Genomic DNA, 57,327 nt, shown 5'->3' with positions numbered 1-57,327 from the left:
CGGCCAGGCCGGGGCCGCTGATGCTGACGGCGGAACGCACCGCAGCGATCCTGCTGTTCGCCTCGACCAGATGGTCCCGGCCGACCAGTGCCGGGATGTAGCTCGTGTAACCGACCTCGAAGAGCACGGTCAGCAGTCCGTGGCCGAGGGCGATCGCGTACAGCAGCCAGATCGTCAGCACGTCGGCCCACCAGGCCAGCGGTACCGTCATCAGCAGCGCCGCCCGCAGCAGATCGGTGTTGACCAGCACCGGGCGTTTGCGCCACCGGTCGACCCACGCACCCGCCGGCAGCCCGATCAGCAGCGACCCGGCCGTGGTCATCGCGGTCAGCACGCCGACCGCAAACTCGTCCGCGTCCAGCCAGAGGATCGCCACCAGCGGCAGCGCGAGGTAGACGAACCGGTCGGCGAGCTGACCGGCGACGGTCGCGCCGAAGAACCGCCGGAAATCTGGCTCGTGAAGGAGACCAAGTCGGACCATCATCGAATCCGCTCCTCGCTGCGCACGAGGACCGAGGATACGGAGGAGGCATCCGAGCATGGTGACGCGGCCGTCGTATGTGGTCACTGGAGGTGCGCGGGGCATCGGTCGCGCGATCGCCGAACGCCTGGCCCGCGAGGGGCAGGTTGTCGTCGTGGACGTCACCGGTCAACTCGGCTGGCAGCACGAACGGGTCATGCTGATCAGCGGCGACGCCCGTGACGCCGAGACAGGGCGACGAGCGGCGGCCGCCGCCGAGTCCGCCGGTCCACTGCTCGGCTGGGTCAACAACGCCGCGGTCTTCGGTGACGCGGGTATGGGTGACGTGTCTGCGGCTCAGATCCTGGACCTGATCTCCACCAACCTGGCTTTGGCGGTCACCGGCTGCCATGCGGCGGTCAACCACTTCCTGGCACACCGGCGCGGCGGGGTCATCGTCAACGTCTCGTCCCACCAGGCGCAGCGCCCGGTCCGTGGAGCGCTGCCCTATGCGACCGCGAAGGCTGCTGTCGAGGGTCTGACCCGGGCAATGGCGGTAGATCACGGACCGGCCGGCATCCGTACCAATGCTGTCGCGCTCGGCTCCATCGCCACCGGCCGGTTCGAGCGGTACCGTGCCCGGCACCCCGAGGTGGACGCCGAGATGGCCGCGCTACATCCGCTCGGTCGGGTCGGCACCGCAGACGAGGTGGCCGACGCTGTCGCCTTCCTGTTGTCTCCCGCCGCCGGATTCGTCAACGGCGTCGTCCTCGCCGTCGACGGCGGACGGGCAGTCAACGGGCCCGACCCCGAAGCCACCCGACTCGAGCCCTGATCATTCCGACGGCGACGGCGACGGCGCTGCAGCTGCGGCAGCGGCGAAGGCCGGTCGCAGCGGCGTCAACGCGGCCCGGACCAGGTCCGGCAGCGACCCGGACGGCACCACGAATCCGGGCGTCGACGGCGGCACCGTGCTGGACTGCAGCCACTGCTGAACCGCGACCTTGGCTGCTGCGCTGGCGCTTGCGGCCAGTACCTGGCCGGTCAGACCGTCGACGTCCGGGCACCGGCTGGTGATGGCCTGGGCGAGCGGGCCTTCGATCGCGGTGACGGCGTCGATGTAGCAGGCGCGTAGCGCGGCGCTGCTCGTGATCATCAGCAGGGTGCCCTGGGCGTGGTCGTCGGGGTCGGCGTACTGCCCGACGACAGCGTCGGTGACAGCGTCGGCCACTCCGCCGGGGTCGACAGCACATTCGTACACCTCTTCGCGCTCGACAACCTGCCGCACCGCCCCGACGGTGACCCCCGCGACGACCTCGATCTCGCCAGCCTCGGGATCGTCAAGGTCATCGACGGCCGTAGCGGCGGTGCCCACGCCGGCCTTCCGTGGGAGCCCAAAGCGGCTTTCGCGGCGGTCGCCGACCGTTACCGCGTCGGCGCGGTCACGGAGCCCAGGCGGGGCTGAGCTCCCAGGTCGCGTCGGCCGCCCAGCTGGTCGGTGAGTTCCAGCTGGGGCCGCCGGCACCGTCGCTGAGCCAGATCTCGGCCGCGTAGTGGCGCAGGAACGAGCCCGGATAGTTGAACGACTCCAGCGAGACATCAGATCCGGCCAGTCCGCGCCGGGCGCACCAGGTGGCGTCGGCACGCAGCAGCGCGGTGCCGTCGTCGGGCGAGTTGCGGACCCGGGAGTTGGCGTGCCGCAGGTACTGGCCGGGGAAGTTCACCGACTCGAAGGAGTAGCAGTCCGGGTCGGCCAGACCGGGCCGTACCACGTACGTCGCGTCGTCCTTGAGCAGTTGCGGGCTGTCGGCGGTGACCACGTCGGTGTAGGCCAGGCTGTCGCGGTGCCGCAGGTAGCGGTCGGTGAAGCCGGCTGTGGTGACCCGCAGCGACCGGCGGGTGTCCAACGGCAGGGCGACCGGTGTACGCGACGGAAGCGCCCGGGAGGTGGCGATCAGCGCCAGATTGGCCGCCCGTACCCGGGCCTCGTCCATCTTGACCACCTGCCGGTCGTACGTGAGGAAGCCGTTCAGCTCGCCTTCGACGTCGGTGATCTCGGTGTAGACGGCGGCGCTGAGCCCTCGGCCGATCATCAGGTTGGTGGTGCCCTGGATCAGGCCCACGTAGCGGTCGGTCAACGCGGTCGGGGTTGGCTGCCACTCGTACGCCTGGAAGTTGCCGTTGGGGCTGTATTCGTGGCCCGGCACCCGCAGTCCGGGGCCGCCGAACTCGCCGAGCACGGAGATCCGCCCACCGGTCGGCGCCGGCGCGCCGGGTCCGACGTAGACGTGCCAGTCGTCCATGTCGCCGTTGCCGGGGTTGCCCAGCGACTGGCAGCAGTTGTAGCCGCTGTGGGTGTTGACCAGCCGGGTCGGGTCGAGGTCCTTGACGGCCTGACCGACCCGGATCGTGTCGGCCAGGGCCCGCTCGCCCCAGCCTTCGTTGTAGACGACGTAGCCGACCACCGACGGTGAATTGCGGTGCTCGGCGACGATCTGGCGCGCCTCGGCCTCGAACTGGGCCTGCTGCGCGTCGTTCGGGTCGACGTTCTGGGCGGTCATCGACGGGATGTCCTGCCACACCAGCAGGCCGAGCCGGTCGGCGTGGTAGAACCAGCGCTGCGGTTCGACCTTGATGTGCTTGCGCACCATGTTGAACCCGAGGTCCTTGTGTTTGCGCAGGTCGAAGGCGAGCGCCTCGTCGGTCGGCGCGGTGTAGCCGCCGTCGGGCCAGTAGCCCTGGTCGAGGGTGCCGAGCTGGAAGACGAACTCACCGTTGAGGGTCGGTCGCGGCACGCCGTCGATGGTCCGTACGCCGATCTCCCGCATGCCGAAGTAGTGGGTGGTCCGGTCGACGACCCGGCCGTGCCGGTCACGCAGGGTGACCCGCAGGTCGTAGAGGTACGGGTCGTCCGGGGACCAGCGGCGAGCGTCCGGCACCGGTACGGCGAACTCGGTGAAGCCGCCGGTGGCGGTGCCGACGACGGTGCCGCCGGCGAGGGCTTCGGCGCGGACGGTGTGGCTGGTGGTGTCGCCTCGGGTGGCCACCCGGATCCGGATGGTGTCGCTGGCCAGGTCGGGGCGCAGGTCGACGCCGCTGATCGAGGTGGCCGGGGTGGGTTCCAGCCATACGGTCTGCCAGATGCCCGACGCCGGGGTGTAGAAGATGCCACCGGGGGTGCGGGTCTGTTTGCCGATCGGGGGCAGGCTGCCGTGCTGGCGGCTGTCGGTCGGATCCCAGACCTTGACGATCAGCTCGTTCGGGCCGCCGCGCAGCGCACGAGTGATGTCGAAGCTGAAGGCGTCGTAGCCGCCGGTGTGCCCGCCGACCCGCCTGCCGTTGACCCAGACAGTGGACTGCCAGTCGACGGCTCCGAAGTGCAGCTGCACCCGCCGGCCGGTCCAGTGTGCCGGGACGGTGAAGGTGCGCCGGTAGGTCAGGTAGTGCCGGTCGTCGTCGGCGGCCCGGCCGATGCCGGACAGCGCCGACTCGACCGGGAACGGCACGTTGACCCGTTCGGGCAGGTCGACGCCGAACTGTGGAGGGTCGTCGGTGGTGGACTGCCGCAGTTGCCATTCGCCGTTGAGGTTGCGCCAGTCGGGGCGGGTCATCTGCGGTCTGGGGTATTCGGGCAGCGGGGTGCCGACCAGTGCCTGGGCGGTCCACGGGGTGGTCAGTGGCGCGGGGCGGGCGGGCACCGCGACGGCGGCCGGGGGTGCGACGAGCAGGCCGGCGGCCGCGGTCACGGTCGCTGCCGCAACAGCGGTCCAACGGGTATGGGGCGATCTCATGTCGTCTCCATCGGTGGACGGGCCGGGGACGGGATCGGATCAGAAAATGCATCGAGGTGCGTCGAGGTTATCTATAACGTTATAGACCCCTGGTCGACCGTCGTCAATCTCCAACTGTCGATGTATGCCAGGATCGACGGATGGGTGTCAGTCTGCGGAGCATCGCCGAGCGTGCGGGCGTCTCGCTGGCCACGGTCTCCAACGTGGTCAACGGCTACCGGCCGGTCGCCGAACCCACCCGACGCCGGGTGCAGCAGGCCATCGACGAACTCGGCTACACCCCGAACCTCAGCGCCCGGCACCTGCGGCGCGGCCGGACCGGGCTGATCGCGCTGGCCATCCCCGAGCTGACCAACCCGTACTTCGCCGAGCTGGCCGAGACGGCGATCCGGGAGGCCGCGGCCCTCGGCTACACCCTGGTGATGGAGAGCACCGACGCCGACCCCGACACGGAGCTGGCGCTGCTCGGCGGCTCCCGCCGGCACGTGGTCGACGGACTGATCCTCAGCCCGGTGCGGATCGGCCGCGCCGAGGTGCTCGCCCGCCGCGACGCGCTACCGCTGGTCCTCATCGGCGAGGGCGTCTCCGACGTGCCGCATGACCACATCGCCATCGACAACGTCGCGGCCAGCCACGCGGCGGTCGCGCACCTGGTCGCGCTCGGCCGCCGCCGGATCGCCTTCATCGGGTCCCGGGGCCACGACGACCGACAGTCGGCGCAGCTGCGGCTGCGCGGTTTCCGGGCCGGCCTCGCCGCCGCCGGGCTGCCCGACCGACCGGAACTGACCGTGGTCACCGACCGGTTCGGCCGGGCCGACGGCTCGGCCGCGATGCGACGGCTGCTCACCCTCACCGAGCCACCGGACGCGGTCTTCGCCTACAACGACCTGATCGCGCTCGGCGCGATGCGCGCCGCCGCCGACGCCGGCCGGCGGATCCCGCAGGACGTCGCGGTCGTCGGGATCGACGACATCGAGGAGGGACGGTACGCCAACCCGAGCCTGACCAGCATCTCCCCGGACAAGGCGGCGATCGCCCGGCTGGCGGTGCGACGGCTGGTCGACCGGATCGAAGGACGCCCGCCCCGGCCGCCGTACGACGTGCAGACCCCGTTCACCATGGCGGTCCGGCAGAGCACCGTCGGCGCGCGGTCCGGCTTTCGTGGTCCGACGCAGGTCGAGCACCTAGGCTGAATGGTCATGGGACAGACGCCGGAGAACAGCTTCCGCCCGGGTGCCACCGCCCGGGTCGAGCTGACCGTGACCGATTCCGACACCGCCCAGGCGGTCGGCTCGGGCGACGTACCGGTCCTCGGTACCCCGCGGCTGCTCGCGCTGGCCGAGGCGGCGACGGTCGCCGCCACCGCCACCGGGCTACCGCCCGGCATGACCACCGTCGGCACCCGGGTCGAGCTGGACCACCGGGCGGCGACCCCGGTCGGCCGCACGGTGGCCGCGATGGCCCGGCTGAGCGAGGTCGACGGGCGGCGGTTGGTCTTCGAGGTGGTGGTGTTCGAGGCGGGCACGACCATCGCGCAGGGCCGTATCGAGCGGGCCCTGGTCGACCGGCACCGGTTCGTCGAGCGGGCCTTCGACCGCACGCCGGCGCCGCGAGCCGGCGACGATCCCACCGGTGAGCGGGCAGTCTCCGGATGAGCGCCCGGTTCGTCGAGGTCGGCGACCGGGTGTACGTGCTGCGCCGGCCCCGGCTCGACGTCAACTCGACGCTGGTCGTCGGCGGGGCCGCCGCCGTGCTCGTCGACACCGGCGCTACGCCGGCCGAGGCCGCCGAGCTGGTCGAGGCAGCCCGGCGGATCACCCACCTGCCATGGTCGGTGGTCAACACCCATCACCACTTCGACCACTGCTTCGGCAACCAGGTGGCCGCCGGGGACCCGCCCGCGCCGGTGTGGGCCCACCAGGAGGCGGCCCGGCTGCTGGCCCGCCCGGTCGAGGTGGTCCGCGACGAGGCGTACCGCGAGATGATCGGCCACGACCCGCAGCTGGCCGAGCAGCTCAGCCACGCGGTGGTCCACCCGCCGGACCGTACGGTGACCCGCGCCGCGACGCTCGACCTGGGCGGCCGGGCGGTCGAGCTGTGGCATCCCGGGCGTGGGCACACCATCGGCGACCTGGTGGTGCACGTTCCGGACGCGGACCTGCTGGTCGCCGGTGACCTGGTCGAGCAGGGCGCCCCACCGTCGTTCGACGACGCCTACCCGTTGGAGTGGCCGGACACCCTCGCGGCGGTGCTGCGGCGGCTCGGGCCGGCCAGTGTCGTGGTGCCCGGCCACGGCGCCTGCGTCGGTGTCGACTTCGTCCGGGCCCAGCACGCCGACCTGGTGGCGTTGGAGTGGCTGATCCGTGACGGGCACGCCGACGGCGCGCCGCCGGAACGGGTGGCCGCACGGGCGCCGTTCGGGCCGCAGGCGGCGGGCACCGCGATTGTCCGCGGCTACGCGGAACTGTCGAATCGGGCCTGACTGACCTCGGCGCGCCTGTCGAGGGCCGGCGACGGTTCTCCAGGGTCGATGGTGAGCAGTGCGGGCAGCGGACCGGTGTCGGCGTCGACGAGGTCACCGAGGCGGACCTCGTCGAGCGCGGCGAGGAAGGCCGCCCGGGCCCGGCGCAGCTCGACTCGCAGCCGGCAGCCGGCGCGCAGCGGGCAGGCCGGCTGTTCGCAGGAGACCACCTCACCGTCGCCTTCGAAGGCCCGTACCACCTGGGCCACGGTCAGCTCGGCGGCGTCCGGGGCGAACGCGGTACCGCCTGCCCGACCCCGGACCGTGACCAGGACGCCGAGCCGCTGCAACCGTTGCACGACCTTGGCGACGTGGCTGCGCGGCAGGGCGAGCCGGTCGGCCAGGTCGTCCACCGTGGTACGGGTGCGAGACGCGGCGGTGAGCATGGCGATCCGTAACGCCATGTCCGTCGACCGGTTGAGCTTCACGTCCCGACCTTAGTCAGCCACGGCAGGCCGGCACCGGCTCGTCACGGCCCGACGCGAGCGGGCTCGGGACCAATGGCCCTAAAAGAGGAGTCACAGATTCCTGTTTAGTGGCGTCGTACCGTCCCGATCCCCAAAGGAGTGACCGTGCTCTCGAAGTCCTCAGCGGCGGTGGTGACCGCGACCCTGCCCGCCGTACAGGCACACGGCGAGGCCATCACCAGCCGGTTCTACCAGCGGATGTTCGCCGCCCATCCGGAGCTGCTGGACCTGTTCAACCGGGGCAACCAGGCGACCGGCCGCCAGCAGGCGGCGCTGGCCGCCGCGGTGGTCGCCTACGCCGAGCACCTGACCGGGCGCAGCACGCTGCCCTGGGCGCCGATCCTGGACCGGATCGCGCACAAGCACGCCTCGCTCGGCATCACCGCCACCCAGTATCCGATCGTCAAACGGCATTTGCTCGCCGCCGTCGGTGAGGTGCTCGGCGACGCCGTGACGTCCGAGGTGGCGGCGGCGTGGGACGAGGTCTACTGGCTGCTGGCCTGCGAGTTGATCGCCCGGGAGGCCCGGCTGTACACCGTCGCCGGACTCCCCCTGCAGGCCGACGCCGGCTGGCGGCCCTGGCGGGTCGTCGAGAAGATCCCGGAGACCGCCGACGTCGTGTCGCTGATCCTGGCCCCGGCCGACGGCGACCCGGCACCCTCCTTCACCCCCGGCCAGTACGTCTCGGTCGCCGTCGATCTGGCCGGCGGCCAGGGCCGGCAGCTCCGCCAGTACAGTCTGTCCGGTCGGCCCGGTGCCGCCACCTGGCGGATCACCGTCAAACGGCTCCGGGGCGGACCCGGCTTGGCGGGCGGGTCAGTCGCTGGCCCGGCGGCTGAGTCGCCGGTGCCGGACGGGGCGGTCTCCGGCCAACTGCACGACCGGACCGCCGTCAACGACGTCCTGCGCCTGAGCCCGGCGTTCGGCGAGGTCAGCTCGGTCGGCGACACCGGTGGGGCCGGCTCCACCGGCGTGCCGCTGCTGCTGGTCAGTGCCGGGATCGGCGTCACCCCGGCGATGGCCGCCCTCGCCCAGCTGGCCATGGTCGCGCCGGCCCGCGAGGTGGTGCTGGTGCACGCCGACCGGTCCGCGGCCGCGCACCCGTTGCGCCACGAGTTGCCGGACCTCCAACAGCGGCTGCCCAACCTGTCGGTGCACCTGTGGTACGAGGACGCCACCGACGGCGAGAGCGCCGGGTTGAAGGCGACGATCCACTCCGGGCGGGTGGATCCGGCGCTGATCCCGCTCAAGCCGGGAACCTGGGCGCACCTGTGCGGGCCGGTGCCGTTCATGGCGCAGGTCCGCAGCGGGCTGCGCCACCGGGGCCTGCCGGTGGACCGGATCGCGTACGAGGTGTTCGGTCCGGGCATGCTCAGCGGCTGATCGGCTGAGCACCGGCGGTTCGGGCCATGACACCGGTGGTCGGGCCGTGACGCCGGCGATCAGCCGAAGCGTTCGGCGACGGCTGACCGGGTCGGCATCGACACCGCGCCGCCCGGTGACTCGCACACCAACCCCGCCACCTGCAGGGCGAACCCGACCCGGGCCGCCCAGCCGGCCGCGTCGGCCGGCAACCCGGTGTCGAGCAGTTCGGCGATCAGGGCGGCCATCACCGAGTCACCGGCGCCGGTGGCGTCCACCGCAGCCACCGTCGGGGCGGCCACGGTCAGCACCTCGCGGCCGGCGCTGACCAGGGCGCCGTCCGCACCCCGGGTGACCACCACCGCACCGGCGCCGAGATCGTGCAGCAGTGCGGCGGCGGTCACCGGGTCGGCGCCGTCGTAGAGCGCCTCGGCGTCGGCGGCGCTGAGCTTGACCAGGTCGGCGGTTGCCGCGAAGCCGGCGACGACCTGCCGGTACGCGGCCAGCGACGCGGCGTCGGGCAGCAGCCGGGGCCGGACGTTGGGGTCGAAGACCCGCAGCCCGCCGGTGCCCGCCCAGGCCTGCCGGGCGGCTGCCAGGGTCGGCTCGCACAGCAGCGCGATGGAGCCGCAGTAGAGCACGGCGGCGTCGCCGACCAGTTTCCCGTCGAGGCTGGCCGGTTCGAGCAGCCCGTACGAGGGCGGGTCGCCGTAGAAGCGGAAGTCCGGCTCGGCGCCGGTGAAGGTGGCCACCGCCAGGGTGGTGGGCGCGGGAACCGTGACCAGGGCCCGGTCGCCGACCCCGGCGGTACGCAGGAAGTCGCGGATCCGTTCGGCGAGCGGATCGTCGCCGAGGGTCCCGGCGAACTCGACCGCGCCGCCGAGCCGGGCGACGCCGACCGCGACGTTCAGCGGTGCCCCGCCGATCACCTGTCGGTAGACCGGTTGGCCGGCGCATTCGCCGTCGAGCAGGTCGATCAGTGCCTCGCCGAGCACCACCGCGTACCGCATGGATCTCCTCCCACCTGCAGTTTTGCCGCTCCGAAGTCTGCCAGGTCGGCGGCTCGGCACGGGTCGGCACCCCGTACCTCGCACCGCCCATCGAGCAGCGACTATTGCACTTCTGATCGATGTATGGTGGGATATCGATTACCTGGACAGCGTGGGGGCAACTCGCTGTCTTTCGGACTCGCCGGGAGCTGCGCGAGCGCGCTAGACGTCCATCGGACGGCACGTCGGTCAACCGCGTCTGCGGCACGGCCGGCCAGTCGCCGTTCCTCCTCATGTTTCCTGACGTTCCGCCATGTCGGAACCCATCGCCCTGTCCGCCGGCCCGGGTCTGTCCCGCGCCGTGGACCGGTTCACGAAGGAGTCTCGGTGAAAGCTCTACGCAGAGTGGCGGTAGTCGCCGCCGCTTCCGCGCTCACCGCCGGCCTGCTCACGGTGGTGACCCCCAACGCGGCTTCCGCGCACGGTGCCGCCATGATGCCGGGCAGCCGCACCTACCTCTGCTGGGTCGACGGTCTGACGCAGACCGGCCAGATCATCCCGCAGAACCCGGCCTGCTCGGCCGCCGTCGCCCAGAGCGGGGCCAACTCGCTGTACAACTGGTTCAGCGTGCTGCGCTCCGACGCGGGCGGCCGTACCACCGGCTTCATCCCCGACGGACAGCTGTGCAGCGGTGGCAACTCCGGCTTCTCCGGCTACAACCTGGCCCGCAACGACTGGCCGCTGACCCACCTGACCGCCGGTGCCCGGATGGAGTTCAAGTACAGCAACTGGGCCCACCACCCTGGCACGTTCTACTTCTACGTGACCAAGGACAGCTGGAGCCCGAACCGCGCGCTGGCCTGGAGCGATCTGGAGGCGACGCCGTTCCTGACGGTGACCAACCCGCCGCAGCGCGGCGCGGTCGGCACCAACGACGGCCACTACTACTTCAGCGGCAACCTGCCCAGCAACAAGAGCGGGCGGCACATCATCTACTCGCGCTGGGTGCGCTCGGACAGCCAGGAGAACTTCTTCGGCTGCTCGGACGTGACGTTCGACGGTGGCAACGGTGAGGTCACCGGGATCGGCGGAGACAACCCGCCCCCGCCGCCCACCACCGCTCCGCCGCCGCCCACCACTGCTCCCCCGCCCACCACGGCCCCGCCGACCACCGCGCCGCCGACCAGCAACCCGCCGACCGGCGGCTGCTCGGCCACCTACCGGACCACCAGCTCCTGGTCCGGTGGATTCCAGGGTGAGGTGACGGTCACCAACAACAGTTCCGCGAGCATCGGCGGATGGACCACGACTCTGAACTTCGGCAGCGGGGTCACCATCAACAGCCTGTGGAGCGGCACCCACACGGTGAGCGGATCGAGCGTCACCGTCCGCAACGCGGCCTGGAACGGGTCGCTGTCGCCGAGCGGATCGACCACGTTCGGCTTCGTCGCCAACGGCAGCCCCGGCACACCGTCGACGGCCTGCTCGGCGAGCTGATCCACCGCCACACACGGCAAATTCCCACCTGACCGGGCCCGGCAGCGCGAAACGCTGCCGGGCCCGTTCGGTGCGTGGCTCGGTAGTCCCGGCGACGCGTGACCGCGGTCGGTCAGGCGACCATCGACCCGACCACCGGCTTGGTGATCAGCGCCGACTGGTTGCGCCGGATGCCGGGGTCGAGCGAGCGCTCCACGAAGATCGCGTGCCAGATGCAGAACACCAGCACCGTCCACACCTTGCGGGAGTGGTCGGCCTCCTCGCGCTTGTGCTCGTCCAGCAGCCGCATCGCGTACGACAGGTCGAGCAGGTCACCGGCGCCCGAGGTGGCGAAGATGTGCCGGGCCCACTCGTACATCTCGCCGCGCAGCCACACCCGGGTCGGGGTCGGGAAGCCGAGTTTGCGGCGGTTCACGATGGCCGGCGGCACCACGGTCTGCAGGGCCTGGCGCATCGCGTACTTGGTGGCGTCGGAGCGGGGCGGCAGCCGCAGCTCCACCGGGATCTTCGCGGCGACGTCGAAGACCTCCTTGTCGAGGAACGGCACCCGTACCTCCAGCGAATGCGCCATCGAGATCCGGTCCGCCTTGACCAGGATGTCGCCGCGCAGCCAGGTGTACAGGTCGACGTACTGCATCTTGGTGACGTCGTCGCAGTCGGCGCACTCGGCGTAGATCGGCGCGGTCACGTCGGTGTAGCGCACCGACGGGTCGTAGCGGCGCAGCAGGTGCCGCTTCTCCTCCTCGGTGAACATCCGCGCGTTGCCGTAGTAGCGCTCCTCGATCGGGGTGGTGCCCCGCTCCAGGAAGCTTTTGCCCTTCACCCCCTGCGGGATCACCTTGGAGACGGCGCGCAACCCTTTCTGCATCGGGTCCGGCAGTCCGTGCACCGCGCCCAGCGACAACGGCTCGCGGTAGATGGTGTAGCCGCCGAAGAACTCGTCCGCGCCTTCGCCGGAGAGCACCACCGTCACGTGTTCGGCGGCCTTCTGCGCCACGAAGTACAGCGGCACCAGCGCCGGGTCGGCCACCGGGTCGTCCAGGTGCCAGACGATGCGCGGCAGCGCCTCCATCATGTCCTGCGGCCCGATCTTCGTCGGGATGGTGGTCACGTTCAGGTGCCGGGCCGAGTCCTGGGCGACCTCGATCTCCGAGTAGCCCGACACGTCGTACCCGACGGTGAAGGTCAGGATGTTCGGGTTGAACTCGCGGGCCAGCGCCACCACCGCGGTCGAGTCGATGCCGCTGGACAGGAACGCTCCGACCGGCACGTCGGCCCGCATGTGCATGCGTACGCTCTCCCGCAGCGTCTCGCGGATCTCGTCGTACAGCCGCTGCGGGTCGGGCGTCGGTGTCGGCCGGAAGATCGGCTGGTACCAGCGGCGGACCTGCACCCCGCCGGCCGGATCCGGCGCCGGCCCACCGGTCGTCGGGTCCAGCGCCGGCGGCGACCAGGTCAGGCACTCCCCGGAGCCGATCCGGCTGATCCCGGAGTGCAGGGTGCGCGGCTCCGGCACGTACTGCAGGGTCAGGTAGTGCGACAGGTTCGCGGTGTCCACCCCGGCGTCGCCGGCACCCGCGGCGGCGGAGAACGGCAGCAGCGCCTTCTTCTCCGAGGCCAGGTAGATGCCGTCCGGGGTCTGCAGGTAGTGCAGCGGCTTGATGCCGAAGTAGTCCCGGGCGCCGAACGCGCGACGCCGCTGCCGGTCCCAGATCACGAAGGCGAACATGCCGCGCAGCTTGTGCAGCACCTTCTCGCCCCAGTAGTGGTACCCGGCGACGATCACCTCACCGTCACCGGCGGTGGCGAACTGCGCGCCGAACTCCCGGACCAGCTGGTCCCGCAGCTCGATGTAGTTGTAGATCTCGCCGTTGAAGGTGAGCAGGTAGCGGCCGTCGGCGTAGGCGAGCGGCTCCTGGCTGGACGCCACGTCGATGATGGCCAGCCGCTTGTGCGCGAACACCGCGTCAGCCCACCGGCCGGTCGGGTCGCCGATCACCTCCACGCCGGTCTCGTCCGGGCCACGGTGGTGCAGGCATTCCAACGCGTGGGCGATCGCGTCGCGGTGTGCGCCGGCGTCGCCGCGGGCGCTGAAAAAGGCCAGGAGTCCGCACATGGCAGACATCTTTTCACGTGCCGGTCACGCGGTACCGTCGAGTACGCCCAACCGTGGGGAGGACGCAAATGACACACGATCAGACCGAGGGCACGGCTCCGGACCGGTCCGGAGCCACCGGCACCGGGATGACCGCCGAGGGCACCGAGACGACCGCCGAGGTCGTCGCCGAGCAGCCGCGCACCGAGTCGCACGACCCGGACTTCCCGGAGAAGCTCCTGGAGTTCATGCGCACCGGCTGGCGCGACGACACGCTGCCGCTCGCCCCGCGTACCGAGGCGCCGAACCACGCCCGCCGCCGCGCCGCCCTCGCCGACGCCTTCCCCGGCGAGACCCTGGTGGTGCCCACCGGCACCGAGAAGACCCGGGCCAACGACACCGACTACCCGTTCCGGCCGGGCAGCGACTTCGTCTACCTGACCGGGGACCATGATCCGGACGGCGTGCTGGTGCTGCACCCGACCGGGGACGGACACGACGCGGTGCTCTACACCCGGCAGCGGTCGTCGCGGGACAACGACGAGTTCTTCCGCAGCCGCGACGGTGAGCTGTGGGTGGGCCGACGGCGCACCCTGGCGGAGAAGTCCGCCGAGCTGGGGCTGCGCACGGCGCCGCTGAGTGAGCTGCCGCAGGCGTTGGCCGGGTGCGCGCCGGCCCGGACCCGGGTGCTGCGCGGCTTCGACCCGCGGGTGGACGCGGCGGTGCTGCCGTACGACAGCGGCGACGACGCCGGGGCCCGCGACCGTGAGCTGGCCACGGCGATCGCCGAGGCGAAGCTGGTCAAGGACGAATGGGAGGTCGCCCAACTCCAGGCGGCGATCGACGCGACGGTCCGCGGCTTCGAGGACGTGGCCCGGGTGCTGCCGGCCGACCGACCGGTCGCCGAACGGCTGCTGGAGGGGATCTTCGCGCTGCGGGCCCGACACGACGGCAACGACGTCGGTTACGGTTCGATCGTCGGTGCGGGCGCGCACGCGACGATCCTGCACTGGGTACGCAACGACGGCGTCACCCGTCCGGGTGAACTGCTGCTGATGGACATGGGTGTGGAGGGGCACCACCTCTACACCGCCGACGTGACCCGGACCCTGCCGGTGTCCGGCCGGTTCACCGCCCTGCAGCGGCAGGTCTACGACATCGTGTACGCCGCGCAGCAGGCCGGCATGGACTACATCAAGCCGGGGGTGAAGTTCAGCGACGTGCACCAGACCTGCATGCGGGTACTCGCCGAAGGCCTGGCCGAGCTGGGGGTGCTGCCGGTCAGCGTGGACGAGGCGATGGAATCCGAGTCGACCGTCTACCGCCGGTGGACGCTGCACGGCTTCGGCCACATGCTCGGCATCGACGTGCACGACTGCTCGTACGCCCGCAAGGAACGCTACCGCGACGGCGAGCTCGGCGAGGGGTACGTGCTGACCGTCGAGCCCGGCCTGTACTTCCAGCCGGAGGACGAGCTGGTGCCCGAGGAGCTGCGCGGCGTCGGCATCCGGATCGAGGACGACGTGCTGGTCACCGCCGCCGGCGCGGTGAACCTGTCGGCCGGGCTGCCCCGGCAGGCCGACGAGGTCGAGGCCTGGCTGGCGGCGCAGCGCGAGGCCGGCCCCCGGCTGCCCTGACCCCGACGGCCCGACGCTGGTTCACCTGACCCGGTGCCGATCCGGTGGGCCGTCAGGTCGGCTGGACGAAGACCGCCACGGTACGCGGCGGCACGGTGAACGTGCCGGTGGCGGTGTCGAAGCTGGCCTGCCGGCTCACCGGGTCGGCCGAGTCGCGCAGCACCGGGTGCAGCTCGACGGTGGCCCGGCGTAGCTCGGGCAGCCGCTGCCGGGCGGTCCGCGGAGTCGCGTTGAAGATCACCGTCACCGACCGCCACCGCCGGTCGAGGCCGGCGGAGCGCAGCCGCATGGTGATCACGCCGGGGGTCTCGGCCGGCCCGGCCAGCGGGAAGCTGACCCGCTGCTGCACCTCGCGCGCGGTGGACAGGGCGAACACCGGTGACGAGGCACGGATCCGCAGCAGTTCGGCGTACCGGGCGGCGGTCGCCTCGATCGTGGCGCAGTCCGGGACCAGCGCCGGATCGGCGAGCAGTGGGCCGGCGTACGGCCATTTGTCGGCGTTGTCGGCGGCCGGCGGCAACCCGGCGCCGAAGCCGTTGCCGGCGGTGCAGTCCCAGCGGATCTGGTTGAACCAGTCCCCCGAGTTGTACGAGTTGCGGTCCAACGACTTGGACCGCAGCCGTTCACTGCCGGCGGTGACGAACCCGGTGCCCTGAGCGAAGATCACCGTCGACAGAGCGAGCACCTGCGCCCGCGACCGGTCGGCGGTCGACGTACCGGCCGGCAGCTTGTACGCCAGCGCGTCGTAGAGAATCTCGTTGTCGTGCGCGTCGACGTAGGTCACCGCCTCCCCCGGTGCCGCCGTGTAGCCGGCCGGTGAGCCGTTGTAGTCGATGTCGGCGCCGGTCACCCGGTCCCCGCTGGCGGCGGTGAACGAGTATCCGGCAAGGTTCCCGGCCAGTCCGACCTTGATCAGGTCCTGCTGGTGGCGCAGCCGGGCCTGCTGCTCGGCGGGGCTGCCGTTGACCGGGTCACCGTTGGGGTCGGTGAACAGGCCGGTGGCGAAGCCCTGCACCCGGGGGTTGGCGTCGAACGGGCCACCGCCGCGCACCGCGTCGCGCAGTCGGTCGGTGAAGGTGCCGACCCCGGTGCCGGCCATGTTGGCCTGGGTGGCCTGGACGAACCGGGCGTCGCCGGCGACCTCGCCGAAGTCCCAGCCCTCGCCGTAGAGCAGGATCGACCGGCCGTCCACCCCGTCCCGGGCCACGGTCAGCCGGTCCAGTGCCTGGCGTACCGCCAGGATGTTGGCCTTCGGGTGGTGGCCCATCAGGTCGAACCGGAAACCATCCACCTTGTACGCCCTGGCCCAGGTGACCACCGAGTCGACGACCAGCCGGCCCATCATGGCGTGTTCCGGTGCGGTGTTGGCGCAGCAGGTGGAGGTGGCGACGGTGCCGTCGTCGAGCAGCCGGTGGTAGTACCCGGGCACGATCTGGTCGAGCACCGAGTGCCGGTCCACGCCAGCCGCTGACGTGTGGTTGTAGACCACGTCGAGCACCACCCGCAGCCCGGCGGCGTTGAGCCCGGCGACCATCTCGCGGAACTCGCCGGTGCGGACGGCACCGTCCGGGTCGGTGGCGTAGCCGCCTTCCGGGACCGTGTAGTGCAGCGGGTCGTAGCCCCAGTTGTAGCCGTCGCGGTCGGCCACGGCGGCGACGCACTCCTGCTGACGGGGTGAGTCGGGCGGCAGCGCGGCCAGGTCACAGTCCGGCTCGGCCTGCGCGACCCGACGCTCGGGAATGGTGGCGAAGTCGAAGGTCGGCAACAGGTGCAGGTGGGTGACGCCGGCGTCGGCCAGCGACCGCAGGTGCCGCATCCCGGTCGTTTCCGGGTCGGTGAACGCCAGGTAGGTGCCGCGCCGGTCGGCGGGAACACTGTCGTCGGCGATGGAGAAGTCGCGGACCGACACCTCCTGGATCTGGGTCCGGCCGGCCGGCACCGCCGCCGGTTTGCGCAGCCGCGTCCAGCCATCCGGTGCGAGGGCCGGGCCGTCGAGGTCGACGATCTGGCTGTGCGTGGAGTCGGCGGCCAGGGCCACCGCGTACGGGTCGGTGACCGAGGCGGTCACCATCCGCCCGGCGGCCGGCTGCCAGGCGTCGACCCGGAAGCGGTAGTAGCGGCCGGTCCAGGACGGTTCACCGCGTGCCGACCAGACGCCGGTGCGGTCGTCGCGGCGCATCGCCACGGTCTGCGGCTCGGCGGTCGGCGTGTCGAACAACTCCAGTGCGACGGTACGGGCGGTCGGTGCCCAGACCGACAGGGTCGGTCGCCGGCCGGCGAAGGTGACCCCGAGCGGAGCTTTCGTCGCGGCGGCGTACAGGTCGTCGAGCACGCCGGGCGACTGCACGCCGGTGACCGCCAGCAGGTTGCCCTCGTGGTCGCGTTCGGTGACCGCGAGCTGGCCGCGCAGCGCGGCGGTGAGCGTCGCCCAGTCCCGGGCGTCGACGGTGAAGGCGTGGTGCGCCCACAGGTGCGGCATCGCCGCCCGCTGGGCTTCGGTGAGCCCGTTGCGCCGCGCGGTCAACGGGATCGACCGGTAGTCGCCGACGAGATCGTCGCCGTCGACCCGCAGCCCGCCCTCGGGTGCCCAGACCAGTTCGTAGCGCCTGCCGTCGGTCGGGCCGGTGACCCAGGCCACAGTGGACCGGTCGATCCAGTGAGCCCGCTGTGCGGTCAGGTCGAGGTCGCGGCGGGCGCCGCCGGGCGCCGCCGGCAGCAGCCGCTGCGGATCACCGGCGAGCAGCCACACCTCGCGGCCGGCGGTGGCGAAGTCGAGCCGCTGGTCGGTCGGCAGGTCCTTGTCGTCGCCTCGGTGGACGATGTAGCTCAGCCCGGTCGCGCCGTCGGCCAGCGGCACCCGGAAGGTGACGCCGTAGTCGTCCCGGTCTGCCGGCGGCAGCGGGTCGGCCCAGTCGGTGGGGGCGGCGGCGCCGTCCCAGACGTGCAGCCCCCAGCCGGTGTAGTCGCCGTCGGCGCGGCGGTAGTGCAGCACCGCCACGCCGTCGTCGACCGGTGGATCGTCCTCGCCGGTGGCGTCGCGGCGGGTCGGGTAGAGCGCCGGGTCGCCCTGCTTGACCCACACCTCGCCGGTGGCGCTCACGTCCACGGTCCGGTCGACGTCGACGTCCTTTGTGCCGTCGGCGTCGACGACGAGGAAGCCGACCGATTTCGCACCGGGGGCGAGTCTCACCCAGGCGAACCGGCCGTAGCTGTCCTCACCGGCGAACGGCTGGCCGGTCGGCCAGGTGGTCTGCCAGTCGGGGTCGATGTCGCCCCAGGTGTACAGGCCCCAGTCGGCGTAGTCGCCGTCGGGTCGCTGGTAGTGCACGACCAGCCAGTCGCGGTCGTCACCGGACGGCGGGGTGCCGACCACGGAGGCGGTCCTCGCGGTGGCGGTCCGGTGTCTGCTGTCGCGCACCACCGCCTTGTACTCGATCCGGGTGCCGGCGGCCAACCCGGTGAGGTCGTGGTGCACCTGGTACGGGGCGTGCCGGGCCCGGCCGAGCACGGTCCACTTGCCGCCGGCGACCCGGGCTGCGACGGTGACCTCGGCCAGCGGGTCTCCGGTCACCTCGGCGGTGACGGCGGCCCGGGTGGCGACGGCGGCACCGTCGGCCGGGCCGGTGATCGAGATCGACGGGCCGCCGGCCGGCGTCGAGACCGGGGTGCCGGCCCGGTGCACCAGCGAGGACAGTGCCGGCACGGTGACTGTGATCCGCCCGGCGGCGTCGGCCTGGACCGGCCGGTGCCCGCCGTGCACGCCGGTGAAGGTGGCACCGGGTGACCAGGTGTCGACGGTGACCTGCTGGGCGGTGGTGGCGTTGTTGACGGCGACGACGTACTCCACGCGCTCGGCCGGGTCGACGCGGGAGAAGGCGAACACGCCGGGGCCGTCGGCAGCGTACCGGGTGACCTGGATGCCGTCGCGCAACGCCGGGTGGGCGGCGCGCAGTGCGCCGAGCGCGGCGATGCCCCGGTAGAGCGGGTGGTCGCGGTCGAACTGGTCGTCGGCGTGGGTGCGGTCGGTGCCGAGCAGGTCGTCGTCGAGGTAGTCGGCGACCCGGGAGCCGAACATCGTCTGCCGGGCGTCGGAGTCTCCGCCGGCACCGGTGAAGCCCTGCTCGTCGCCGGAGTAGATCACCGGCTGGCCCCGGGTGAGGAACAACAGTTCGTGGGCGAGCAGGTCGCGGCGCAGGTGGCTGGCCGGGTCGGTGCCGCCGTCGACGACGAACGTGCCGATCCGGCCCATGTCGTGGTTGCCGAGGAAGGTCGGCAGCCGGCCGGCGTCGGTGTCCCGGGCGGTGTACAGCGGATCGGCGGCGTACAGCTCGGCCAGTGCGGTCGCCGAGCCGCCGCCGGCGACGTACGACCGGGCGGCCTCCTGAAAGCCGAAGTCCAGGGTGGCCGGTAGCCCGCCCCGGCGGACATAGGTCGAGGTGACCTCGGGGTCGGCGGAGTAGACCTCGCCGAACATGAAGAAGTCGGGGCGCCCGGCGCGCCGGGCCGCGTCGTCGATGCCCCGGCTGAACTGCGGCCAGAAGTCGAGGTTGACGTGTTTGACGGTGTCCAGCCGGTAGCCGTCCACCCCGGTGTCACGGATCCAGTCGGCGAAGATCCTCGTCATGCCGCGGACCACCTCCGGCCGTTCGGTCCACAGGTCGTCGAGGCCGAAGAAGTCACCGTACTCGCTGTTCTCGCCGACGAAGGTGCTGTCGCCCCGGTTGTGGTACATGGTCGGGTTCAGCCAGGCCGGGACCTTGACTCGCGCGTCGGCGGGGTCGACGACCGGTGTGTACGGGAACGCGTCGGTGTCGACGTCCGGAAAGGCGCGGCTGCCGTCGGCGTGGTTGCGGTCGTCGAACGGGCGGCCGGCGACGTCGCGGTACGGGGCCGTGGCCTTGTCGACGTAGGTGTAGCTGTCCTCGGCGTAGGAGATGACGTCGGCGGTGTGGTTGACGATGACGTCGAGGTAGATCTTGATGCCGCGCCGGTGGGCGAGCTCGACGAGCCGTTTCAGGTCGGCCTTGCTGCCGAAGTGCGGATCGACCTGGGTGAAGTCGGTGATCCAGTACCCGTGGTAGCCGGCCGAGACGTCGTCGCCGCTGCCCTGCACCGGCCGGTTGACGAAGACCGGGGCAAGCCAGATGGCGGTGGTGCCCAGGCCCTGGATGTAGTCCAGGTTGTCGATCACACCCTGCAGGTCGCCGCCCTGGTAGAAGCCCTTGTCGGTGGGGTCGTGACCGGTGGTCAGCCGGTCACCGGTCAGCCCGCCCCGGTCGTTGCCCGGGTCGCCGTTGGCGAACCGGTCCGGCAACAGGAAGTAGAACTGTTCAGCGCGGCTGGCGGTCCCGGCGGGTGCGGTGCCGGTGGGTGCGGTGCCGGCCGCCGGTGCCGGGACGCCGGCCAGGGTGGCGACGAGGACAGCAGCGAGAGCGTACGGCGCCAGGCGGGACGTACGGGTGCGGACGGGTGCGGACGGGTGCGGCTTCCATCGACAGCCTTCTGTTGACGATGAGCGCACGCTAACCTTTGCTGCAAGATTCTGCAATATCTTGCAGACGTGGTCAGTCCAGGTCGCAGGGCGCGCCGTTGGCCAGGCACCGCTGCGGGGTGGCACCGCGACCGTGGCGTTCGAAGTGGAACCGCAACGGCACGGACGAACGGGCCCCGACCGGCACCGAACCAGTGAAGACGTACTCGCGGCCGGACCGACGCATGGTCGCCTGCGGCGCGCCTTCGACCCAGGCCGCGTACAGCCGACCGACGTTGTCCGGGAACCGGACGGTGACGGTCCAGTCACGATCGCGCCGCGAAGTGTTCACCACCAGCACCTCGGCGATGAACCCGTCGCCGAACTGCTGGAGCACGCGGTAGCGGCCGACCACGTCGGGGTCGGCCGGCGGCGCCGGGGTGCGAGGCGGGGCGGGTGTCGTGGCGCGCGGCGACTCGACCGGCTCGTGGGCCGGGCCGGACGGCGACGGCGGCATGGCGGCCGGAGTGGACGGTGCCGCCGAGGACGGCGCGGGCCGCAGGACCGCCTCGCCAGACGGCGGCGGGGCGGCGGCGACCAGCTGGCCGCCGGTGTTCACCGCTGGCGGGGTCGCGGCGACCCGTGGCTCGGGCTCGGGGACGACGGTCGGCGGCGGCTCACCGATCGCCCGGGTCTGCACGGGCACGCAGCCGGCGGCCACCAGAAAGATGACCACCATGACGGCGACTCCACTCAGGACGACCACCCAGGGTGCCAGGGCAATCACGGTGGAAGGGGTCCAAGCGGTGCGCGCGGCGTGTCTGCCGTCCACGTTGGCCCCCTTTTCGCACCGGCGTCCCGCGGAAGAGTAGCGATTCCGACCCGCAGTGCAAAAGGCCCAGTTACTGACTAGTTAGTCGAGTGGGGTAACAGTACAGATACGCACCGCGTCGCGACCGAGCCGCAGCAGATAGTGGAACCGTTGACCGGGCACCGACCGCCCGTACGCGTCGAGGTACTCCCACTCCACCTCGACCGCCACCAACGCCGCGCTCACCTGCTGGACCTGGTGGAAGCGGGCGTGCGACGCGACGATCCGCCGCTGGGCGTAGTCCGGTGCGGCACCGACGAAGGACAGCGCCACCGCCGCTGGCGTGGAGAACGCGAAGCTGTAAGCATCGGCGACGCGAAGCAGTCCGCGATGCCGGGCACATCGCCGGCGGTGATCGCCGCGCCGTACCGGTCGAAGAAGCCGGCGAGCGTGTCGAGGTCGGTCGAGGTGTCCACGCCGATCGCAGTCCCCGGTGGGACCGGTCGGCAAACCCGTCCCGGGAGCCGGTACCCGGGTTGCGACAATAGCAAGACGGACGTACGGTTTTGTTGCGAGCCGCGCTCCGGGTAAGTGTTACCTCACCCCGACGCCGCGGTAATCCGTACGAAAGACTGCCAGGACGACCAGGGACACAGCGGTAAGGAGTCCGACGTGGCGAGCCTCGACACCTTCGGTGCGAAGAGCCAGCTGCGCGTCGCCGACGCGAGCTACGAGATTTTCAAGATCAACACAGTGGCGGGTCACGAACACCTGCCGTACAGCCTGAAGATCCTGCTGGAGAACCTGCTCCGCACCGAGGACGGGGCCAACGTCACCGCCGAGCAGATCCGGGCGCTCGGTTCCTGGGACCCGACCGCCGAGCCGAGCGTCGAGATCCAGTTCACCCCGGCCCGGGTCCTCATGCAGGACTTCACCGGCGTACCGTGCGTGGTCGACCTGGCCACCATGCGGGAGGCCGTCCGGGAGCTCGGTGGCGACCCCACCAAGGTCAACCCGCTCGCGCCGGCCGAACTGGTCATCGACCACTCGGTCATCGCCGACCTGTTCGGCCGCGAGGACGCGTTCGCCCGCAACGTCGAGCTGGAGTACGGCCGCAACAAGGAGCGCTACCAGTTCCTGCGCTGGGGCCAGACCGCGTTCAACGAGTTCAAGGTCGTCCCGCCCGGCACCGGCATCGTCCACCAGGTCAACATCGAGTACCTGGCCCGGACGATCATGGAGCGCAACGGGCAGGCCTACCCGGACACCGTCGTCGGCACCGACTCGCACACCACGATGGTCAACGGGCTGGGCGTCGTGGGCTGGGGCGTCGGCGGCATCGAGGCGGAGGCCGCCATGCTCGGCCAGCCGGTCAGCATGCTGATCCCCCGGGTCGTCGGGTTCAAGCTGTCCGGCGAGGCGCCCGCCGGCACCACCGCCACCGACCTGGTGCTCACCATCACCGAGATGCTGCGCCAGCACGGCGTGGTCGGCAAGTTCGTCGAGTTCTACGGACCCGGCGTCAGCGCCGTGCCGCTGGCCAACCGGGCCACCATCGGCAACATGTCGCCCGAGTACGGCTCCACCGTCGCGATCTTCCCGATCGACGCCGAGACCATCAACTACCTGCGACTCACCGGCCGCGACGACGCCCAGGTCGCGCTGGTCGAGGCGTACGCCAAGGAACAGGGTCTGTGGCACGACCCGGCCGCCGAACCGCACTACTCGGAGCGGCTCGAACTCGACCTGTCGACCATCGAGCCGTCGCTGGCCGGACCGAAGCGCCCGCAGGACCGGGTGCCGCTGGGCAGCGCCAAGACCATGTTCCGCTCCGCGTTGACCGACTACGTCGCCGACGACCACACCCCGTCCGTGGCCGGCCCGGCCGACGAGGCCAGCGTCGAGTCCTTCCCGGCCAGCGACCCGCCGGCCGCCGACGGCGCCGACGACCCGGCCGACAAGCCGCACGAGCTGATCAGCGCCTCGGTCGGCGCCGGTGGGCGGGCCAGCAAGCCGGTGCAGGTGACCGGCGCCGACGGCGCCCGGTTCGAGCTGGACCACGGGGCCGTGGTGATCGCGGCGATCACCTCCTGCACCAACACCTCCAACCCGCAGGTGATGCTCGGTGCCGCGCTGCTGGCCCGCAACGCGGTCGACCGGGGGCTGACCCGCAAGCCGTGGGTGAAGACCACCCTGGCACCGGGTTCCAAGGTCGTCATGGACTACTACGAGCGGGCCGGCCTCACCCCGTACCTGGAGAAGCTCGGCTTCCACCTGGTCGGCTACGGCTGCACCACCTGCATCGGCAACTCCGGACCGCTGCCCGAGGAGATCAGCGCCGCGGTCAACGAACACGACCTGACCGTGGTGTCGGTGCTGTCCGGCAACCGCAACTTCGAGGGCCGGATCAACCCGGACGTCAAAATGAACTACCTGGCCTCGCCGCCGCTGGTGGTCGCGTACGCCCTCGCCGGCACGATGGACATCGACCTGGCCAACGAGCCGCTGGGCACCGGATCCGACGGTCAGCCGGTGTTCCTGCGCGACATCTGGCCCAGCAACGCCGAGATCGAACAGGTGCGGGCCAGTGCCATCGGTGCCGCCGGGTTCGGCGCCGCGTACGCCGACGTGTTCGCCGGCGACGAGCGGTGGCAGTCGCTGCCCACCCCGACCGGCGACACCTTCACCTGGGCCGACGAGTCGACCTACGTGCGTAGGCCCCCGTACTTCGAGGGCATGGCGCCGACGCCGCAGCCGGTGACCGACATCGCCGGTGCCCGGGTACTGGCCAAGCTCGGCGACTCGGTGACCACCGACCACATCTCGCCGGCCGGTGCGATCAAGCCCGACTCCCCCGCCGGACGCTACCTCAGCGAACACGGCGTCCCCCGGCACGAGTTCAACTCGTACGGATCCCGGCGCGGTAACCACGAGGTGATGATCCGTGGCACCTTCGCCAACATCCGGCTGCGCAACCAGCTGGTGCCGGGCGTCGAAGGCGGCTTCACGGTCAACCACCTGACCGGGGAGCAGACCAGCATCTACGACGCGTCGGTGGGGTACGCGCAGGCCGGCGTGCCGCTGGTGGTGCTGGCCGGCAAGGAGTACGGCTCCGGTTCGTCGCGGGACTGGGCGGCCAAGGGCACCATGCTGCTCGGCGTACGGGCGGTCATCGCCGAGTCCTACGAGCGGATCCACCGCTCCAACCTGATCGGCATGGGGGTGCTGCCGCTGCAGTACCCGGCCGGGCAGGACGCCGCCTCCCTCGGGCTCACCGGCACCGAGACGATCGACATCGCCGGGGTGACCGCGCTCAACGACGGCACCACGCCGCGTACGGTGACCGTGCGCACCGACACCGGTGTCGAGTTCGAGGCCGTGGTCCGGATCGACACCCCGGGCGAGGCCGACTACTACCGGCACGGCGGCATCCTGCAGTTCGTGCTGCGCAAGATGCTGGCCAGCTGACCCAGGTCCGGATGAACGGCGGCGGTGGATGGTGGCCGGACCGGTCACCACCCACCGCCGTGTTGTGCCAAGCTCGGGCTATGGACGACAGGACCCTGCTGGCCCGGATCCAGGAACTGGTCGACGAGGAGCACGAGCTGCGTGGCAGGTTCGCCGCCGGGCAGCTCTCCGCCGACGAGGAGCACGCCCGGCTGGGCGCGCTGGAAGAAGCGCTCGACCAGTGCTGGGACCTGCTGCGTCGCCGCCGGGCCGCCCGGGACGTCGGCGACGACCCGGACGCCGTCCAGCCACGGCCCACCGGCGAGGTGGAGGGTTACTTGCAGTAGTACCGGTGGCGCAGGTCAGCCGGCGAGCACCGCGGCCACGGCCGGGATCACGCCGGAGGCTTCCCGGGTCGGCGCGTACCGCTCGTCCAGCCAGTTGCGGCCCCGGTGCAGCCAGACGCTGGGCAGCCCGGTCGCGGCGGCCCCGCCGATGTCGGCCTCCGGGCTGTCACCCACCATCCAGGCACCGCGGAGCCGCATCCGGACGCTCTGCGCGGCCAGTGCGAAGATCCTCGGGTTGGGTTTGCTGACCCCGGCGGCTTCCGAGATCACCCAGTCGGCCACGTACCGGTCCAGGCCGGTCCGGCGGATCTTTGCCTCCTGCTGGCGGGCGGTCCCGTTGGTGACTATCACCGGCACCCAGCCGGCGTCCCGGGCGATCGCCAACGAACAGGCGACCAGTGGGTCCAGTCGGGTGTGCCGCACGACGCCGTCGTGCAGCTCCTCGACCAGGTCGACCGACGAAGTCCGGAGCCGGTACCGTTCCCGGAGCGCGTCGGCCAGATCCCACCGGTCGGTCAGCCCGTCGGCGTCGACGGAGACCAGCCAGTCGATGTCGTCTCGGGGGGCACCGACCGAGTCGAGGAATTCCTGACCCCACACACGGAACGCCCCCGCCCGGTCGAGCAGGGTGTTGTCCAGATCCAGGAGCAGGAGTGGCACGGGCGCACCTTACGCGACACCGTATGGCGGGGAACAGTCCCAGAATGTAAACGAGTGCCGGTAGCAAGCCGTACGTACGGCTTGCTACCGGTCTGCCCACCTGACACGATCACATCATGCCCCGGGTGAGCCAGATCCAGCTCGACGCACGCCGCCAGGAGATCCTCGCCGCCGCCCGGGTCTGCTTCGCCCGGCACGGGTACGAAGGGGCCACCGTCCGCCGGCTGGAGGAGGCCACCGGGCTGTCCCGGGGGGCGATCTTCCACCACTTCCGGGACAAGGACTCACTGTTCCTGGCGGTCGCCGAGGACGACGCGGCCGCGATGGTCGAGACGGTGGCCCGCAACGGACTGGTCCAGGTGATGCGCGACCTGCTCACCCGGGCCGATTCCCCGGACACCGCCGGCTGGCTGGGCAGCCAGCTCGAAGTGTCCCGACGGCTGCGTACCGACCCGGACTTCGCCCGGCGCTGGGCCGCCCGGTCCGCGGCGATCGCCGAGGCGACCCGGGATCGGCTCGGCCGCCAACGCGATGCCGGCGTGCTGCGCGACGACGTACCGATCGACGTCCTGGCGCGGTTCCTGGAGCTGGCCTACGACGGGCTGGTGCTGCAGCTGGCGATGGGGCGGCCGGGCAGCGACCTCGGTGCCGTCCTCGACATCGTCGAGGAGGCGGTACGCCGTCCCCCGCCGCGCTGACCGGTGGCACGGCCGTCCCACAATAGGGACCACCGTCAGCGCGGGAGCGTCGGCGACCCGACGCCCGACCAACCAGGAGACCCCCATGACGCCCGGTGAAACCTGGGGCATCCCCGGCCCCACCTTCCTCGTCGTCTTCGGACTGACCGCACTGGTGCTCCTCGTCGCCAACCTCGGCTACCGGCGGATCGCGCTCGCCGGGCACGACGGCCGCACCGGATCGCTGGGCGGCGTCGAGGTCGCGTACCTCAACGGCGGGGGCCGGTTGGCTGTGTACGCCAGCCTGGCGGCGTTGCGCTCGGCGGGCAGCGTCGACGTCGGCACCCGCGGCACGTTGCGGGCCACCGGTCCGCTGCCGACCGGGGCCGGGCAACTCGACCAGGCGGTGCACCACTCCGCGCAGCGCCAGGTACGCGTCCGCGACCTGCAGACCGACCAGTGGGTCGGCGACGCGCTGCACCGGATGCGCGACGGGCTGGTCTCCGCCGGCCTGGCCATCGGTGACGGCCAACGCCGTACCGCCCGGCTGCTCGCCGGCACGGTCGGGATCCTCGCCGCCGTCGGTGTGCTGCGAGTGTTCGCCGGCGCCGCGAACAACCGGCCGGTCGGCTACCTGGTGCTGATGCTCGCGGTCACCGTACCGGTGGCACTGGTGCTGTTCTTCTCGGTGCCGCGCCGCACCCGGGCCGCGAAACGCCTCCTCACCAAACTGCGCGGCCAGTACCGTCACCTCTCGCCGACCCTGCGGCCGGCCCCCGCGACATACGGTGTCGCCGGCGCAGCGATGGGGGTCGGCGTTTTCGGGGCTGCGTCGTTGTGGGCCATGGATCCGGCGTTCGCGGGGACCGCGGAGATCCAGCGGGTGAGCGCCGGCACCGGGTCCTCCAGCTGGGGCGGTGACAGCGGCGGTGACGGCGGGGGTGGCGGCTGCGGTGGTGGCGGCTGCGGCGGATGAGGCCGATGTCCGCCAGAGCCTGGCCGCCCAACCCGGACACCGGGCTCGGGGTCGGCCTCGGCTGGCGCCCGGAGATCTCCGGCTTCGTCGCTGAATTGCCCGGATTGCGCTTCTGCGAGGTGATCGCCGAGTCGGTCGACCCCGGCCGGCCACTGGACGACGGGCTGCACCGGCTCCGTGAGCGGGGGGTGACCGTCGTGCCGCACGGCGTACGGCTGTCCCTCGGCAGCGCCGAGCCGGTCGGGCAGGACCGGGTCGACCGGCTCGCGGGCGTCGCCGAGCTGCTCGGCGCGCCCCTGGTCAGCGAACACATCGCCTTCGTCCGGGCCGGCGGGGTCGAGGCCGGGCATCTGCTGCCGCTGCCCCGCACCTGGGCGGCGGTCGACACGGTCGTCGACAACGTCCGGCGGGTGGCCGCCGAGCTGCCGGTGCCGGTCGCGCTCGAACCGATCGCCGCGGTGTTCGACTGGCCCGACGACGAGCTCGACGAGGCCGATTTCATCGGCGAGATCGTCGAGCGCTCCGGTGCGCTGCTGCTGTTGGACGTCGCGAACGTCTACGCCAACGCCCGCAACCGGGGCGACGACCCGGTCGCCCTGCTCGACCGGCTGCCGCTGGAACGCATCGCGTACGTGCACGTCGCCGGCGGTGCCGCCGACCGGGACGGGATCTACCACGATACGCACACCGACCCGGTCCCGGCCGAGGTGCTGCAGCTGCTCGCCGCGTTGTGCGCCCGGCAGCGGCCACCAGCGGTGCTGCTGGAGCGGGACGGGTACTATCCGCCGGGCGAGGTGCTGCGCGCCGAGCTGGACGTGATCGCGGCGACCGCCGGGCTGGGCCGGATCACGTGACCGACCAGGTGTCGCCCGGCGACCGTTCCGACCCCCGTGCCGGACTCGCCGCCGCCCAGCGGGCAGAGCTCGCCGCCGCCCAGCGGGCAGAGCTCGCCGCCGCCCAGCGGGCGCTGATCACGGCCCTCGTCGACGGCACCCATTCACCGCCCGGCTTCGACCCGCACCGGCTGTCGGTCGCCCGTACCGCGTTGGCCCGCAAGCGCGCGGGTGAGGTGGCCCGGCACTGGCCGGTACTGGCCGCCTCGCTCGGTGCTGCCTGGCCGGCCGCGTTCGTCCGCTGGGCCACGGGCCGGCGGCCGGCAGGCGGGCTGCGCGAGGGCTGGGACTTCGCCCGGACGCTGGCCGCCGATGACCGTCTGCCGGATCTGGCCGTGACGGAGCTGGCCGGCCGGGAGGTCGGCTGGCGCTACGACGGGTCGTCGGTTCCCCGCCGACGCCGTTTCCCGGCGGTACGACGGCTGCCCGGTGGGTGGACGGTCCAGGTCGCCGGTCAGGTATGGACGTACGGCGGCCGCCGCCGGTAGCCGCCCCGGAGCATCCGCCGGGCCGTCGGCCGGCGGGGTCACAGCCAGCGGGGTCACAGCATGCGGCAGGATCGGGCCATGGATCTAGGCCTCGAAAACCGGGTGTACGTGCTCACCGGCGCGTCCCGTGGACTCGGCTACGCCACCGCCGCCTGTCTGGTCGCCGACGGGGCGCGGGTGGTGCTCGCCGCCCGGGACACCGCCGGTCTGAACGCGGCGGCGCAACGCCTCGGCGGTCCGCAGCACGCGATCGCGGTCAGCGCCGACCTGAGCGAGCCGGACTGCCCGGCCCGCCTGGTCGCGACGGCCCAGGAGCACTACGGCCGGCTCGACGGGGCGTTGATTTCGGTCGGCGGGCCGAAACCCGGCCCCAGCCACGCGGTCAGTGACGAACAGTGGCGGTCGGCGTTCGACACGGTCTTCGTCGGCACGGTACGGGCGGTGCGAACCGTCGCCGACGCGCTACCCGCCGGCGGGGCGGTCGCCGTGGTGCTGTCGACGTCGGCCCGGATGCCACTGCCCGGGCTGGGCATCTCGAACGGCCTGCGGCCCGGGCTCGCTGCGGTCGCCAAGGAGCTCGCCGACGGCTACGCCGGCCGAGGCGTCCGAGTGGTCAGTCTGCTGCCCGGCCGGATCATGACCGACCGCAACGTGGAACTCTTCGCCGCGACCGATGATCCGCAGCAGGCCCGGGCCGAGGCCGAGGCGGACATCCCGCTCGGCCGGCTGGGCGAGCCGGCGGAGTTCGGCCGAGTGGCGGCGTTCGTCCTGTCCCCGGCGGCGAGCTATCTGACCGGCATCACGCTGCCCGTCGACGGCGGCGCGCTGCCCTGCCCCTGAACGGCTTTTCGGCGTGTCCACCGACCGGGCCACGATGGCGCAGCTGCTGGCCGACGCTGTCGGCCGTACCCTGCCCGACGTCGTCGGACCCGATCTCGACGTGCTGTTCTGCGGGATCAATCCGAGCCTGTACTCCGCTGCCGTCGGCCACCACTTCGCCCGCCCGGGCAACCGGTTCTGGCCGACGCTGCACCGGTCCGGTTTCACGCCCCGGCGGCTCGACCCCAGCGAAGATCATCTGCTGCCCGGGTTCGGGCTGGGCGTGACGAACCTGGTCGCCAGGGCGACGGCGCGGGCCGACGAACTCACGCCGCCGGAGCTGGTCGCCGGAGGCGCGCGGCTCGTCCGGCTGGCCGCCGCGTGCCGACCCCGGTGGATCGCCGTGGTCGGGGTGACCGCCTACCGGCTGGCGTTCGACCAGCCACGGGCGGTCGTCGGACCCCGGCCCGAGGACCTCGGCGGCGCGAGGCTCTGGGTGCTGCCCAACCCGAGCGGGCTCAATGCCCACTACCAGCTCGACCGGCTCGTCGCCGAGTTCGACCGGCTACGGCAGGCGGTGACGGCCGGACCGCCGCAATAGGCGGTTACTGGTGGCGGGCCAACCGCTCGCGGATCAGCTGACCGAACAGGCCGGCAGGTTGTCCGCAGTCGAGGCACTGAAGACCTTCGTCGAGACGTGGCCCCCCGCACTGGGCGCACCGGCCCCGGTCGCGCGGATCGTGGTACGACCGCAGGGCGGCGCAGAGCGCCGCAGCCACCGAGTCGGTCAGTACGACAGGGTCGGCGTCGCCGACGCGAACCGCCACGCCAGCCGACCGGGCCGGTGCCAGATCGAGCGCGGCCAGCCGCGCAGCGAACTCGCGCAGTGCCGCCGCGACCGCAGCCTCCGGTTCCATCGGCCCAGCGTAGTCGACGGCGGACCGCTATCCGGCGGCGGTGCCCGACGGCGGATGCAGGTCCTGGTCGGTCGGGAAGGCGCGACCGGACCCGGCCGTCACTGGGTCCAGCCCGGTGTCGTCGAGGTACGGGGTCGGCGAGTCGGCCACCGCGAACTGGGTGCGGTACAGCTCGGCGTACAGCCCGCCGGCGGCGATCAGCTCGGCGTGCCGGCCGCGCTCGACGATCCGGCCCTCGTCGAGGACGAGGATCTGGTCCGCGTCGCGCACCGTCGACAGCCGATGCGCGATGACCAGTGCGGTACGGCCGCTCAGCGCGACAGACAGAGCGCGCTGCACCGCCGCCTCGGACTCGGAGTCGAGGTGGGCGGTGGCCTCGTCGAGGATGACGATCGACGGCGCCTTGAGCAGCAGCCGGGCGATGGCGATCCGCTGTTTCTCGCCGCCGGAGAAGCGGTAACCGCGCTCCCCGACCACCGTGTCCAGCCCGTCCGGCAGGGCCCGGACCAGCTCCTCGACCTGTGCGCCGCGCAGCGCCGCCCACAGCTCGTCGTCGGTGGCGTCCGGCCGGGCGTACCGCAGGTTCTCCGCGATCGTCTCGTGGAACAGATGGGAATCCTGGGTGACCACCCCGATGGTGTCGCGCAGCGAGTCGAGTGTCGCGTCGCGCACGTCCACCCCGCCCACCCGGATCTCGCCGTCGGTCACGTCGTACACCCGGGAGACCAGCATCGCGGTGGTGCTCTTGCCGGCGCCGGACGGGCCGACCAGGGCGACCAGCTGCCCTGGCTCGACGGTGAACGACACCCCGCGCAGCACCGGCTCGGAGACGGTCCGGTCGAGCGTCGCGACGTCCTCCAGCGAGGCCAGCGAGATCTCGGCGGCGCTGGGGTACCGGAACCGGACGTCGCGGAACTCCAGCCGGCTGGAGCCGGGCGGCACGACGACGGCGTCCGGGCGCTCGGCGATCGACGGGGCGAGGTCGAGCACCTCGAACACCCGGTCGAAGGAGACCAACGCGCTCATCACGTCGACCCGCACGTTGCTCAACGCGGTCAGCGGGCCGTAGAGGCGGGTCAGCAGCAGGGCCAGGGTCACCACGGTGCCGGCGCTGACCGCACCGGTGACCGCCAGCCAGCCGCCGAGTCCGTAGGTGAGCGCCTGGGCGAGCGAGGCGACCAGCAGCATCGCCACGAAGAAGGTACGCGAGTACATCGCCGACTGGATGCCGATCTCCCGGACCCGGTCGGCCCGCTCGGCGAACCGGCGTGCCTCGACCTCGGGCTGGCCGAAGAGCTTGACCAGCAGCGCGCCGGCGACCCCGAACCGCTCGGTCATCGTGGCGTTCATCTTGGCGTCGAGGTCGTACGACTCCCGGGTGATCTCCGCGAGCCGCTTGCCGACCCGGCGGGCCGGCACGATGAAGATCGGCAGCAGCACCAGGGACAGCGCGGTGATCTGCCAGGACAAGGTGAACATCACCGCGGCGGTGAGCACCAGTTGGATGACGTTGCTGACCACACCGGACAGCGTCGAGGTGAAGGCACGCTGGGCACCGATCACGTCGTTGTTGAGCCGGCTGACCAGCGCGCCGGTCTGGGTCCGGGTGAAGAACTGCAACGGCATCCGCTGCACGTGGTCGTAGACCCGGGTCCGCAGGTCCAGGATGATGCCCTCACCGATCCGGGCGGCGTACCAGCGTTGGGCCAGGGAGAGCAGCGCGTCCACCACGGCGAGCCCGGCGATCAGCAGAGCCAGCCGGACCACGGTGGCGCCGGCGTCGGCGCGACCGGCGGTGATCGTGTTCACCACGTCGCCGGCGAGGACCGGGGTGGCGACACCGATGCCGGCCGCCAGCACGACGGTGATCAGGAAGACGCTGATGTCCCGCCGGTACGGGCGGGCGAAGGCGACGATCCGCCGGGTGGTTCCCCGGCTGACCCGGTGGGAACGCAACTGGTCGCCGTCGCGCATCGAACGCAGCATGCCCCAGCCGGCCCCCATGCCACCCATCCCACCGGATCCAGCCATCGGCACCCGCCACCTTCGTCTCGCCACACCGTCGCGGGCACCAGTGTCCCGGACACCTACGACAACCGTTCAGGTAACTGGCGTCTTCCCGTTGGGGCCTTACCGCCCGACCTGGCGGCTACTCCCCGGCTCCGGTCAGATCCCGGATCCGTCGGGTCTGTGCCTCCCGCTCGGCGCGTAGCTGGGCGGCGGGGGTACGGTCGGTGGCGCCGGTGAGCAGGGCCTTGATCTCGACGACCGCGTCGCGGGGCCCGGCCAGCACGGCCGCGACCAGGTCGGCGACGGCCGGGGCCAGCTCCGTCGCGGGCACCACCAGGTTGGCCAGCCCGAGCCGATCGGCCTCGGCCGCGTCGAGCCAGCGACCAGTGACACAGATTTCCAGGGCCCGGGCGTAGCCGACCAGGTCGACGAGTCGCCGGGTGCCGCCGAGGTCCGGCACCAGGCCGAGGGTCACCTCGGCCATCCGCAGCCGGGCGTCGTCGGCCAGGACGCGCAAGTCGCAGCCGAGGGCCAGCTGGAATCCGGCACCGACGGCCGGCCCGTGCACGGCGGCGATGCTGATCACGTCGGGGCGTGCCAGCCAGGTGAAGGCCTCCTGGTACTCGGCGATCCGGGCAGCGCACTCGTCCGGCGGCAGGGCGGCCAACGGCGGCGCGGCCTTGGCATCCGCCGCGCTGGGATCGAGCAGTGCCTGGATCGCGCCCCGGTCGAGGCCGGCGGAGAAGGCCCGACCGGCGCCGCGGACCACCACGACGCGAACGTCGCCGCGCAGCTCCCGGCCGATGCCGCGCAGCGCCCGCCACATCTGCGGGGTTTGAGCGTTGAGCACGTCGGGCCGGTCCAACGTCACCGTCGCGACCGGCCCGTCGTAGTCGAGTCGTACGCCACCGGACACGGTCAACGAGGGCCCTGACCGTGGCAGCGGGGTACGGGACGCGACCGGATGGTCATCCCTTCTTGCGACGCCGAGCGCCGCCACGCTGGCGCAGTTGCACGCCGGACTCGGTGAGCACCCGGTGGACGAACCCGTACGAGCGGCCAGTGGAGGCCGCAAGGGCGCGGATGCTCTCGCCGGATGTGTACCGCTTGACCAGGTCCTTGGCCAGGGTCTGACGCTCGGCTCCGACGATCCGGCGACCCTTCTCGGTGGTGGCGGCTGTGCCGGTGGCTGCCATGTTGATTCCTCACGTCCCAGACTGTGCGGTTCGATGCGGTCCCACCTATTAGACCGCCTCCAACGATCATGCGCCAGATATCAACTGTTCGCCAACCGACACGCACAGCCCTGTCAGTTACCCGATACGGTGCCGCCGAGGAATCCCAGCGGCATGCCGGCAGCCCTTCGTCACCCCTCACCGGTACGCCTTGTTCATACAATTCACGCTATCCGATAATGACGTTCACCGATACGGCATCGCTCCGGCCCGGGGTGTGGAGCGGACCGCCTCCTCATGCAAGTTCCACGAGTTCGAGCAGGTCGTCGCTCCACGCATCCTCGTCTCCGTCGGGCAGGAGAATCGCCCGGTCCGGTTTGAGAGCCAGCACCGCACCCGGATCGTGGGTCACCAGGACGATGGCTCCGGGATACCGGGCGATGGCATCGAGAACCTGTTCACGGCTGACCGGATCCAGGTTGTTGGTCGGCTCGTCGAGCAGCAATACGTTTGCCCCCGAACAGACCAGCGTGGCCAACGCGAGCCGGGTCTTCTCCCCGCCCGAGAGCACCCCGGCCGGCTTGTTCACGTCCTCACCGCTGAACAGGAACGCACCGAGAATCTTTCGCAGGTCGGTGTCCGCCTGGTCGATCGCCGCACTGCGCATGTGGTCGAGCACCGAACGCTCCACGTCCAAGGTCTCGTGCTCCTGCGCGTAGTAGCCGATCCGCAGCCCGTGCCCGGGCCGCACCGCCCCGGAATCCGGCTCGACCAAGCCACCGAGAATCCGCAGCAACGTCGTCTTGCCGGCACCGTTCAGCCCGAGGATCGCCACCCGGGAGCCACGATCGACCGCCACGTCGACCCCGGAGAAGATCTCCAACGATCCGTACGACTTCGACAGCCCTGCCGCGGTCAACGGCGTCTTGCCGCACGGCGCCGGGCTGGGGAACCGGACCTTGGCCACCTTGTCGGCGACCCGCTCGTCCTCCAGACCGGCGAGCAGCTTCTCCGCCCGCCGGGCCATGTTCTGCGCGGCCACCGTCTTGGTGGCCTTGGCCCGCATCTTGTCGGCCTGGGCGAGCAGCGCCCCGGCCTTCTTCTCCGCGTTCGCCCGTTCCCGGCGGCGGCGCCGCTCGTCGGTCTCCCGCTGCTGCTGGTACGCCGCCCAGCCGACGTTGTAGACGTCCACCACCGAGCGGGTGGCGTCGAGGAACCAGACCTTGTTGACCACCGCGTCCAGCAGGTCCACGTCGTGGCTGATCACCACCAGCCCGCCCTTGTGCCCGGCGAGGAAGCCACGCAGCCAGGTGATCGAGTCGGCGTCCAGGTGGTTGGTCGGTTCGTCGAGCAGCAGGATGCCACCGCCGTTCTCGGCCGCGTCGCGGAACAGGATGCGGGCCAGCTCGATGCGGCGGCGCTGACCGCCGGAGAGTGTCCCGATCGGCTGGCTCAACACCCGGTCCGGCAGACCCAGGTTGGCGCAGATCCGGGCCGCCTCGGCCTCGGCGGCATACCCGCCGAGGGAGGCGAACTGGTCCTCCAGCGTGCCGTAGCGGCGGACCAGGCGCTCGTCGGTGCCGCCCTGCGCCAACTGCTGCTCGAGTTCGTTCATCTGGGACATCAGCCGGTCCAGGCCGCGGGCCGACAGCACCCGGTCGCGGGCGGTCACGGTCAGATCGCCGGTACGCGGATCCTGCGGGAGATAACCGACCGCGCTGCGCCGGTCGATCTGTCCGGCGTACGGCAGGCCCTCGCCGGCCAGCACCTTCAGGGTGGTGGTCTTGCCGGCACCATTGCGCCCGACCAGGCCGATCCGGTCGCCGGGCTGCACCCGCAGGGTGGTTTCGGACAGCAGGATCCGCGAGCCCGCACGCAGTTCCAGGCCGGTAGCGGTGATCATTGGTAGCTCACTCCTGAGATCGGAAGCTGACTCGCGGACACGACAAAACGCCGACCGGACGTCCTGTCCGTCGGCGTGGGGCGGTTCAGCCTTCGCAGAGCAGCACGGCACCATACTACCGGCGGTCGGCACTGGCACCCAGCCGGTTACCGGGCCAAGATCATCGACGGTCACGCGTGAACCGGCTGCGGTTGGCGTTCCATCCCCGACGGTGTCACGGGACGCCGGCTGACCGAGCGGTACGCGGTGCGCCGCCCGCCTGGTGTACCAGCCTGGCCGAACCGGGGAACTTGTCCACCAACGGGTTGATGCACCGCGCCGACCAGGGATGTTAGGCACATCAGGCGCGCGTAACGATCATTTGACTCCCTGGAGACGACACTCATGCTGCCCGGTGGGATGATGCCCATAACCCAGCTGATCGCGATGGTCCGCAGCACTCCGCCGCGACAGGCTGTCGGGCTGCTGGCAGCCATGCCGGCCGACCGTATCCCGGTGGCAGTCGCCGAGCTGACGACCTCCGACCTGGTCCGACTGCTCCCGGCCGCCAGCGACGATCTTCGATCCCGGTTGATGGGTCTGCTCAGCACCGATCAGCTGGCCGACCTGGCCCGAGCCATGCCGACCGCCGAGGCGGTGGCCATGCTCAATCGACTTCCGGCCGAGCAGGTGCAGGCGGTGGCCGACCGGCTGCCGCAACCCACCGTCGCGGCCCTGCTCACCGCGATGCCTGCGGACCGGCAGGCCGACCTGCTGTCGGTGATGCGTCCGCAACAGGCGCAGGCGGCCTGGGCCGGTACCTACCAACGGGAGGTGGCCGAGGCGCTCGCCCGGGCCAACGCCGAGGTGAGCATCCCGGCGAACGCCCCGCCCGGAATCGTGCTGGTCCAGATCTTCGGCTGGCAGATCACCGTGGCCGCCCGCCGCGACGACGACGGACGGGTGGCGGTACGCGACGCCGAGGACGCGGCGTACCGCATGCGCGCCAACGCGGCGCTCGCGGTGACCGACTACCAGCCAGCCACCGACGTGCTGGACTACTGCGACGAGGCTCGCCGGCAGGGACGCCCGATCAGTGCGGTCAGCTGGGTCGACGACCGGCACGACGGTTTCCTCAAACGGGCCCTGGTCAGCCTGGTGCACTGACCAGCCGCGCCGCCGCCGGCCGGACTGGACGGGCCGCGCCGCCGGCCGGATGTGACAGCCGGCGGCGGCGCGGGTGCCGTCAGACGTTGAAGCCGAGCGCCCGCAACTGGTCCCGGCCCTCGTCGGTGATCTTGTCGGGCCCCCACGGCGGCATCCACACCCAGTTGATCCGGATGTCGGATACCAGTCCGCCACCGGGTCCAGTGGTCAATGCGGTACGGGCCTGCTCCTCGATCACGTCGGTCAACGGGCAGGCCGCGCTGGTCAACGTCATGTCCAGGGTGGCGATGTTGTCATCGTCGACGTGTACGCCGTACACCAGGCCGAGATCGACCACGTTGATGCCCAGCTCCGGGTCGACGACGTCCTTCATCGCCTCCTCGATGTCAGCGATCGCCGGCTGGCCGACGGTCGCCGAGGCGGTCGTACCGCCGTCGGTGGGCTCGGTCGCCTGTGTCGCCCCGGTCATGGTCTCTTCGGCACTCACTGCTTCACCTCCGGGCTCGCACCCACACCGGCGCGCGCCGCGGCGTCCTTGAAGGCCATCCACGGCAGCAACGCACACTTCACCCGGGCCGGATAGCGCGCCACACCGGCGAACGCCACCCCGTCACCCAGCACATCCTCGTCCGGCTCGACCTCGCCGCGGCCGGACACCAGCGCGACGAAGGCGCCGTGCACCCCGAACGCCTCGTCCACGGGCCGACCGTCGACCAGCTCGTACAGCACACTCGCCGAGGCCTGGCTGATCGAACAACCCTGACCGTCGTGCGACACCCCGAGCCGGGTCTCCGCTCCCAGACTCACCCGTACGGTGATCTCGTCGCCGCAGGTCGGGTTGACGTGGTGCGCCTCCGCCGCGTACGGCTCGCGCAGACCACGCCCCTGCGGACGCTTGTAATGGTCCAGGATGATCTCCTGGTACAGCTGGTCGAGCTCCATCAGCCAAAGACCTTCCGCGCCTTCTCCAGACCGCGCACCAGCGCGTCGACCTCGCCGGTCGTGGTGTAGAGGTAGAACGAGGCCCGGGTGGTCGCCGGGACGCCGTAGCGCACGCAGACCGGCCGGGCGCAGTGGTGGCCGACCCGCACCTGCACCCCCTGGGCGTCGAGGACCTGACCCACGTCGTGTGGGTGGATCCCGTCCACCGCGAACGAGACCGTGCCGCCCCGCCCGTGCGGTCCGGGCGGGCCGATGATCCGCAGACCCGGCACGGTGGCCAGAGCCTCCAGGGCGTACCCGGTGATCCGCTGCTCGTGCGCGGCGATCGCCGGCATACCCAGCCCGGCGAGGTAGTCGACGGCGGCACCGAGGCCGACCGCCTGGGCGATCGGCGGGGTACCGGCCTCGAAGCGGGCCGGCGGGGCGGCGAACGTGGACCCGCTCATCGCCACCGTCTCGATCATCGAGCCGCCGCCGAGCACCGGAGGCATCGCGGCGAGCAGCGCGGCGCGGCCCCACAGCACCCCGATCCCGGTCGGCCCGCACATCTTGTGCCCGGTGAAGACGATGAAGTCGGCATCCAGCCCGGCGACGTCGACCGGGCGGTGCGGCACCGACTGCGAGCAGTCCAGCAGCAGCAGCGCACCGACTTCACGGACCCGCCGGGTGATCGCGGTGAGGTCGTTGACCGTGCCGAGGATGTTCGACATGTGCACCAGCGAAACCAGTTTGGTCCGCTCGGTGACCAGTTCGTCCAGCTGCGACTCGTCCAGCCGACCGTCCTCGGTCAGCCCGAACCAGCGCAGCGTGGCACCGGTGCGTTCGCAGAGCAGCTGCCACGGCACGATGTTCGAGTGGTGCTCCATCTCAGAGATCACCACCTCGTCGCCGGGGCCGAGCCGGAACCGGGGGTCGGCCCCGATCGCGGCGCCCGTCGAGGCGTTGGAGAACGCGTACGCGACCAGGTTGATCGCCTCGGTGGAGTTCTTGGTGAAGACCACCTCGTCCGGGCTGCCCGCGTTGACGAACGCGGCCAGCTTGGCCCGGGCGCCCTCGTACGCCTCGGTGGACTCGGTGCCGAGAGTGTGCACCGAGCGGGCGACGTTGGCATTGTGCGACTGGTAGTAGTCGGTCAGCGCGTCGAGCACCTGGCGCGGCTTGTGCGAGGTGTTGGCGCTGTCCAGGTAGACCAGCTGATGCCCGTTGACCTCCCGACCGAGGATCGGGAAGTCGGCCCGGACGGCGTCGACGTCCAGGGCGGACGGACCGCCCGGCGCCGGCGTGTCCCGGGGGATGGCTATGGTGCTCATCGGCTCGACGCCGCCCTTCTGCACGCAGGGTGATGGTGGGTCTCAGGCCGAGGCCGCGCCGGCACCCGCGACGTACCGCTCGTAGCCTTCGGCTTCCAGCTTCTCCGCCAGCTCCGGGCCGCCCTCCTCGACGATGCGTCCACCGACGAAGACATGCACGAAGTCGGGCTTGATGTAGCGCAGAATCCGGGTGTAGTGGGTGATCAGCAGCAGGCCGGTCTCCCCGGTGGAGCGGACCCGGTTGACCCCTTCGCTGACCACCCGCAGGGCGTCGATGTCGAGCCCGGAGTCGGTCTCGTCGAGGATGGCCATCTTCGGCTTGAGCAGCTCCAGCTGCACGATCTCGTGCCGCTTCTTCTCCCCACCGGAGAAGCCCTCGTTGACGTTGCGCTGCGCGAACGCCGGGTCCATCTGCAGCCGCTCCATGGCCCCGCGCAGCTCACCGGCCCAGGTACGCAGCTTCGGCGCGGCGCCGTCGACGGCGGTCTTGGCAGTACGCAGGAAGTTCGCCACCGAGACGCCGGGAACCTCCACCGGGTACTGCATGGCGAGGAAGAGCCCGGCACGGGCCCGCTCGTCGACCGACATGGCCAGTACGTCCTCGCCGTCGAGCAGCACCTCCCCGCCGGTGATCTCGTACTTGGGGTGCCCGGCGATCGAGTACGCCAGCGTCGACTTGCCGGAGCCGTTCGGGCCCATGATGGCGTGTGTCTCCCCCGACCGGATGGTCAGCGTCACCCCGGCCAGGATCGGCTTGAGCTCGCCTTCCGGCAGCTTGACCGAAACCTGCAGGTCACGGATATCCAGAACGCTCATGGTGCGGTCACTCCATTGCTCGGCGTCAGACTGACGTAGATGTCGCCGTCGCGGATCTCGACGGGGAAGACGGGTACGGGTTCGGTGGCGGGCAGCCCGGTCGGCTCACCAGTGCGCAGATCGAAGCGCGAACCGTGCAGCCAGCACTCCAACGTGCAGCCGTCCACCTCGCCTTCGGAGAGGGCGACCGCGGCGTGCGAGCACTCGTCGTACACCGCGTGGAAGGAGTCCTCGTCGGTGTGCACCAGGGCGATCTGCGTACCGTCGATGTCGGCGCTGACCGCCGTCCCCTTCGGGATCTCGGCCGTGGCACAGACCCGGATCAGGTCGGACATGCTCAGCGGGTCCCCTCGGTGACCGCACCGGGCTGGCCGGGCTGGCCGGGCACGGTCGGTGGTGCCGCCACGTCGGCGGTGCGCGGCGCGGCCGCGCCGGCCTCGACACGCCGCAGCCGCTGCTCGATCGCGTCGCCGAGCCGGTCGCGCAGCTCGGCCACCGGGATCTTGTCGACCAGCTCGGCGAAGAACCCGCGGACCACCAGCTTGCGCGCCTCGGCCTCTGGAATGCCCCGGGCCATCAGGTAGAACAGCTGCTCGTCGTCGAACCGGCCGGTGGCGCTGGCGTGCCCCGCCCCGGCCACCTCGCCGGTCTCGATCTCCAGGTTGGGCACCGAGTCGGCCCGGGCGCCGTCGGTCAGCACCAGGTTCCGGTTGATCTCGTACGTGTCGGTGCCGGTGGCCTCGGCGCGGATCAGTACGTCGCCAACCCAGACGGTGTGCGCGTTGTCGCCCTGCAGCGCCCCCCGGTAGCCGACGTTGCTGCGGCAGTCCGGCACCGTGTGGTCGACCAGCTGCCGGTGCTCCAGGTGCTGGCCGGCGTCGGCGAAGTAGAGCCCGAACAGCTCGGCGTCGCCGCCCCGGCCGGTGTACTCGACGCTGGTGAACTGGCGCACCAGGTCGCCGCCGAGGGTGACCTGGATGTGCGTGACCCGGGCGTCCCGGCCGAGCCGGAACTTCAGATGCTGCGCCTGCACCGCGTCGGGTGCCCAGTCGGCGACGGTGACCAGGGTAAGCGTCGCGCCGTCGCCGACGAGCACCTCGACGTTGTCAGCCAGAGTGGTCGAACCGACCTGGTCGAACACCAGGGTCACCTCGGCGAACCGGCCGACGTCGACCAGGGTGTGCCCGTACGCGATCTGGTCCGCCCCGGTGCCGAGCACCCGGACCACCGCCGGCTCGGCCGGGGTGGCCTCCGGTGCCACCTCCACCAGCAGGACCTCGGCGCACCCGGTGTAGGCCAGGGCACTGATCCGGTCGAACGGGGTCAGCACACCGCCGATGGCGACCTCGCCAGGAGCGAGACCGTCGACCCCACTTGAGGCGGGCATAGCCGTTAACGGCATTGCCCGCGTGAGGTGGGGTGTGGTACGAACCCGCAGGCCAGCGGGCAGGTCGGCGTACTCGTACCGGACCGAGCCGCTGGCCGCAGGAGTCCCGGTGGCCAGTCCCCGCATTCGCTTGAGCGGGGTGAAGCGCCACTCCTCCTCCAGGCCGGTCAGGGCCGGGAAGTCGGCGACATCGTACGAGCGCAACGCCTGCGACTTGGTCTTGGGCGGCGCGGAGGCCTGAATAGTCATCTCTTCCTGTTCTCGGCGGTGTCGGTGGGGCGGTGTCTCGGGCGGGTCAACCGACCGCGCCCTCCATCTGCAGCTCGATTAGCCGGTTCAGCTCGAGTGCGTACTCCATCGGGAGTTCCTTGGCGATCGGCTCGATGAAGCCCCGGACGATCATGGCCATCGCCTCGTCCTCGCTCAGACCCCGGCTCATCAGGTAGAACAGCTGGTCGTCGCTGACCTTGGAGACGGTCGCCTCGTGCCCCATGGCGACGTCGTCCTCGCGGATGTCGACGTAGGGGTAGGTGTCCGACCGGGAGACCGCGTCGACCAGCAGCGCGTCGCACTTCACCGTCGACCGGCTGTGCTGCGAGCCCTCCAGCACCTGGACCAGCCCGCGGTAGGAGGTCCGGCCGCCGCCACGGGCGATCGACTTGGAGACGATCGTGGAGGAGGTGTGCGGTGCCGCGTGCACCATCTTCGCGCCGGCGTCCTGGTGCTGCCCCTCGCCGGCCATCGCCACCGACAGCACCTCGCCCTTGGCGTGCTCACCGGTCATGAACACGGCCGGGTACTTCATGGTGACCTTGGAACCGATGTTGCCGTCGATCCACTCCATGGTGGCGCCGGCGTGGCAGACGGCCCGCTTGGTGACCAGGTTGTAGACGTTGTTCGACCAGTTCTGGATGGTCGTGTAGCGGCACCGGGCGTTCTTCTTCACCACGATCTCGACCACCGCGCTGTGCAGCGAGTCGGAGGAGTAGATCGGCGCGGTGCAGCCCTCGACGTAGTGCACGTAGGCACCCTCGTCGACGATGATCAGGGTCCGCTCGAACTGGCCCATGTTCTCCGTGTTGATCCGGAAGTAGGCCTGCAGCGGGATCTCCACGTGCACGCCCTTCGGCACGTAGATGAACGATCCACCGGACCAGACCGCCGTGTTCAGCGCGGCGAACTTGTTGTCGCCGACCGGGATCACGGTGCCGAAGTACTCCTTGAAGATGTCCTCGTGCTCCCGCAGCGCGGTGTCGGTGTCGAGGAACACCACGCCCTGCTCCTCCAGGTCCTCACGGATCTTGTGGTAGACCACCTCGGACTCGTACTGGGCCGCGACGCCGGCGATCAGCCGCTGCTTCTCCGCCTCCGGGATGCCCAGCTTGTCGTAGGTGTTCTTGATCTCCTCGGGCAGGTCCTCCCAGCTGGCGGCCTGCTTCTCGGTGGAGCGGACGAAGTACTTGATGTTGTCGAAGTCGATCCCGGTGAGGTCGGCACCCCAGGCCGGCATGGGCTTGCGGCCGAACAGCCGCAGCCCTTTGAGCCGCAGGTCGAGCATCCACTGCGGTTCGTTCTTCTTGGCGGAGATGTCACGCACCACCGCCTCGTTGAGCCCGCGCTGGGCGGCAGCGCCGGCCACGTCGCGGTCGGCCCAGCCGTACTCGTACCGGCCGAGGGCCGCGAGGTGCTCCTCCTGGGAGATGGGCGCGACGGTCTGCTCGGTCATCTGTCTGTCCTCACAGTGCTGGTGACGTGGTCGGTGGAAACATCGATGGCAACGGTCGGGGCGCCGCCGGCCCGTCTCGGGTCCGGAATGTGCGTGGTGCACACCCCGTCGCCGTGGGCGATGGTGGCCAGCCGCTGGACGTGGGTGCCGATCAGACGGGAGATCACCGCAGTCTCAGCCTCGCACAACTGCGGGAACTCGGCGGCCACATGGGCCACGGGACAGTGATGCTGGCACAGCTGCCCCCCGGACGCGATCGTGGACGCGTTGGCAGCGTAGCCCTCGGCGCTGAGTGCGGCGGCGAGGGCCTCGGCGCGGGCGATGGGGTCCGCACCGGCTCCGTCGATCGCCGCCCGGCACCGCGTCTCCAGCCCGGCGACCTGAGCCGCCGCGAACGCCTCCAGCTCCGCCTCGCCGCCGTGGCCAGCGATCCAGCGCAGTGCGGCGGCAGCCATGCTGTCGTAGCGATAGCGCCCGTGCCGGGACCGGGCGTCGTCGCTGAGCCGGAAGACCTTGGCCGGCCGGCCGCGTCGCCGACGGGCCCGGGTGACCGCGTCCCGGGTCACCACATCGCCGTCGGCGAGCATCGCGTCCAGGTGGCGGCGGATCGCCGCCGGGCTCAGCCCGAGCTCGTCACCGAGCTGAGCGGCGGTCGCCGCCCCCCGCTCCAGCAGCAGCGCGACCAGGCGGTCCCGGGTACGCCCGTCCGGGCCGGCGGCGACCGCACCGGTCGCCGACCCGCCTTCTGGGAGGCCCACCCTGTTTTTCACTACGCCAACGTTACGTATTTCAGCGGTCGGCCGCAAACGCGCACCCGGGTGATCCGCCGCACCGAGCGTGACCGCCACCGGGACCAGCACCGCGATGCCCTGCCGCAGTCGGCCGGCGGCACCGCACGGTGGTGGTACCGCCGGCACCGCACGGCTGTGGTATCCGCCATATCGGTACGATTGCCGCCGTGCCCGTCTCCCCGTCCGGTCGGCTGACCGCCGGCCCCGCCTTGCTCCGGCGGCTCACGCTCGCCTCATTGGTGGCCAACGTCGCGATCGTGCTGACCGGGGGCGGCGTGCGGCTCACCGGCTCCGGGCTCGGCTGCCCGACCTGGCCGCGCTGCACCGACGACTCGTACGTCACCACGCCGGAGATGGGCGTGCTCGGCATCATCGAGTTCGGCAACCGGATCCTCGGCATCCTGGTCGGCATGATCGCGCTCGCCACCCTGCTTGCGGTGCTGCGGTCCCGGCCACGCCGGCTGGACCTGCGCGGACTGGCTCTCGGCGTACTGGGTCTGGTGATCCTGCAGGGCCTGATCGGCGGGGTCAGCGTCCGGGTGCAGCTCAACCCCTGGGTGGTGGCGCTGCACTTCATGCTGTCGATGGTCGCCCTCGCGGTGGCGTACGGGTTGTGGCGACGGGTACTCGCCGGCGGCCGCACCACCCGCGACGTGGTGGCCCGGCCGCTGCGCCGGTTGGCCTTCGTGATCACCACCGTGAGCTTCGGGGTACTGGTGCTCGGCACCGTGGTGACCGGCAGCGGCCCGCACGCCGGCGACCCGGACGCCGGGCGCACCGGGCTGGACCCGCAGGCCATGTCCCAACTGCACGCCGACTCGGTCGCCCTGCTGATCGGGTTGTCGGCCGCCTGGTGGTTCGCGTTGCGCGCGGTCGGCGCGCCCCGACCGGCGGTACGCGCGGCGGCGGTGCTCGTCGTCGTGGAGCTCGCCCAGGGACTGATCGGCGTGGCCCAGTACCTCACCGACCTGCCGGTCGCGCTGGTCAGCGCGCACATGCTCGGCGCCTGCCTGGTGTGGCTGGCCACCCTCAACATGCTCTGGTCCACCCGGACCCGGGAGCCGGCCGGGCCGGAACCGGGTGCCACGGGGCCGGAACCGGGTGCCACGGGGCCGGGATCAGGCGCCACCGGGCCGGGATCAGCCGCCAACGGGCCGGCACCGGACGCGGCCGGGCTGGTTCCCGACGACGGCACCGAGCGCGCCCTGGCCAGAACCCAGCCGTAAGGTCACCAACCGTTGAAGACGGTTGAAGACGGCAGACCTATCCCCATAGCGGAGAGTACCGGTGAGGCTACGCCTGTGCCGGGGCACAACCACCGGCACGACGAACCGGGCGCGGCAGTGACGGTCCCCCCGTGCCGTGGCTGCCGCGCCCCTGGTCGGTTCCTCGCCTGGACCAGACAGACCAGACCCGCGTAGCGGCACCCCGGACGATCCTCCGTCACCGCACACGTGCTCCCGCGTTTTCCTGTCTGACCCACTTTCGGAGTTCCCGCGTGTCTACCTTCCGTACGAGCCGGTCCGGCACCGTCGCCGCGACGTTGGCCCGGTCCCGCCTGGGCGTACCCCAGGTGTTGTTCTTCGTGCTCGCCGCAGCCGCGCCGCTGACCGTGGTGGCCGGCGGCGCCAGCACCGGCTACGCCGTCACCGGCACCACCGCGGTGCCGGTCGCCTATCTGCTCATCGCGGTGGTGATGGCGGTCTTCGCCGTCGGCTACGTGGCGATGAGCCGGCACGTCGTCAACGCCGGCGCGATGTACAGCTACGTCGCGCACGGTCTCGGCCGGATCCCCGGCATCGCGGCCGCGTTCGTCGCCGTCGTCGGGTACAACGCGATGCAGATCGGGCTGTACGGCGCCTTCGGCGTGGTTGCCGCCGAGGTGCTCGCCGTCGCCGGTGCCACCGTGCCGTGGTGGCTCTGCGCGCTGGCCGGTTGGGCCCTGGTGACCGTGCTCGGCCTGGCCCGCGTCGACCTCAACGGCCGGATCCTGGCCGGCCTGCTGCTGGCCGAGCTCGCTGTCATCATCGGCTACAGCATCGTCATGGTCGGCCACCCCGCCGACGGCGCCGCCGCAGCAGGTCTCGACCCCCGCCAGCTGCTCACCCCGGGGGTGGCGGCGATGCTGGTCGGCGGCATAGCCGGTTTCGTCGGTGTCGAGGCCGGCACGGTGTTCGCCGAGGAGACCCGGGATCCGCGTCGTACGGTCGCCCGGGCCACCTACCTGGCGGTGGCGATCGCCGGAGTGTGCTACGCGGGCTCCGCCTGGGCGATGTCGGTGGCGGCCGGCCCGAACGACGTCGTCGCCCAGGCCCGCGAGCATGGCACCGAACTGATGTTCGTGCTGGTCGGCCCGCACGTCGGCACGACGCTCGTGGACGCCGGCCGGTTGTTGTTCCTGACCAGCCTGTTCGCCGCGCTGCTCGCGTTCCACAACACCGTTGCCCGGTACCTGTTCGCCCTCGGGCGGGAACGGGTGCTGCCGGCGGCGCTCGGCCGGACGAACCGGCGGACCGGCGCGCCGAAGCTGGGCTCGCTGGTGCAGAGCGGGCTGGCCGTCGCGGTGATCGTGGCGTACGCGGCGACCGGCCTGGATCCCATCACCCACCTGTTCTTCTGGGTGACCGTCACCGGTGGGCTCGGCGTACTGATCCTGATGACCGTGACCTCACTCGCGGTGATCGGCTACTTCCGCCGCGACCCGCGTGGCGAGTCTGCCTGGCGGCGACTGGTCGCGCCGGGCACGGCCACCGGCGCGCTCGGGCTGATCCTGGTCGGCACCGTCACCAGCTTCGGTGACCTGCTCGGCATCGGCACGTCCCCGCTGCGCTGGTGGTTCCCGGCCGGGTACGCCCTGGCCGCGCTGGCCGGCGTCGGTTGGGCGCTCTGGCTGCGCGCCAGGCGTCCGCAGACGTACCGGACGATCGGCTGGGGCGCCGACAGCGGCACCGCGCTACCGGTGCCACCGGCACCCGTCCGGCCGCCAGCCCGCGTCTAGCTCTGGCCGCCGTCCAGGCGGACGTCCAGCCGCGGTTGCGGCGGGGGACAACGAGTGAGACCCGGGCGCAACCGCCCGGGTCTCACTCGGCTCTATTTCTCCAGCTGAGGGACCGCTCGTCCAGTCACGCAACTGGTCGTCGTTCGTTGTGCAGGACGGGAACGGGCTGGTCAGCGCGCCAGACTGCGACGCGACATCGACCGCCACAGGTCGTTGCTGGGCCGCATCTGATCCATCAGCTCCCGCTCCCACTCGTTCTCGATCTCGACCCCCGCCTTGAGGCAGGCGGCGCGGGCCACGTCGGTGCCGTCAGCGAACTGGTCGCCCCAGGCGCCGTCCTCCCCCACCAGGACGATCCGTGCGCCACGCTTGCCGACATATTCGATGACCGCCTTCGCGCCGCCGTGGCCAGCGGCGAAGGACCGGATGCCGGCGACCAGACCAGAGGGGGCGTCCCCCGGGACGGATTCGGTCGCCAGCGTCGTATCGGAACCATCTGCCATACGCGAAGCGTAAGCAGAGCGACGACGTTTCGCCGATCGGATGTCGGCTTTTTGTGACTCCAATCATCCGTGGGTTTAAGAAGTCCCACAGATGATTGATGGTGATTTCAGCCCCCAAAAGGGGACAAATTTCAGCACGAAGAACGGCAAAAACGACAGAAGTTCGGGGACCTGGAGGGGCGGGGCCCGGCGTCAGATCAGCGCGTCCAACGCCACGGCGACGAAGAGCACCGTGAGGTAGGTCGTCGACCAGTGGAACAGCCGCATCGGCTGGACCGGCAGACCACGCCCGGACCGGCGCTGCAGCCGGTGGGCCTCCAGTAGGAAGACAACCCCGACCACGACCGCCGGGACCGCGTAGATCAACGACATGCCCAACGGCCAGACCAGCACCGACGACCCGACCGTCAACCAGCTGAACAGCACGATCTCCACGCCCACCCGACGTTCGGAGGCCACCACCGGCAGCATCGGGATCCCGGCCCGCGCGTAGTCCACCTTGTACTTGATCGCCAGGGCGTAGAAGTGCGGCAGCTGCCAGAAGAACACCACGGCGAACAGCGCCCAGGCCACCGGGGCCAGGCCACCGGTCACCGCCGCCCAGCCGATCAGCACCGGGGCGGCGCCGCAGATGCCACCCCAGAACGTGTTCTGCGGCGTCGTGCGCTTCAACCACAGCGTGTAGACGAGGTCGTAGTAGGCGATCGCCGCCAGGGTCAGCCCGGTGGCCAGCCAGTTGGTGAAGACCGCCATCAGGGCCACCGAGCCCACCGCGAGCACCAACCCGAAGATCAGCGCATGTCTGGGGCTTACCACGTGGTTCGGCAGCGGCCGACGCTTCGTCCGGCGCATCAGCTGGTCGATGTCCCGGTCGATGAAGCAGTTCAGCGCGTTCGCCGCGCCGGCGGCCAGGGTACCGCCGAGCAGCACCACCGCCACGAGCCCCAGCGACGGCAGCCCACCGGCCGCGACCATCATCGTCGGTACGGTCGTGACCAGCAGCAGCTCGATGATCCGCGGCTTGGTGAGCGACACGTACGCCCGGACCACGGCCAGCCAGTCGGGGGCGGCCACCGGTCCCGGATCCACCGCCGCTGTGCCGGGCACCCGGTCCGCTTCGGCGACGGACCTGACCCGCGCCCGGTCATGGGCGGGGCGCTCGGTGACCATGCTCACGGGCTGCACCTTCCGGCGTCGGCGGCGGGTGACCTTCAACTGGCGGCGACCTGCGGGCCGACGCGCCTCCGACAGCGTACGCGCAGGTATTTTGCCTGCCCGGCCGACCCGTCACCGGTGCTCGTCGTCACACCCGGCAGGCTTTTCACCGGCCACGATGCGTATTCACCGGTGGTCGGTCGTCGGGTCCGACGACCGGGCACGACCCTGGACGACCATCCGGTTGTCGAGATCGGCGGGCGCACCGTGAACCCTGCTCGATAGGGTCGTGACGAGGGTTCCGCCTACCTGCTGGACGAGGAGCACACCCACCGTGGCTGCAACACCAACCGATGCCCCCCTGAACTGGTCCGACCTCGACCGCCGCGCGGTCGACACCGCACGCGCGCTGGCCGCCGACGCCGTGGAGAAATCCGGCAACGGCCATCCCGGTACCGCGATGAGCCTCGCTCCCGCGGCGTACCTGCTGTTCAACCGGGTCATGCGGCACGACCCGAGCGACCCGGACTGGGCCGGCCGGGACCGGTTCGTCCTCTCCGCCGGGCACTCCAGTCTCACGCTGTACATCCAACTCTTCTTCTCCGGTTACGGGCTGAGCCTGGACGACCTCAAGGCGTTGCGGCAGTGGGGATCGCTGACCCCCGGGCACCCGGAGCACGGCCACACCCGGGGGGTGGAGACCACCACCGGTCCGCTCGGCCAGGGCCTGGCCAACGGGGTCGGCATGGCGATGGCCGCCCGCCGGGAGCGCGGCCTGCTCGACCCGGACGCCGCGCCCGGCGAGTCGGTCTTCGACCACAACATCTGGGTCATCGCCTCCGACGGTGACATCGAAGAGGGCATCACCCACGAGGCCAGCGCCCTGGCCGGGCACCAGAAGCTCGGCAACCTGACCGTCGTCTACGACGACAACCAGATTTCCATCGAGGACGACACCCGGATCGCGCTCAGCGAGGACGTCGCCGCCCGCTACGCCGCGTACGGCTGGCACGTGCAGACCGTCGACTGGCGGGCTGGCGCCGCCGGCGACGGCGAGTACCACGAGGACGTCGAGGCACTGTACGCGGCGCTGACCGCCGCCCGCGCCGAGACCGACCGACCGTCGTTCATCGCACTGCGCACCATCATCGGCTGGCCGGCGCCGAAGAAGCAGAACACCGGCAAGATCCACGGCTCGGCGCTCGGCGCCGACGAGGTCGCCGCCACCAAGGAGGTCCTCGGCTTCGACCCGAACCAGCACTTCGCGGTCGACGACAAGGTCTTCGCACACATCCGCGAGGTGCTCGACCGGGGCCGGCAGGCGCATGCCAAGTGGACCGAGAGGTACGACGCCTGGGCGCAGGCCAACCCGGAGCGCAAGGCGCTGCACGACCGGCTCGTCACCCGTACCCTGCCGGACGGCTGGACCGACGCGCTGCCGGACTGGCCGGCGGACCCCAAGGGGGTCGCCACCCGGGCCGCCTCCGGCAAGGTGCTGACCGCGCTCGCCGCCGAACTGCCGGAGCTGTGGGGCGGCTCGGCCGACCTGGCGGAGAGCAACAACACCACGATGAAGGGCGAGCCGTCGTTCGTCCCGGCCGAGTACGCCACCAAGGAGTTCCCCGGCCACGAGTACGGCCGTACCCTGCACTTCGGCATCCGCGAGCACGCCATGGGGGCGATCCTCAACGGCATCGCGCTGCACGGCGGCACCCGCCCGTACGGCGGCACGTTCCTGGTGTTCAGCGACTACATGCGCCCAGCGGTGCGGCTGGCCGCGCTGATGAAACTCCCGGTGATCTACGTCTGGACGCACGACTCGATCGGGCTCGGCGAGGACGGCCCCACCCACCAGCCGATCGAGCACCTGTCGGCGCTGCGGGCCATCCCCGGACTGGATGTGGTCCGCCCGGCCGACGCCAACGAGACCGCCTGGGCGTGGCGGGTCGCCCTGGAGCACACCGACCGGCCGACCGCGCTGGCGCTGACCCGGCAGGCGGTGCCGGTGATCGACCGGGACGTCTACGCCTCGGCCGAAGGGGTCCGCAAGGGCGGCTACGTGCTGGCGGAGGCGGGCAACGCCCAACCGCAGGTGATCCTGATGGGCTCCGGCTCGGAGGTGCAGTTGCTGCTCACCGCCCGGGAGCGGCTCGAAGCCGAAGGGACCGCCACCCGGGTCGTTTCGATGCCGTGCCAGGAATGGTTCACCGAGCAGGACGAGGCGTACCGCGAGTCGGTGCTGCCGCGCGGCGTCAAGGCCCGGGTCAGCGTCGAGGCCGGCATCGGCATGTCCTGGCGCGGTCTGGTCGGCGACTGCGGCGAATCGGTCAGCATTGAACACTACGGGGCCAGCGCCCCGTACCAGGTGCTGTTCGAGCAGTTCGGCTTCACCGCCGACGCCGTGGTCGCGGCGGCGCACGCGTCGCTGACCCGGGTCGGCGCCATCACCGGCACCACCACCGGAAACTGAGGAGGCTCCAGATGACGGACCGATTGGGAGAGCTGACCGCCGCAGGCGTGGCGGTCTGGCTCGACGACCTGTCCCGGCAACGGCTCAGCACCGGCAACCTGGACCAGCTGCGCCGGGAGAAGCACGTCGCCGGCGTGACCACCAACCCGACCATCTTCGCCGCCGCGCTCGCCGACGCCGACGAGTACAACTGGCAGCTGCGTGACCTGGCCGCCCGGGGCGTCAGCGTGGACGAGGCGGTCCGCATGCTCACCACCTACGACGTACGGTGGGGCTGCGACGTGATGCGCCCGGCGTACGAGACCAGCGGTGGCGTCGACGGCCGGGTGTCGATTGAGGTCGACCCGCGGCTGGCGTACCGCACCGCGGAGACCGTCGCCGAGGCCAAGGCGCTGTGGTGGCTGGTCGACCGACCGAACCTGTTCATCAAGATCCCGGCGACCGAGGCCGGGCTACCGGCGATCACCGCCACCCTCGCCGAGGGGATCAGCGTCAACGTGACCCTGATCTTCTCGCTGGACCGCTACAGCGCGGTGATGGAGGCGTTCCTCGCCGGCCTGGAGCAGGCCAAGGCCAACGGCCACGACCTGACCACCATCGGCTCGGTCGCGTCGTTCTTCGTCTCCCGGGTGGACACCGAGATCGACAAGCGCCTCGACAAGATCGGCAGCGACCAGGCCAAGGCGCTCAAGGGCAAGGCCGCCGTGGCGAACGCACAACTGGCGTACGAGCGGTACGCGGAGGTCTTCTCCTCGGACCGCTGGCAGGCCCTGGCCGACGCCGGCGCCCACCCGCAGCGCCCGCTGTGGGCCTCCACCTCGACGAAGAACCCGGCCTACCGGGACGTCATCTACGTCGAGGAGCTGATCGCCCCCGGCACGGTCAACACCATGCCGGAGTCGGTGGTGCACGCCTACGCCGACCACGGCGAGACCCGGGGCGACACGGTCACCGGCTCCTACCCGGCGGCCCGGCAGGTGCTCGACGACCTGGTCGCCGTCGGCGTCGACCTCGACGACGTGGTCAAGACCCTGGAGTCGGAGGGGGTGCGCAAGTTCGAGGCCAGCTGGCAGGAGCTGCTCGACGGGGTCCGCTCGTCGCTGGACGCCGCCGCGGCCGGCGCCGACGAGCCGAACGCGGCGGCCGGCGAACACGCCGCCGCGGCCAAGCAGGCCGGAGGTAACGCATGAGCGACTTCTTCGACGGCGGGGTCGAGGCGGCGGCCGGGCTGAGCGTGTACGGGGCCGAGGCGGTCGACGCCTCGGCCGCCTCGTCGACCCGGGGCGCGCTGGTCGGCGACGGGGTGCCCGGCTCGCTGGCCCGCAAGGACCCCACGCTGTGGGGCCCGGACGCCGAGGCCGAGGCGAAGATTCGGCTCGGCTGGCTGGACACCTTCGCCCGCAGCCGGGAACTGCTGCCGCAGCTCGCCGAACTGCGGGCCGAGCTGGGTGACCTGGACCACGTGGTGCTGGCCGGGATGGGCGGTTCGTCGCTGGCACCCGAGGTGATCTCGCTCACCGTCGGCAAGCCGGTCACCGTGCTGGACACCACCGACCCGCACCAGGTACGGGCGGCGCTCGGCGACCGACTCGACCGGACCGTCGTGGTGGTGGCCAGCAAGTCCGGCGGCACCGTGGAGACCGACAGCCACCGCCGGGCGTACTGGCAGGCGTTCCTCGACTCGGGGCTGAGCGAGGCCGAGGCCGGGCGACGGTTCGTGATCGTCACCGATCCCGGCTCGCCGCTGGCCACCACCGCCGAGGAGATGGGCGCCACCGTGGTGCTCGCCGACCCGGAGGTCGGCGGACGCTACTCGGCGCTGACCGCGTTCGGCCTGGTCCCGTCGGCGCTGGCCGGCGTGGACGTGGTCGAGCTGCTCGACCAGGCCGAGCAGCTGTCCGCCGCGCTCGGCGGCGACCGGGACAACCCGGGGCTGGCGCTCGGCGCGGCGCTCGGCGCGGCGGCCACCACCGGCCGGGACAAGGTCGCGCTGGTCTCCGACGGCACCGGCATCGAAGGGCTCGGCGACTGGATCGAGCAGCTGATCGCCGAGTCGACCGGCAAGGACGGCATCGGCATCCTGCCGGTGGTCGTCGAGGCACCGGACGCCCCCGGCGCCGCCGGCCCGGACGTGCTCACCGTCACCTACGGCGGTGCCGGCCAGCCGGGCGGGGTGCCCGGCGGCGGGGTCCGCCCCGACCTGGCGGTCAACGGACCGCTCGGCGCGCAGTTCCTGGTCTGGGAGTACGCGACGGCGGTCGCCGGCCGGGTGCTCGGTATCGACCCGTTCAACCAGCCCAACGTCACCGAGTCGAAGGAGAACACCAACCGGATCCTGGCGTCCGGGCCGCCGACCGAGGCACCGTCGTTCGTCGATGGAGCCATCGAGGTGTACGGGCCGGACGGCGTACCGGGTGACCTGGTCGGCGCGCTGCGCTGGCTGATCGACGGCGTCGGCACCGACGGATACCTCGCGGTGATGACCTACCTGGACCGGTTCGGCGACGCCGATGCGGCCGGGATTCGCCCACTGCTGGCGGCCGCCGCCGGCCGGCCGGTCACCTTCGGCTGGGGGCCGCGGTTCCTGCACTCCACCGGGCAGTACCACAAGGGCGGGCCGCAGGTCGGCGCGTTCCTGCAGATCACCGGTGCGGTCACCGACGACCTGCCGGTGCCCGGTCGCCCGTACAGCTTCGGTGAGCTGCAGGCGGCGCAGGCCGCCGGTGACCGTGAGGCGCTGGCTGGACGGGGCCGGCCGCTGCTGCGGCTGCACCTGACCGATCGGGCCGCCGGCGTCGCCCAACTCCTGGACACGATTCGAAACCTGCCCAGCTGACAATTGGTCCGGAGGAAAACGGACTGAGGAGGCGACGTGAACCCCCTGCGCGACCCGCAGGACCGGCGGCTGCCGCGCATCCCGGAGCCCTGCGCTCTGGTGATCTTCGGTGTCACCGGTGATCTGGCTCGCAAGAAACTACTCCCCGGCATCTACGACCTGGCCAACCGAGGGCTGCTGCCGCCCGGCTTCGTGGTGCTCGGCTTCGCCCGGCGGGACTGGACCGACGGCGACTTCGAGTCGCTGGCCCACGACTCGGCCAAGGAGTACGCGCGTACCCCGTGGCGTGAGGAGGTCTGGTCCCGCCTGGCCGGCAACATCAAGTTCGTCGGCGGCTCGTTCGACGACGACGCCGCGTTCGACAAGCTGTCGGCCTGCCTGGACGGGCTGCGCGAATCGCACGGCATCCACGGCAACGCCGCGTTCTACTTCTCCATCCCGCCGTCGGCGTTCCCGCAGGTGCTCAAGCAGCTGGCCCGCACCGGCATGGCCGACAACGAGCGGTGCGGCGGCTGGCGTCGGGTGGTGGTGGAGAAGCCGTTCGGCTACGACCTGCCGTCGGCGAAGTCGCTCAACGACCTGGTCGACGACGTGTTCACCCGCGACGACGTGTTCCGCATCGACCACTACCTGGGCAAGGAGACCGTTCAGAACATCATGGCGCTGCGGTTCGCCAACAACCTGTTCGAGCCGCTGTGGAACTCCAAGTACGTCGACTCGGTGCAGATCACCATGGCCGAGGACGTCGGCATCGGCAGCCGGGCCGGCTTCTACGACGCCACCGGCGCCGCCCGTGACGTGGTGCAGAACCATCTGCTGCAGCTGCTGGCCCTGGTCACCATGGAGGAGCCGACCAGCTTCGACGCCGCCGAGATCCGGGCGGAGAAGCTGAAGGTGCTGCGGGCGATCAGCCTGCCCGACGACGTGGCCGCCGGCACCGTCCGCGGTCAGTACCTGAAGGGCTGGGTGGCCGGGCAGCGGGCCGTCGGCTACCTGGAGGAGCCGAATGTGCCGGCCGACTCGACCACCGAGACGTACGTGGCGATGCGGCTGGGCATCCAGAACCGCCGGTGGGCCGGGGTGCCGTTCTATCTGCGCGCCGGAAAGCGGTTGCCGCGACGGGTGACCGAGGTGGCGGTGATGTTCAAGGCCGCACCGCACCTGCCGTTCAACGGCACCGACGTGGAGATGCTCAGCAACAACCAGCTGGTCATCCGGGTGCAGCCCGACGAGGGCGTGGTGCTCAAGTTCGGCGCCAAGGTGCCGGGCACCACCATGGAGGTCCGTGACATCGCGATGGACTTCCAGTACGGCGAGGCGTTCACCGAGGCCAGTCCGGAGGCGTACGAGCGGTTGGTGCTCGACGTGCTGATCGGCGACCGCACCCTGTTCCCCGACGCCGCCGAGGTGGAGCAGAGCTGGCGGGTGATCGACCCCCTCGAAGAGGCCTGGGAGGGCACCCGGCCGGAGCCGTACCGGTCCGGCGAGTGGGGTCCGCGGGCCGCCGACGAGATGCTGGCCCGCGAGGGCCGGTCCTGGAGGAGAGCATGATCAGCCTGTGGGACACCACCGGCAACGAGGTGGTCAAGGCCCTCGCCGCCGAGCGGCGCAGCGCCGGCGGCGTGGCCAGCGGAATGGCGCTGACCCTGATCGTGGTGGTCGACGAGAAGCGGGTACGCGAGGCGGAGGCGGCGGCCACCATCGCCGCCGCCGCCCACCCGTGCCGGCTGCTCGTGGTGGTCCGCTCCGACATCGACCGCAAGGTCAGCCGGCTCGACGCCGAAGTGGTCGTCGGCGGCCGGCTCGGGCCGTGCGAGGCGGTCGTCATGCGTACCTCCGGCCGGCTGGCGCTGCACGCCGAGTCGGTGGTGATGCCGCTGCTGGTGCCGGACGTACCGGTGGTGACCTGGTGGCACGGCGAGCCGCCGGAGCAGATCGCCAACGACTACCTGGGGGTGGTCGCCGACCGGCGGATCACCGACTCGGCGCAGGCCCCCAACCCGGTGCAGGCGCTGCTGCAACGGGCGGTCGACTACGCGTCGGGCGACACCGATCTGGCGTGGACCCGGATCACCCCGTGGCGCACCCTGGTCGCCGGGGCGTTCGACACCACCGACGCGCAGATCACCGGCGCCACGGTGACCGCGCCCCGGGCCGACCCGACCGCCGCCTTGATGATCAGCTGGCTGGCGGCCCGGCTCGGCATCACGCCGCGCTGGGAGGAGACCAGCGAGTTCCCCCGGATGCGGTCGGTGGAGCTGCGCTGCGCCAACGGCGACGGGCTGAGCCTGGTCCGCGAGGACAGTTCGGCAATGTTCACCCGGACCGGCCAGCCCGAGCGGCAGATGCCGCTGGTCCGCCGGCCGCTCGGCGAGGAGCTCGCCGAGGAGCTGCGGCGGCTCGACGCCGACCAGGTCTACTCCGAGGCGTTGGGCACCCTCGCCGGACTGCCGGATCTGTCGGCCCGGCCCGCCAAGCGGGTGCACATCTGGAAGGACCCGGCGAAGGCCACCGAACCGGCAGCCGGCACCGACCCGGCGGTCGTCGCGGCCGAGCCGGCACGGAGCGGCTCGTGAGCGGCCCCGGCATGCTCGTCGTGCACCGGGACGCCACCGTGCTGGCCAGCGCGGTGGCGTCCCGGCTCGTCGTCCGGCTGATCGACGCCCAGGCCGAGCGGGGCGAAGCGTCGGTGGTGCTGACCGGCGGGCGGGTCGCGGCGGCCGTGCTGCGCGCGGTCGGCGAACTGCCGGCCCGGCACGCGGTCGACTGGTCCCGGGTGGACGTCTGGTGGGGTGACGAGCGGTTCCTGCCCACCGGCGACCCGGACCGCAACGAGACCCAGGCCCGCGAGGCGCTGCTCGACGTACTGCCGCTGGATCCGCAGCGGGTGCACGCGATGCCCGCGTCGGACGGGCCGGACGGCGACGACCCGGAGGCGGCCGCCGCCCGGTAGGCCGCCGCCCTCGACCGGGTCGCCGGCCCCGGTACGGCCCCGCTGCCCCGGTTCGACGTGCTGATGCTCGGCGTCGGCGAGGACGGGCACGTGGCGTCGGTGTTCCCGGGGCATCCGGTCACCGGCGAGACCCGCCCGGTGGCGGCGGTACGGGACAGCCCGAAACCGCCGCCGACCCGGATCACGCTGACCCTGTCCACCATCAACACCGCCGACGAGGTGTGGCTGGTCGCCGCCGGGGCGGACAAGGCGGCGGCGGTCGGCGGGGCGTACGGCGGCAGCGACCCGGTCGCCGTGCCGGCGGCCGGGGTACGCGGTGTGCGGCGCACCTGGTGGTTACTCGACCAGGCGGCGGCCGCCGAGGTCGCGGCGGCACCGGCGGCCGGCTAGCGGGTCGAACCGTACCGCTGGGCGGTGGCCGTAGGTCTGACCGGCCACCGCCCGGCGGACGGTGGTGATCGGACGCTGACAGGTGGTCACGGAGTCACATCGACGTGGTCGTCCAGGGTCAGGCCGGCGTTTTCGAGCGCCTCCCGGCCAACCCACGCGCCTGCCACCGGAAAAGCGGAGCCATCCCGCAACGAGGTCTCGAGCGCATTAGCCCACAGGTGCTCGACCAGAAAAACGACGATGTTGCTACCTGCGGGCACACTGGCTTTGAGATCGGGGATCGGGCCTCCTGGCACGAGGTAACCGGTACGGTCCTCGGCATTCGAGTGGAGGACTCTGGAGGCGCTCGCCGACTGCAGAATCTGTCTGATCAGCGTGCCGTCCCAGTCGTCGAGCCCGCGGACACTCTGCTCGGCGAGCACTCGGTTGTCAGAGGGTGTTTGCGATAGGTGTCAGTCGGGCCAGTCGTAGGCGCGGCGTTGTTGTCGGCGG

The 57,327-nt window shown here is 71.5% G+C and carries 49 protein-coding genes and 1 pseudogene (1 of these 50 only partly in view); 24 read left to right on the top strand and 26 right to left on the bottom strand.

All coding sequences use genetic code 11. The features are described 5' to 3' along the window. Positions 1–484: the 5' portion of an MFS transporter gene (locus ACFHWT_RS22565; RefSeq protein WP_416596652.1), read on the bottom strand. 764 nt of this gene lie to the left of the window's left edge; only the first 484 of its 1,248 coding nucleotides appear in the window; the start codon lies at positions 482–484; its stop codon lies beyond the left edge, outside the window. Positions 485–539: 55 nt separating this feature from the next. On the opposite strand from ACFHWT_RS22565, the gene ACFHWT_RS22560 reads away from it, so the two are divergent. Further along, positions 540–1,295: an SDR family NAD(P)-dependent oxidoreductase gene (locus ACFHWT_RS22560; protein WP_416596651.1), complete on the top strand. Its 756-nt coding sequence runs from the start codon at positions 540–542 to the stop codon at positions 1,293–1,295. Here ACFHWT_RS22560 and ACFHWT_RS22555 read toward each other — a convergent pair whose 3' ends face one another. After that, positions 1,296–1,835 carry a TetR family transcriptional regulator gene (locus ACFHWT_RS22555; protein ID WP_416596650.1) on the bottom strand — a complete coding sequence of 180 codons (540 nt, stop codon included), beginning with the start codon at positions 1,833–1,835 and terminating at the stop codon, positions 1,296–1,298. Between the two features lie 67 nt (positions 1,836–1,902). Next, complete coding sequence (locus ACFHWT_RS22550; RefSeq protein ID WP_416596649.1) at positions 1,903–4,251, bottom strand: AbfB domain-containing protein; 2,349 nt, start codon at positions 4,249–4,251, stop codon at positions 1,903–1,905. Between the two features lie 140 nt (positions 4,252–4,391). Between ACFHWT_RS22550 and ACFHWT_RS22545 the strand changes: the two genes are divergently transcribed. From ACFHWT_RS22545 to ACFHWT_RS22535, 3 genes are read left to right on the top strand one after another with little or no spacing between them, the layout of a single operon-like run. Further along, positions 4,392–5,444 (top strand): LacI family DNA-binding transcriptional regulator, encoded by a 1,053-nt coding sequence (locus ACFHWT_RS22545; RefSeq protein ID WP_416596648.1) that lies wholly within the window; start codon positions 4,392–4,394, stop codon positions 5,442–5,444. A gap of 6 nt (positions 5,445–5,450) precedes the next feature. Continuing rightward, positions 5,451–5,906, top strand: a complete 456-nt coding sequence (locus tag ACFHWT_RS22540; RefSeq protein WP_416596647.1) for a thioesterase family protein — start codon at positions 5,451–5,453, stop codon at positions 5,904–5,906. Beyond that, positions 5,903–6,733 (top strand): MBL fold metallo-hydrolase, encoded by an 831-nt coding sequence (locus ACFHWT_RS22535; RefSeq protein WP_416596646.1) that lies wholly within the window; start codon positions 5,903–5,905, stop codon positions 6,731–6,733. Before ACFHWT_RS22540 ends, ACFHWT_RS22535 begins: the two co-directional genes overlap by 4 nt. Here the strand turns inward: ACFHWT_RS22535 and ACFHWT_RS22530 are convergent. Then, complete coding sequence (locus ACFHWT_RS22530) at positions 6,706–7,200, bottom strand: RrF2 family transcriptional regulator (RefSeq protein WP_416596645.1); 495 nt, start codon at positions 7,198–7,200, stop codon at positions 6,706–6,708. The two genes, ACFHWT_RS22535 and ACFHWT_RS22530, sit on opposite strands and share 28 nt — an antisense overlap. Before the next feature lie 138 nt (positions 7,201–7,338). Between ACFHWT_RS22530 and ACFHWT_RS22525 the strand changes: the two genes are divergently transcribed. After that, on the top strand, positions 7,339–8,622 hold the full coding sequence (locus tag ACFHWT_RS22525; RefSeq protein ID WP_416596644.1) for a globin domain-containing protein: 1,284 nt from the start codon (positions 7,339–7,341) through the stop codon (positions 8,620–8,622). Positions 8,623–8,681: 59 nt separating this feature from the next. Here the strand turns inward: ACFHWT_RS22525 and ACFHWT_RS22520 are convergent, their stop codons facing one another. Next, complete coding sequence (locus ACFHWT_RS22520; protein WP_416596643.1) at positions 8,682–9,611, bottom strand: carbohydrate kinase family protein; 930 nt, start codon at positions 9,609–9,611, stop codon at positions 8,682–8,684. 366 nt (positions 9,612–9,977) lie between these two features. Between ACFHWT_RS22520 and ACFHWT_RS22515 the strand changes: the two genes are divergently transcribed. Further along, positions 9,978–11,087 (top strand): lytic polysaccharide monooxygenase auxiliary activity family 9 protein, encoded by a 1,110-nt coding sequence (locus ACFHWT_RS22515; protein WP_416596642.1) that lies wholly within the window; start codon positions 9,978–9,980, stop codon positions 11,085–11,087. Positions 11,088–11,199: 112 nt separating this feature from the next. Here the strand turns inward: ACFHWT_RS22515 and asnB are convergent, their stop codons facing one another. Next, a complete protein-coding gene (asnB, locus tag ACFHWT_RS22510) occupies positions 11,200–13,203 on the bottom strand; it encodes an asparagine synthase (glutamine-hydrolyzing) (RefSeq protein ID WP_416596641.1) in 2,004 nt (667 codons plus the stop codon). Between the two features lie 128 nt (positions 13,204–13,331). Between asnB and ACFHWT_RS22505 the strand changes: the two genes are divergently transcribed. Then, on the top strand, positions 13,332–14,819 hold the full coding sequence (locus ACFHWT_RS22505; protein ID WP_416596658.1) for an aminopeptidase P family protein: 1,488 nt from the start codon (positions 13,332–13,334) through the stop codon (positions 14,817–14,819). 52 nt (positions 14,820–14,871) lie between these two features. On the opposite strand, the gene pulA is transcribed toward ACFHWT_RS22505, so the two are convergent. The 3 genes from pulA to ACFHWT_RS22490 form a co-directional block, all read right to left on the bottom strand. Further along, positions 14,872–20,265, bottom strand: a complete 5,394-nt coding sequence (gene pulA / locus ACFHWT_RS22500) for a pullulanase-type alpha-1,6-glucosidase (protein ID WP_416596657.1) — start codon at positions 20,263–20,265, stop codon at positions 14,872–14,874. 118 nt (positions 20,266–20,383) lie between these two features. Then, entirely contained in the window at positions 20,384–21,028 is a 645-nt protein-coding gene (locus tag ACFHWT_RS22495; RefSeq protein WP_416596640.1) for a cellulose binding domain-containing protein, read from the bottom strand. A 174-nt stretch (positions 21,029–21,202) separates the two neighbouring features. Then, complete coding sequence (locus ACFHWT_RS22490; RefSeq protein WP_416596639.1) at positions 21,203–21,433, bottom strand: hypothetical protein; 231 nt, start codon at positions 21,431–21,433, stop codon at positions 21,203–21,205. 339 nt (positions 21,434–21,772) lie between these two features. Here ACFHWT_RS22490 and ACFHWT_RS22485 point away from each other — a divergent pair, with 339 nt between their 5' ends. Beyond that, positions 21,773–24,568: an aconitate hydratase gene (locus ACFHWT_RS22485; protein WP_416596638.1), complete on the top strand. Its 2,796-nt coding sequence runs from the start codon at positions 21,773–21,775 to the stop codon at positions 24,566–24,568. 80 nt (positions 24,569–24,648) lie between these two features. Continuing rightward, a complete protein-coding gene (locus tag ACFHWT_RS22480; protein WP_416596637.1) occupies positions 24,649–24,894 on the top strand; it encodes a DUF2630 family protein in 246 nt (81 codons plus the stop codon). Positions 24,895–24,909: 15 nt separating this feature from the next. Here the strand turns inward: ACFHWT_RS22480 and ACFHWT_RS22475 are convergent, their stop codons facing one another. Beyond that, the gene (locus tag ACFHWT_RS22475) at positions 24,910–25,554 is read right to left on the bottom strand and encodes an HAD family hydrolase (protein ID WP_416596636.1); all 645 of its coding nucleotides are present in this window, start codon (positions 25,552–25,554) and stop codon (positions 24,910–24,912) included. Positions 25,555–25,670: 116 nt separating this feature from the next. On the opposite strand from ACFHWT_RS22475, the gene ACFHWT_RS22470 reads away from it, so the two are divergent. The 6 genes from ACFHWT_RS22470 (at position 25,671) to mug (ending at position 30,008) form a co-directional block, all read left to right on the top strand. Next, positions 25,671–26,252, top strand: a complete 582-nt coding sequence (locus ACFHWT_RS22470) for a TetR/AcrR family transcriptional regulator (protein WP_416596635.1) — start codon at positions 25,671–25,673, stop codon at positions 26,250–26,252. Positions 26,253–26,337: 85 nt separating this feature from the next. After that, positions 26,338–27,207 carry a TIGR04222 domain-containing membrane protein gene (locus ACFHWT_RS22465; RefSeq protein ID WP_416596634.1) on the top strand — a complete coding sequence of 290 codons (870 nt, stop codon included), beginning with the start codon at positions 26,338–26,340 and terminating at the stop codon, positions 27,205–27,207. 5 nt (positions 27,208–27,212) lie between these two features. Further along, complete coding sequence (locus ACFHWT_RS22460) at positions 27,213–28,061, top strand: DUF692 domain-containing protein (RefSeq protein ID WP_416596633.1); 849 nt, start codon at positions 27,213–27,215, stop codon at positions 28,059–28,061. Continuing rightward, positions 28,058–28,588: a hypothetical protein gene (locus ACFHWT_RS22455; RefSeq protein WP_416596632.1), complete on the top strand. Its 531-nt coding sequence runs from the start codon at positions 28,058–28,060 to the stop codon at positions 28,586–28,588. Before ACFHWT_RS22460 ends, ACFHWT_RS22455 begins: the two co-directional genes overlap by 4 nt. A gap of 78 nt (positions 28,589–28,666) precedes the next feature. Then, positions 28,667–29,428, top strand: coding sequence for an SDR family oxidoreductase (locus ACFHWT_RS22450; RefSeq protein ID WP_416596631.1), 762 nt, complete (start codon positions 28,667–28,669; stop codon positions 29,426–29,428). A 34-nt stretch (positions 29,429–29,462) separates the two neighbouring features. Further along, positions 29,463–30,008: a G/U mismatch-specific DNA glycosylase gene (gene mug / locus ACFHWT_RS22445; RefSeq protein ID WP_282234700.1), complete on the top strand. Its 546-nt coding sequence runs from the start codon at positions 29,463–29,465 to the stop codon at positions 30,006–30,008. Positions 30,009–30,012: 4 nt separating this feature from the next. Here mug and ACFHWT_RS22440 read toward each other — a convergent pair whose 3' ends face one another. The 5 genes from ACFHWT_RS22440 to ACFHWT_RS22420 all read right to left on the bottom strand — a co-directional run bounded on the left by ACFHWT_RS22440 (position 30,013) and on the right by ACFHWT_RS22420 (position 35,412). Beyond that, positions 30,013–30,324, bottom strand: a complete 312-nt coding sequence (locus ACFHWT_RS22440; protein ID WP_289213083.1) for a hypothetical protein — start codon at positions 30,322–30,324, stop codon at positions 30,013–30,015. A 27-nt stretch (positions 30,325–30,351) separates the two neighbouring features. Next, positions 30,352–32,355: an ABC transporter ATP-binding protein gene (locus ACFHWT_RS22435; RefSeq protein ID WP_416596630.1), complete on the bottom strand. Its 2,004-nt coding sequence runs from the start codon at positions 32,353–32,355 to the stop codon at positions 30,352–30,354. Between the two features lie 118 nt (positions 32,356–32,473). Next, entirely contained in the window at positions 32,474–33,256 is a 783-nt protein-coding gene (locus ACFHWT_RS22430; protein WP_416596629.1) for an enoyl-CoA hydratase/isomerase family protein, read from the bottom strand. 46 nt (positions 33,257–33,302) lie between these two features. Next, a complete protein-coding gene (locus ACFHWT_RS22425) occupies positions 33,303–33,530 on the bottom strand; it encodes a helix-turn-helix domain-containing protein (protein ID WP_123602399.1) in 228 nt (75 codons plus the stop codon). A 274-nt stretch (positions 33,531–33,804) separates the two neighbouring features. Beyond that, positions 33,805–35,412, bottom strand: coding sequence for an ABC-F family ATP-binding cassette domain-containing protein (locus ACFHWT_RS22420; RefSeq protein ID WP_416596628.1), 1,608 nt, complete (start codon positions 35,410–35,412; stop codon positions 33,805–33,807). A 402-nt stretch (positions 35,413–35,814) separates the two neighbouring features. Here ACFHWT_RS22420 and ACFHWT_RS22415 point away from each other — a divergent pair, with 402 nt between their 5' ends. Then, positions 35,815–36,558 (top strand): magnesium transporter MgtE N-terminal domain-containing protein, encoded by a 744-nt coding sequence (locus tag ACFHWT_RS22415; RefSeq protein ID WP_416596627.1) that lies wholly within the window; start codon positions 35,815–35,817, stop codon positions 36,556–36,558. 79 nt (positions 36,559–36,637) lie between these two features. Here the strand turns inward: ACFHWT_RS22415 and ACFHWT_RS22410 are convergent, their stop codons facing one another. The 8 genes from ACFHWT_RS22410 to ACFHWT_RS22375 are packed head-to-tail and all read right to left on the bottom strand — an operon-like array spanning position 36,638 to position 43,509. Next, positions 36,638–37,027, bottom strand: a complete 390-nt coding sequence (locus tag ACFHWT_RS22410) for a metal-sulfur cluster assembly factor (RefSeq protein ID WP_416596656.1) — start codon at positions 37,025–37,027, stop codon at positions 36,638–36,640. A gap of 14 nt (positions 37,028–37,041) precedes the next feature. Beyond that, on the bottom strand, positions 37,042–37,500 hold the full coding sequence (gene sufU, locus ACFHWT_RS22405; RefSeq protein ID WP_416596626.1) for a Fe-S cluster assembly sulfur transfer protein SufU: 459 nt from the start codon (positions 37,498–37,500) through the stop codon (positions 37,042–37,044). After that, positions 37,500–38,810, bottom strand: a complete 1,311-nt coding sequence (locus ACFHWT_RS22400; protein WP_416596625.1) for a cysteine desulfurase — start codon at positions 38,808–38,810, stop codon at positions 37,500–37,502. Before ACFHWT_RS22400 ends, sufU begins: the two co-directional genes overlap by 1 nt. A 42-nt stretch (positions 38,811–38,852) precedes the next feature. Next, a complete protein-coding gene (gene sufC / locus ACFHWT_RS22395) occupies positions 38,853–39,626 on the bottom strand; it encodes a Fe-S cluster assembly ATPase SufC (protein WP_282231246.1) in 774 nt (257 codons plus the stop codon). Beyond that, entirely contained in the window at positions 39,623–39,952 is a 330-nt protein-coding gene (locus tag ACFHWT_RS22390; RefSeq protein ID WP_123604783.1) for a non-heme iron oxygenase ferredoxin subunit, read from the bottom strand. The genes sufC and ACFHWT_RS22390 overlap by 4 nt, the downstream gene beginning before the upstream one ends. An 11-nt stretch (positions 39,953–39,963) precedes the next feature. Beyond that, positions 39,964–41,262 (bottom strand): Fe-S cluster assembly protein SufD, encoded by a 1,299-nt coding sequence (gene sufD, locus ACFHWT_RS22385; protein WP_416596624.1) that lies wholly within the window; start codon positions 41,260–41,262, stop codon positions 39,964–39,966. A gap of 46 nt (positions 41,263–41,308) precedes the next feature. Beyond that, positions 41,309–42,739 carry a Fe-S cluster assembly protein SufB gene (gene sufB, locus ACFHWT_RS22380; protein ID WP_278169891.1) on the bottom strand — a complete coding sequence of 477 codons (1,431 nt, stop codon included), beginning with the start codon at positions 42,737–42,739 and terminating at the stop codon, positions 41,309–41,311. Beyond that, the gene (locus ACFHWT_RS22375) at positions 42,736–43,509 is read right to left on the bottom strand and encodes a helix-turn-helix transcriptional regulator (RefSeq protein ID WP_416596623.1); all 774 of its coding nucleotides are present in this window, start codon (positions 43,507–43,509) and stop codon (positions 42,736–42,738) included. The genes sufB and ACFHWT_RS22375 overlap by 4 nt, the downstream gene beginning before the upstream one ends. A 188-nt stretch (positions 43,510–43,697) precedes the next feature. Here ACFHWT_RS22375 and ACFHWT_RS22370 point away from each other — a divergent pair, with 188 nt between their 5' ends. Together ACFHWT_RS22370 and ACFHWT_RS22365 are read left to right on the top strand one after the other, a co-directional pair. After that, positions 43,698–44,756 (top strand): COX15/CtaA family protein, encoded by a 1,059-nt coding sequence (locus tag ACFHWT_RS22370; RefSeq protein WP_416596622.1) that lies wholly within the window; start codon positions 43,698–43,700, stop codon positions 44,754–44,756. A 272-nt stretch (positions 44,757–45,028) separates the two neighbouring features. Next, positions 45,029–46,528, top strand: a complete 1,500-nt coding sequence (locus ACFHWT_RS22365) for an APC family permease (RefSeq protein ID WP_416596621.1) — start codon at positions 45,029–45,031, stop codon at positions 46,526–46,528. Between the two features lie 170 nt (positions 46,529–46,698). On the opposite strand, the gene ACFHWT_RS22360 is transcribed toward ACFHWT_RS22365, so the two are convergent. Both ACFHWT_RS22360 and ACFHWT_RS22355 read right to left on the bottom strand, forming a co-directional pair. Then, entirely contained in the window at positions 46,699–47,031 is a 333-nt protein-coding gene (locus tag ACFHWT_RS22360) for a hypothetical protein (RefSeq protein WP_123602407.1), read from the bottom strand. Between the two features lie 192 nt (positions 47,032–47,223). Then, entirely contained in the window at positions 47,224–48,207 is a 984-nt protein-coding gene (locus tag ACFHWT_RS22355; RefSeq protein WP_416596620.1) for a heme o synthase, read from the bottom strand. A gap of 313 nt (positions 48,208–48,520) precedes the next feature. On the opposite strand from ACFHWT_RS22355, the gene tkt reads away from it, so the two are divergent. From tkt to pgl, 6 genes and pseudogenes are all read left to right on the top strand, one after another. Continuing rightward, complete coding sequence (tkt, locus tag ACFHWT_RS22350; protein WP_416596619.1) at positions 48,521–50,656, top strand: transketolase; 2,136 nt, start codon at positions 48,521–48,523, stop codon at positions 50,654–50,656. Between the two features lie 11 nt (positions 50,657–50,667). Next, complete coding sequence (tal, locus tag ACFHWT_RS22345; RefSeq protein WP_416596618.1) at positions 50,668–51,846, top strand: transaldolase; 1,179 nt, start codon at positions 50,668–50,670, stop codon at positions 51,844–51,846. Further along, the gene (locus ACFHWT_RS22340) at positions 51,843–53,492 is read left to right on the top strand and encodes a glucose-6-phosphate isomerase (protein WP_416596617.1); all 1,650 of its coding nucleotides are present in this window, start codon (positions 51,843–51,845) and stop codon (positions 53,490–53,492) included. Before tal ends, ACFHWT_RS22340 begins: the two co-directional genes overlap by 4 nt. Positions 53,493–53,528: 36 nt before the next feature. Continuing rightward, positions 53,529–55,043, top strand: coding sequence for a glucose-6-phosphate dehydrogenase (gene zwf / locus ACFHWT_RS22335; RefSeq protein WP_281550404.1), 1,515 nt, complete (start codon positions 53,529–53,531; stop codon positions 55,041–55,043). Further along, a complete protein-coding gene (locus ACFHWT_RS22330; RefSeq protein ID WP_282231256.1) occupies positions 55,040–56,068 on the top strand; it encodes a glucose-6-phosphate dehydrogenase assembly protein OpcA in 1,029 nt (342 codons plus the stop codon). The genes zwf and ACFHWT_RS22330 overlap by 4 nt, the downstream gene beginning before the upstream one ends. Positions 56,069–56,079: 11 nt before the next feature. After that, positions 56,080–56,835: pseudogene (gene pgl / locus ACFHWT_RS22325) on the top strand (6-phosphogluconolactonase). A gap of 86 nt (positions 56,836–56,921) precedes the next feature. Here the strand turns inward: pgl and ACFHWT_RS22320 are convergent. Continuing rightward, positions 56,922–57,257 (bottom strand): hypothetical protein, encoded by a 336-nt coding sequence (locus ACFHWT_RS22320; protein ID WP_416596616.1) that lies wholly within the window; start codon positions 57,255–57,257, stop codon positions 56,922–56,924. Between the last annotated feature and the right edge of the window lie 70 nt (positions 57,258–57,327).

Origin of the sequence: Micromonospora sp. LOL_021 (assembly GCF_048060215.1) — a bacterium.
Taxonomy (GTDB): Bacteria; Actinomycetota; Actinomycetes; order Mycobacteriales; family Micromonosporaceae; genus Micromonospora_E.
This window is presented reverse-complemented; position numbering and strand designations above follow the sequence as displayed.

Excerpts from the sequence above, each read along its gene's own strand:
- ACFHWT_RS22420 (WP_416596628.1), bottom strand. The coding sequence starts at position 35,412 with ATGATCACCGCTACCGGCCTGGAACTGCGTGCGGGCTCGCGGATCCTG.
- sufD (WP_416596624.1), bottom strand. The coding sequence starts at position 41,262 with ATGACTATTCAGGCCTCCGCGCCGCCCAAGACCAAGTCGCAGGCGTTG.
- ACFHWT_RS22435 (WP_416596630.1), bottom strand. The coding sequence starts at position 32,355 with ATGGCTGGATCCGGTGGGATGGGTGGCATGGGGGCCGGCTGGGGCATG.
- ACFHWT_RS22545 (WP_416596648.1), top strand. The coding sequence starts at position 4,392 with ATGGGTGTCAGTCTGCGGAGCATCGCCGAGCGTGCGGGCGTCTCGCTG.
- sufC (WP_282231246.1), bottom strand. The coding sequence starts at position 39,626 with ATGAGCGTTCTGGATATCCGTGACCTGCAGGTTTCGGTCAAGCTGCCG.
- ACFHWT_RS22560 (WP_416596651.1), top strand. The coding sequence starts at position 540 with ATGGTGACGCGGCCGTCGTATGTGGTCACTGGAGGTGCGCGGGGCATC.
- ACFHWT_RS22460 (WP_416596633.1), top strand. The coding sequence starts at position 27,213 with ATGTCCGCCAGAGCCTGGCCGCCCAACCCGGACACCGGGCTCGGGGTC.
- sufU (WP_416596626.1), bottom strand. The coding sequence starts at position 37,500 with ATGGAGCTCGACCAGCTGTACCAGGAGATCATCCTGGACCATTACAAG.
- ACFHWT_RS22410 (WP_416596656.1), bottom strand. The coding sequence starts at position 37,027 with ATGACCGGGGCGACACAGGCGACCGAGCCCACCGACGGCGGTACGACC.
- ACFHWT_RS22330 (WP_282231256.1), top strand. The coding sequence starts at position 55,040 with ATGATCAGCCTGTGGGACACCACCGGCAACGAGGTGGTCAAGGCCCTC.
- sufB (WP_278169891.1), bottom strand. The coding sequence starts at position 42,739 with ATGACCGAGCAGACCGTCGCGCCCATCTCCCAGGAGGAGCACCTCGCG.
- ACFHWT_RS22540 (WP_416596647.1), top strand. The coding sequence starts at position 5,451 with ATGGGACAGACGCCGGAGAACAGCTTCCGCCCGGGTGCCACCGCCCGG.
- ACFHWT_RS22505 (WP_416596658.1), top strand. The coding sequence starts at position 13,332 with ATGACCGCCGAGGGCACCGAGACGACCGCCGAGGTCGTCGCCGAGCAG.
- ACFHWT_RS22340 (WP_416596617.1), top strand. The coding sequence starts at position 51,843 with ATGAGCGACTTCTTCGACGGCGGGGTCGAGGCGGCGGCCGGGCTGAGC.
- ACFHWT_RS22470 (WP_416596635.1), top strand. The coding sequence starts at position 25,671 with ATGCCCCGGGTGAGCCAGATCCAGCTCGACGCACGCCGCCAGGAGATC.
- ACFHWT_RS22425 (WP_123602399.1), bottom strand. The coding sequence starts at position 33,530 with ATGGCAGCCACCGGCACAGCCGCCACCACCGAGAAGGGTCGCCGGATC.
- ACFHWT_RS22440 (WP_289213083.1), bottom strand. The coding sequence starts at position 30,324 with ATGGAACCGGAGGCTGCGGTCGCGGCGGCACTGCGCGAGTTCGCTGCG.
- ACFHWT_RS22360 (WP_123602407.1), bottom strand. The coding sequence starts at position 47,031 with ATGGCAGATGGTTCCGATACGACGCTGGCGACCGAATCCGTCCCGGGG.
- tal (WP_416596618.1), top strand. The coding sequence starts at position 50,668 with ATGACGGACCGATTGGGAGAGCTGACCGCCGCAGGCGTGGCGGTCTGG.
- ACFHWT_RS22450 (WP_416596631.1), top strand. The coding sequence starts at position 28,667 with ATGGATCTAGGCCTCGAAAACCGGGTGTACGTGCTCACCGGCGCGTCC.
- ACFHWT_RS22550 (WP_416596649.1), bottom strand. The coding sequence starts at position 4,251 with ATGAGATCGCCCCATACCCGTTGGACCGCTGTTGCGGCAGCGACCGTG.
- mug (WP_282234700.1), top strand. The coding sequence starts at position 29,463 with ATGGCGCAGCTGCTGGCCGACGCTGTCGGCCGTACCCTGCCCGACGTC.
- ACFHWT_RS22465 (WP_416596634.1), top strand. The coding sequence starts at position 26,338 with ATGACGCCCGGTGAAACCTGGGGCATCCCCGGCCCCACCTTCCTCGTC.
- ACFHWT_RS22520 (WP_416596643.1), bottom strand. The coding sequence starts at position 9,611 with ATGCGGTACGCGGTGGTGCTCGGCGAGGCACTGATCGACCTGCTCGAC.
- asnB (WP_416596641.1), bottom strand. The coding sequence starts at position 13,203 with ATGTGCGGACTCCTGGCCTTTTTCAGCGCCCGCGGCGACGCCGGCGCA.
- ACFHWT_RS22535 (WP_416596646.1), top strand. The coding sequence starts at position 5,903 with ATGAGCGCCCGGTTCGTCGAGGTCGGCGACCGGGTGTACGTGCTGCGC.
- ACFHWT_RS22400 (WP_416596625.1), bottom strand. The coding sequence starts at position 38,810 with ATGAGCACCATAGCCATCCCCCGGGACACGCCGGCGCCGGGCGGTCCG.
- ACFHWT_RS22415 (WP_416596627.1), top strand. The coding sequence starts at position 35,815 with ATGCCCATAACCCAGCTGATCGCGATGGTCCGCAGCACTCCGCCGCGA.
- ACFHWT_RS22495 (WP_416596640.1), bottom strand. The coding sequence starts at position 21,028 with ATGGTGGTCATCTTTCTGGTGGCCGCCGGCTGCGTGCCCGTGCAGACC.
- ACFHWT_RS22480 (WP_416596637.1), top strand. The coding sequence starts at position 24,649 with ATGGACGACAGGACCCTGCTGGCCCGGATCCAGGAACTGGTCGACGAG.